The organism is Modicisalibacter sp. (assembly GCF_055145905.1).
Genome location: NZ_JBSREH010000047.1, coordinates 1 through 56,101, shown reverse-complemented (window position 1 = coordinate 56,101; position 56,101 = coordinate 1). Strand labels below are relative to the sequence as shown.

The window sequence follows — 56,101 nt, the reverse complement described above, 5'->3', positions numbered from 1 at the left end:
GCCCTACCCTGACCAACCTGAGTCACTATTTCAGGCTGGACGACGCGGATGCTCAACTGCTGAACACTCTGGAGGGGCCTGCCACCCGTGTCGTCAACAAGTACTCACTGTGGCCGGCGAATGGCCGGGTGGAGCGACTTTTCGCCATCCGCAGCGGCTGGGCCTGCACGTTCCGCGACGATGCCGAGGGCAACCGGCAGGTTATCGACGTGCTGCTGCCGGGAGACATCATCGGCCTGCGCGACCTGACCTTCGCGACCCATGCCTCGGAGGCACGCATGATCACCGAGGGTGTGGTCTGCTCGTTTCCCCACGTCAATATCGTGGATGTCTTCGAACGCTCGACGCCCTTGGCCATGGCACTGGTGGCCGCCTTCGCGCGCCAGGAAGCCGCCATTACCGAACGCCTGCTGATGATCTCGCGGCGCAGCGCCCGGGCACGCATCGCCCACTTCGTCATCGAGACGCAGCTGCGGCTCAACCGCATTCAGGCGACGGATCTGCGCGATTTCTTCATGCCGCTGTCGCAGAAACTGCTTGGCGAGATTCTCGGCCTGACCTCGGTCCACGTCTGCCGCTCGCTCAACGACATGGAGCGCGACGGCGTGCTCAGCAAGCAGCGCCGCCGCATCCAGGTCCACGACTGCGACAAGCTGTACGAGGAAGCCGGCCTCGACGCCCGTTACCTGAGCGACGATATCGGTGGGCTGCACGCTCGCCTGCAGGAAAGCCGGCCCCGGACGCATCATGGCCCGGACATCGACGGCAACGCTCAGGCATTCGAGCGGCTCGTGTCCCGGTCAGAGAGCCCGGCCGACGACGGCTCACCACTGCCGTGATCGAGCTCCAGCCGGGCCCGCTCGACCAGCTCGCGAGGCAACTCCTTCTTGACCGCCACACCCAGCTCACGAAATTCATCGGCCTGCTTGATCAGATTGCCCTTGCCGGCGAGTAGCTGATTCATCGCCCTGTCGTAGCTGGTACGAGCCCCGTCGAGCCGCTTGCCGACGTCCTCCATGCTGGCGAGGAAGGCGGCGAGCTTGGCATGGAACTTCTCAGCACGGTCGGCCAGCTCGGCGCTGTGGCGACTCTGATTCTCGAAGCGCCACAGCTGACGCACGATATTGAGGCTGGTCAGCAGCGTGGTGGGCGTGGCGACCAGCACGTGATGCTCGATGGCGTGCTGATACAGCGTGGCGTCATGCTTGATCGCCTCGACGAAAGCCGACTCCACGGGCACGAACATGACCACCACCTCCGGCGAGTTGAGCCCTGGCAGGTCGTAGTAGTGGCGATCGGCAAGTTCGTCGATGCGATCCCGGACCGCCTGGCAGTGTTCGGCGAGCGCCCGGCGCCGTTCGCTTTCGTCATCGGCATTGACGTAACGGGTGTAGGCGGCCAGCGACGTCTTGGCATCGATGACCAGATGGCGCTGCTGCGGCAGGTAAACGAGGGCGTCCGGACGCCGCCGTCCCTCCTCGGTGGTGAAGCTGACCTCGCGCTCGTAATCCGTGCCCCGACGCAACCCGGCGCCGTCGAGCACGTTCTCGAGCATCAGCTCGCCCCAGTTGCCCTGGGTCTTCTTCTGGCCCTGCAGGGCCTGGGTCAGCCGCTCGGCCTGATCGGTGATCGCCCGGTTGAGGCTCTGCAGGTTCTGCAACTCGGTGCGCAGCTGAACGCGCTGCTCGCTCTCCTGGCGCTGGATCGACTCGACCGTCTCGCGAAAGCCCTTCATCTCGCTGTGGATGGGCTGCAGCAAGCCACCGATGCGCTCTTGCGACAATGCCGAGAATGCCCGCCCCTTGCGTTCGAGAATCTCGTTGGCCAGGTTCTCGAACTCCTGCTTGAGCGCATCGCGGCTCTCCCGCAAGGTGGCGAACTGCTCGTGGAAATGAGACTCCTTCTGCGCCAGGGTCGCCGTCAGCTCCCCGTGGGTCGTCTTCAGCTCGGCCAGCTCCGCTCCCAGCGACTCGCGACGTTCGCGCTCGACCTCCCACCAGTGGCGATACTCGATCTGCTGCTGGCGGGCCGCCTCCCGCTCCGCCTCGAGGCGCGCCGCCGTACTCTCCGCCTGGCTCAGCCGGGCGTCCCGCTCCTGAAGTGCCACCTGCCACTGTCCGAGTTGCTCGCGCAGCGCTTCGACCTGCGCTTCGCGCTCCGCACAGGCATGCCGCCAGTCATCGACGCGGCGCGCGCCGCGCCAGCCCGCCAGGGCCATGCCGAGCAGCAGCGCCACCAGCGCCGTTACGCTCAGGGGAATCGGGTCCAGGGTCATCGCCGGTCTCGCTCATCGTTTCAGGACCCCGGCATGGTAGCGTCAACGCCCCTCGGGCCGGTAGCGCCCCGGCGCGCCGACGCCGCTCACTCCAGGTTCCGCACCATCAGCGTCACGGTTTCGCCACGATAGTTCACGGTCTCGAATACCCGCCAGCCCAGCCGCTCGTACAGCGCCTGTCGGCCGGGCGGCTAGAGTGAGCCTTCGGCGGCAAGGATATCCGTCAACCCCGTGGTGCCGACCAGCTTGATCGAGAAGTCACCATCGCTGATCATCCCGGCCTGCCTGCCTTCCGTATCCCCGAGAATACGCGTGCTGTCGTCGGTCTCGAAGGCCACGTAGGCGCCCCCATTCTCGCCCGAGACCTCGATTGCCTGGTGCTCGGCATTCATCAACGCGTCTCGATCCCAGTTTTGCGTATCGGGCTCGATCACCTTCACATCGCCGAACTCGCCGCTGATCACGTCCAGGGTATCCTCACTGACATCGAACCCGGTGATCTCATCGGCGGAATGGTAGTTGGACTTCCCGGCCATGTTCAGCGTATCGGCGCCCTCGCCCAGCATGACGTGCTCCCAGACGAAGGTCTGTCCCGAAAAGGTCAGGCCGCCCGTCAACGACGACGCGTCGATATTCTCGAAGCCCCGCCCGGTATCTTCATAACTGACGGCGCCATTGCCCGAGAGCGTCAGGGTGCCCAATTCGTACGGGATAGGGCCACCAATCTCCTCGCTGGTCGGCTCGACGACCAGCTCGAGGGTTTCGTCCGGATCGACATGCCCGCCCGGGCCGGAGAAGTCCGTGACGATATCGACCTCCTGCCCCGCCTCGCGGAGAATCAGGGGCTCACCCTCGCCGTCGAGGCTTCCGTTCAAGGCGGTGACGGTCTGCTCGTCGCCCAGATTGAGCAGGGTTGCCCCGTCCTCGAGGGTGATGTCGCCGACCTCGCTGAAGTCACTGGCATCGGCCGTCACATGACTGGTGAAGCGCAGGGTATCGATACCCTCGAGCCGGCCCTCGAAGACCGCGGCGTCCAGCGTTCCCGATTCGTCGATGACCAGCGTGTCCGACTGTCCGTTGCCGTTACCGTCACCCGTCGACGGGGGGCCCGCCGGCTTCGGGCCGGCATGAGCATCGGCCGGCCGGCTTTCCAGCATCTCGTTGACGGCAGACCGGACAGACTCGTTGCCATGGCTATGAGCCGCCACGGACGCCACGGTCCGCCCCGGTGAATCGAGATCGTCCGGCCCGTGAGGCACGCCTCGCCCGACCGCGTCCCGGGCGGTGACCGCCCCGTCCTCATTTCGGACATTCCGGGTGATACCGGCGGTCGGGTCGATCGGGAAGCTGTCGTCCCGGCCCGACAGGCCGGGGTAAAGCGCGGTAAACACCGGATTGCCCATCGTCTGGATTCCCACGAGTCTCTCCTTGGCTGTTGGGATATGGCAGGGCCGGGCTACAGGTCCTTTCCTGCGCTCAAGGCCACCCGACCTCCGGCAACACTATCATCCTGATGCAGGCCGGATATACGGATACGCCGCACCACTCGAGACACCGCCCCCCGGGCATGACACTCCTCGAGTCGCGTCACCGGGTCCCCTTCATGCCCAGCCACGCCTCATCAGCGTCACCGTCTCGCCGCGATAGTTCACGGTCTCGAATGCCCGCCAGCCCAGCCGCTCGTACAGCGCCTGCCGGTCGGGCGTGTAGAGATACAGTGTCGCGACGCCCGCCTCCCGCGCTTCGCGCTCGACACGTTCCACCAGGGCCGAAGCGATGCCGTGCCGGCGCCACTCGGGATGGACGAACACCGAGGCGAGCCAGGGCGTCAGCTCGGGCCGGGTGGGCATGTCGTCGACGATCAGGCTCGCCGTGCCCACCGGCATTGCGCCGGCCAGGGCCACGAACACCGACGGCACCCCGGCCTCGCCGCATTCGCTGCGGGTCTCGAGCCGCCGTTCGGCAAGGCTGCGCGTCGGGTCTAGGTGACCCCAGATTTCGTGGGTCCAGCGCGCCACGGTAGCGACATGGGGCGAGTCAGGCTGCAGGCGCTGCAGGGTCCAGGCGATGTTCATGGCTCCTCGCGGATCGATAACGGCGGGCGCTGCCATTGGCAAGCGTAGATCGGCATCTTAGACTTTCACGAATAACGACCAACAACAATCAGCCTGCGCAGCGGAACCCACCCGATGATCAATACCACCGAACTGCTTGCGGCGCTGACGCAAGGGGCACGGGCCCTGTCGGAAACGGCCCGGTTCACCGAAGGCGTTCAGCAGTTGCTGGCCCGTATCGGCGAAACCACGGGCGCCAGCCGCGTCTGGGTCTTTCAGCTGATAGACCTGCAGGACGACGCCATCATTCAGGACTATGTGTTCGAGTGGGCGGCCGAGCCGCGCTTTCGCCAGCTCACCCAGCGCCGCTTCCGCTTCTTTGCCACCCTGTTCGATGATCCGCAGTTCCTGGCACTGGTCGACCAGCGTCGTCGCGGCCAACGCCAGGGCACCGTCACCGCCGAGTTGCCGCCGGGGTCGCTGCGCGACAACCTCGAGAGCCAGTCGATCCTGTCGATGGCCACGGTGCCCATTTTGGTCAACGGCCAATGGTGGGGCACGCTGGGGATCGACGACTGCGAGCGCGCCGTCGACTGGGAAGGCCCGGGGCTGGACGCGCTCGGTCTGGCAGCCGAGCTGATCGCCTCCGGCATCTACCGTCAGCAGCTCTCCAGCCGCTCGTCCCAGCTGGAGCTGTTTCACAAGGTCACGGACTGCGGCGTGTGGGAACTGAATCTTGCCACCGGCGAACCCTGGTGTTCTCAGGGGCTGCGCCGCCGGCTCGGCTATCCCGAGACCTACCCTCATGTGCCACTGCGGCGGCTGCTGGAATGCGTCCTGCACGAGGACCGGACCGCCCTGTTCCATCAGCTGCGCCAGGCCCTGCGCGAGCGCGCCAGCCACTGCCGTCAGGATGCGCGGGTGCGCATTGCCGGTGGCGAATACGGCTGGAGCGAGATCGTCGCCGACATCACCTACGACGAGCAGGCCCGCCCGCTGAGCATCGCCGGGCTGCTGATCGACATCAGCCGGCGCAAGCAGCAGGAAGAGCAGGCACTGATCGCCTCTCACCACGATGCACTCACCGGCCTGCTCAACCGGCGCGGCCTCGACCAGCGCTTTGCCGAGCTGGCCTCTCGCGAGTCCGATGACGACCGTGCCCCCCACCTGCTGCTGCTCGACATCGACCATTTCAAGCCGGTCAACGACCACCACGGGCATCCGGCGGGCGATCAACTGCTGCAGCGGCTGACCCGGCGCCTGCGCCAGCAGCTGCGTCAGGAAGACGCCCTCGCGCGTATCGGCGGCGAGGAGTTCGCCATACTCACCACGGCGATGACCACCGCCCAGGCCCACGATCTCGCCGAACGCATCCGTCGCGCCATTGCCGGGCACCCCTTCACGCTGAGCGTACCGGACACGACGACGCCACTGTCGCTGTCGATCACCTTGAGCATCGGGCTGGTCATGCTGCCGGCGGTGACCGATCCGCACGGTTGCCAGGCCGACGCCGTCGCGCGGGCCGACCGGGCGCTCTATGCCGCCAAGCACCGCGGCCGCAACCGGGTGGTGGTGGCCGACACCTGCCTCGCCGAACGCTCAGACGCCTCGGCGTCGCAGGCGCTGCACGAGCGTCACCCCGGCCAGCACCAGCGCGCCGGCCGCCAGTCCGATCGCCAGGTTGAGCAGTGACGGGCCGAGGCCATGAATCACGGCGTCGAGCCCGGGCACGCCGAGCTCGGCCTCGGCCGCCCCCTCGACGAGGTGATGCAGCAGCGGCACGCCGTGGCTGAGGATACCGCCGCCGACCAGGAACATCGCCAGGGTGCCGACCACCGACAGCCCCTTCATCAGCCAGGGCGCTCCAGCCAGCAGACCGCGCCCCAGCGATGCCGCCGCGCCGGTGCGGCGGCTGAGATACAGCCCCAGGTCATCGATCTTGACGATACCGGCGACCAGCCCGTAGACCCCCAGCGTCATCAGTACGCCGATACCCGTGAGCACCGCGATCTGCTGGGTCAGCGTCGCCCCGGCCACGGTACCCAGGGTGATCACGATGATCTCCGCGGAGAGGATGAAGTCGGTGCGTATCGCGCCCTTGATGCGCTCGCGCTCGAAGGCGCGCATGTCCACCGTGGCATCGGCCATCGCCGCGAGCCGCCGGCGATGTTCCTCGGCGTCGTCGGCGCGATGCAGGAACTTGTGGGCGAGCTTCTCGGCGCCCTCGAAGCACAGGTAGGCGCCGCCGAGCATCAGCAGCAGCGTCACCGCCCAGGGCACGAAGGCGCTGATCAAAAGCGCCGCGGGAATCAGGATCAGCTTGTTGCGCAGCGACCCCACGGCCACCGCCCAGACCACCGGCAGTTCGCGGTCGGCGTTGACGCCGGTGACCTGCTGGGCGTTGAGGGCGAGATCGTCGCCGAGCACGCCGGCGGTCTTCTTGGCCGCCACCTTGGTCATCAGCGACACGTCGTCGAGCAGGGTGGCAATGTCATCGATCAGGGTAAGCAGACTGCTGCCGGCCACGGTTGGCTTCTCCCGCCTGGATTTCCCGACAGCTTACCGGCAAGTTCCGCACCCTGTCCCGTTCTCCTGTCGCCGGGGCCGACATCACCAACTCGGGTCGACTACCCTGATGGCGACACATCCGTTTAGCAGCCTCATGGCACACTCGTGACCCGACAGGAGGAGTTGGTAATGGAATTACGCCCGCTCGGCAACAGCGGCCTGAAAACCGCCCCGCTGATCTTCGGCGGCAACGTCTTCGGCTGGACACTCGACGAGCGCGAATCGTTCGCGATGATCGACGCCTGGCTGGACGCCGGCTTCAACGCCATCGACACCGCCGACGTCTACTCGCGCTGGGTAGACGGCCACAGCGGCGGCGAGTCCGAAACCGTGCTGGGCCGCTACTTCAAGGCCCGCGGCAACCGCGACAAGGTGCTGCTGGCCACCAAGGTCGGCAAGGCGATGGGCGACGGCGAGCAGGGGCTTTCGAAGGACTACATCATGCGCGCCGTCGAGGCCTCGCTGACGCGCCTGCAGACCGACGTCATCGACCTCTACCAGTCCCACGACGACGACACCGATACCCCGCTGGAGGAGACCCTCGAGGCCTATCAGCGGCTCATTGAACAGGGCAAGGTCCGCGCCATCGGCGCCTCGAACTATCCGGCGCGCCGCCTCGACCAGGCACTGACGGTCGCCGAGCGCAACGACCTGCCGCGCTACGAAACCCTGCAGCCGTTCTACAACCTCTACGACCGCAGCGACTACGAGGCCCGGCTGGCCCCGCTGTGCGAGCAACACGGCGTCGGCGTGATCCCCTACTTCGCGCTGGCCAGCGGCTTTCTCACCGGCAAGTACCGCGACCGCGAGGATGCCCGCGGCACGCCCCGCGAGGCCTTCCTCGACAAGTACTTCGACGAGCGTGGGATGCGCATCCTCGACGCCCTCGGCGAGGTCGCCCGGCGGCTCGACACCACGCCGGCGAGCGTCTCGCTGGCCTGGCTGATGACCCGCCCGGCGGTCACCGCACCGATCGCCAGCGCCACCTCGCGCCGCCAGCTGGATGCCATGATCGCCGCCACCCGGCTGACCCTGGACAAGGACGCCCTGCGTCGCCTGGAGGAGGCCAGCAACCCCTTCCAGGCGTGATGCCTCAGGTCAGCTGGAAGGGATAGACGCTGCCGATCTTCAACAGCCGCGTCAGTTCGTCGAGCGCGGTGAGCGTCTCCTCGGCGAGCTGCGGGTCGGCGAGATCGGCCGGGCTCAGGGTGTCGCGATAGTGGCGCTCGACCCAGCCGACGAGGTCGGTGTAGAGCGCGTCGTCGAGCAGCACCCGGCCGGACAGCCCGGCGCGCTCGGCGGCGTCGAGCACCACCCGCAGCCGCAGACAGGCCGGGCCACCGCCGTTGCGCATGCTCTGCTTGACGTCCTTGACCACCACCTCGCCGATCGGATTGTGGCCGGCCAGCAGCAGGTCCTGGATGGTCCGCCACACCGCCTCGTTCTCCTGGCACTCGCCGGGCACCACCAGGGTCATGGCCCCGCTGCCGTCGGGGTCGGAGAGCAGCTGCGAGTTGAACAGATACGAGCTCACCGCATCGTCGAGGCTCACCGCTTCGCTCGGCACGCGCACCGGGATCAGCGGCGTGGTCATCTTGCGGCGCAGTTCGTCGAGGGTGCCCTCCTCGTCGAGAAACGCCATCTCGTGATAGAGCAGCACCGGACCGTTACCCACCGCGATCACATCATTGTGGAACACGCCGGCATCGATGGCCTCCGGGTGCTGCTGGGCGAACACCACCTGCGTGGCATCGAGGCCGTGCTGACGGGCTACCGCCTGGCTGGCCTCCAGGGTCTGGCGGGCCGGGAAGCGCCGTGGCTCGCGACGCGTTTCCCCCTCGCCGGGAAACGCCTGACGCCCGTAGGCGTAGAGGTGCACGCCCGGCTCGCCGTGATCGCCGCACAGCCGGGTATGGTTGGCCGCGCCCTCGTCGGAGAACGCCGGGGTCGCCGGCAGCGCCGGGTGATGGGCGAAGCGTGCCTCGTCGCGGAAGATCGCCGCCAGCACGCGGCCGGTGGTCTGCGGCTCGAGGAAGCGGTGAAAGCTCGACTGCAGGTTGGCCGGGGTGAAATGCACCCGGCCGTCCGGTGCGTCGATACTCGGCGTCACCGTAGCGGCGTTGGCCGTCCACATCGACGATGCCGAGCACACCGCGCGCAGGATCTGCGGCGCCTCGCGGGCGGCGCGTTCCAGCACCTGAGCGTTGCTGCCGGAAAAGCCCAGGTCGCGCAGCGCGCCGAGGTCCGGGCGCTGCTGGGGCGGCAGCACCCCCTGAGCATAGCCCGCATCGTGCAGGGCCTTCATCTTGGCCAGCCCCTGCAGCGCCGCTTCCTTCGGGCTGGAGGCCAGGCCGCCGTGGCGCATCGACGCCACGTTGCCATGGGCCAGCCCGGCGTAGTTGTGGGTGGGGCCAACCAGGCCGTCGAAGTTGACCTCGCGGACGTCGGCCCGCGGTGTGGAGTCGCTCATAATGTCACCCCCGGCGGCAGGTTCTCGGGCAGCGCCAGCGACTCGCTCTCCATCGAGGCGACCGGGTAGGCGCAGTAGTCGGCGGCATAGTAGGCGCTCGGGCGATGGTTGCCGCTGTCGCCGATGCCGCCGAAGGGCGCGTCGCTGGAGGCGCCGGTGGTCTGGCGGTTCCAGTTGACGATGCCGGCGCGGATGCGCAGCAGGAAGTCGTCCCAGTCGGCTTGCTCGCCGCCGATCAGCCCGGCGGAGAGCCCGTAGCGGGTATCGTTGGCAAGCGCGATCGCCTCGTCCCAGTCACGGTAGCGGTGCACCTTGAGCAGCGGGCCGAAGTGCTCCTCGTCGGGCACGTCGCAGTCGGTGACGTCGATCAGTCCGGGGCTGAGCAGGCTGGTGCCGTCGACCAGACGGCGCATCCGCGCCAGCACACTGCCACCGCGCGCCTCGAGATCGTCCTGGGCCGCGAGCAGCCCATCGGCGGCGGCCACCGTGGCCAGCCCACCGTAGAACGGCGCCGGCTCGCTGAACGGCGCGGCGACGCGAAGCTCACCGATGGCCGCGACCAGCGCCTCGATCAGGCGGTCGCCGACGGCGCCCTCGGGCACCATCAGCCGCCGCGCGCAGGTGCAGCGCTGGCCGCCGGAGAGAAACGCCGACTGCAGGATGGTCAGCACCGCGGCGGCCTCGTCCGGCACGTCCCTGACCACCAGCGGGTTGTTGCCGCCCAGCTCCAGCGCGAGGATCTTGTCGACCTGGCCGGCGAACTGCTTGTGCAGCAGCTTGCCGGTGCGGGCACTGCCGGTGAACAGCAGCCCGTCGATGTCGTCGGCCCCGGCCAGCGCCTGCCCCACCGGCGCGCCACCCTGCACCAGGTTGATCACGCCCTCGGGCAGCCCGGCGGCCTGCCAGCATTGCAGGGTCAGGTCGGCGGTGCGCGGGGTGATCTCGCTGGGCTTGAAGACCACGGTGTTGCCGGCCAGCAGCGCCGGGACCATGTGCCCGTTGGGCAGATGGCCGGGGAAGTTGTAGGGGCCGAACACTGCCAGCACGCCGTGGGGGCGATGACGCAGCACCGCCGTGGTGCCGCCCGCATCGCGGCTGCGCTCGCCGGTGCGCTCGTGATGGGCGGTCACCGAGATCGCCACCTTGGCGATCATCGCGCCCACCTCGGTCCGCGCTTCCCACAGCGGCTTGCCGGTTTCCCGGGCGATGCTTTCGGCCAGCGCCTCGCGGTGGGTCTCGAGCTGGTCGCGGAAACGCTCGACCACGGCCAGCCGCGCCTCGAACGTCCGACGCGCCCAGCCGGGAAACGCCGTGCGGGCGGCGGCCACCGCCTCGTCCACCTGAGCCGTGCCGGCACTGGCACCCTGCCACAAGGTATCGCCGCTGATCGGGTCGGTCTTGGTCAGCGGGTCGGCGGCGCCGTCGACCCAGGCACCACCGATGAAGAGTTGTTGTCGGGCTTGCATGAGAGGCTCCCAGGTTTCGAGCTTACGTTTCCAGAACCCGCAGGGTATCGCCGGTGGCGACACCGAGGCGGCAGGCTTCCGCATCGCTGAGGGTCAGGCTGCCGTCCTCGTCGGGGCCGCGGCCCACCCAGGCGGCCCGGAAGCCGGTCATGTCGGTGGTCGCCACCAGCCAGGCGGGGCGCTCGGTGGATTCCGGCTCGCTGCCGGCGACCTCCACGGTACACAGCCTTGAGTGACGCACCGCCCGCACGTCATCGATGTAGGCTTCCACGGTGGGGCCGCCGTCGAAGATGTCGATATAGCCCTCCCAGCGCAGGCCCTCCTTCTTGAGCATCTCCAGCGCGGGCCGGGTGTCGTCGTGGACGGCGCCGATGCAGGCCCGCGCCTCCTCGGTGAGAAAGGGGGTGTAGATCGGGAACTTGGGCATCAGCTCGCCGATAAAGCTCTTTTGGCCTAATCCCGTCAGTCTGTCGGCTTCATTGAAATCCATGGGGAAGAAGTGACTGCCCAGACACTGCCAGAAGGGGCTGATGCCGTTGCCGTCGAACTTGCCGCGCATCTCGGCGAGCACCTTGTCGGGAAAGCAGTTGCGGAACTGGGCCATGAACAGCCAGCGCGCCTTCGAGAGCAGCGCACCGTTGCGATGACGGCGATATTCCGGACGCAGGTAGAGCGAGGCCACCTCGGCGTCGCCGGTGTGGTCCGAGCTCAGAAACAGCGTGTCGATGGTGCGGTGCAGGTCGAGCTGTACCGACGAGTGCGCCAGCGTGCCCACCCGGTAGTGGTAGAACGGCACCTCGCGGCCAACCTGCGCCTCGATGGCGCAGCAGCCGGCCAGCTCGCCCGTCTCGTCATCCTCGAGCACGAAGAAGTACAGCCGTTCCTCGGCCGGCACGCGGGCCTCGAAGGCCCGGGCGGCGGACTCGATCTTGCCGGCCAGGAAATCGCGGTTGTCCGGCAGCGACGTGAAACCGACGCCGGTCTCGCGAGCGAGCCGCTGCAGGCTGTCGAGATCGCCGCGGGCGATGGGTCGAATGCGCATTACAGTTCCCCCTCGTCGAAGGCGTCATCGGCGTCCGGCAGACCCAGCGGCGCGGCGAGCACCGCGCGGCCCTCCTCCACGCCGAGTTCCGCGGCATGCTCGGGCGAGAGCATCAGCTGGCCGGTGGGCGACAGCGCATAGCGCGCCACCACGCAGCGGAAGCCGTCGAGCTTCTGGTTGGCGATCAGCGCCGGCTCGGCGTCCGGCAGCGCCGTTGCCGGGCGGATGCGCACCGGATGCCAGGTGCTGTGACGGAAGGTCGCCAGCCGATCGCGCTCGGCCTTGATCACCGGACCGGCGTCGAAGATGTCGACGTGCCGCGAGCGGGCGAAGCCCTCGGCGAGCATTTCCGCCAGCGCCGTCTCGTGGGCCGGGTGCTCGCGGCCGATCGCCGCCCGCGCCGCCGGGGTGAGCAGCGGCAGGTAGAGCGGGAACTGCGGCATCACCTCGGCGATGAAGCTCTTCGAGCGCACCCCGGCCAGGTGGTTCATCTCCTGGTAGCCGCGGGCGAAGAAGTGACGACCGACGCTGTTCCAGAACGGCGACTCGCCGTCGGCGTCCAGGTAGCCGGGGAAGGCGATCGCCAGGAGCTCGGCGAAGCGTTCCGGATACTGGGCGATGAACATCAGCCGCGAGCGGCGCAGCAGGCTCTCGGCGCTGGTACCCTTGTAGCGCGGGTCCAGCGACAGCGCGCACAGCAGGCTGGCGTCCGAGACCTCGTGGGACAGCGACAGCGTCTGCACCTCGCGGCGCACGTTGAGCTGCTGCGAGGCGTGGATCAGCGTTTCCTGACGATAGGTGTAGTACGCCTCGTGAGCGCCGGCATGGGCGCGAATGGTGGCGGTCCCGGCGATCTCGCCGCGCTCGAGGTCCTCGAGCACGAAGGTGTAGCTCTCGTCGCCGGGAAAGTCGACCTCGCGGGCCAGCGAGCGCTGCGACCGGGTGATGCGTTCCTCGAGGCGATCGCGATGCGCCGGCAGATTGGTCAGCCGCGGGGTGGCCGTCCCCGCCAGGCGCTCGAGGCCCGGCAGGTCGGCCGGCTTGGCAGGGCGCACGACCAGCATGGCGTTTCCTCCCGTGGTGGGCGCGTGGCCGTTCATGCGGACTCGACGAAGCGGGCCAGGGCGCGGTCGAGACGCGCCATGCCCTCGTCGATGTCGGCCTCGGGGATCACCAGCGACGGCGCCATGCGCAGCACGTTGGGTCCGGCGATCAGCGCCATCAGCCCTTCCTCGATGGCCAGCGGCAGGATGTCCTTGGCGCGGCCCTCGTACTCGGGGGCCATCGGCGCGCCGATCAGCAGGCCCATGCCGCGCACCTCGCCGAACACGCCATACTTGGCGTTGAGCGCCTCGAGATGCTCGCGGAAGCGTTCATGGCGCCGCTGCACGCCCTCGAGCACCTCGGGGGTGTCGATGTGTTCGAGCGCCGCCAGCGCCACGGCGGAGGCCAGGGCGTTGCCGCCGTAGGTCGACCCGTGGGTGCCCGGCGTGAATACCCTGGCGACCTGCTCGGTGGTCAGCATCGCGCCGATCGGGAAGCCGCCACCCAGCGACTTGGCGCTGGTCAGGATGTCCGGCACGACGCCGTAGCGCATGTAGGCGAACAGCGTGCCCGGACGGCCCATGCCCGACTGCACCTCGTCGAAGATCAGCAGCGCCTGGTGCTCGTCGCACAGCGCGCGCAGCCCCTCGAGGAAGTCCTGGGTGGCCGGCACGATGCCGCCCTCGCCCTGCATCGGCTCGACGATCACCGCGCAGGTGTCGGCGTCGATCAGTTCGCGCACGCTGTCGAGGTTGTTGAACTCGCCGTGGACGATACCGCCCGGCACCGGCCCGAAGCCCTGGGAATACTTGGGCTGACCGCCGACGCTGACGGTGAAGAAGGTGCGGCCGTGGAACGACTGGCGGAACGAGACGATCTTGTGCTTGCGCTCGCCGTGAGTGTCGTGGGCCCAGCGCCGGGCCAGCTTGAGCGCGGCCTCGTTGGCCTCGCCGCCGGAGGAGCACAGGTAGACCTTGTCAGCGAAGGTGCGCTCGGTCAGCGCCTTGGCCAGTTTGAGTGCCGGCTCGTTGGTGTAGACGTTGGACAGGTGCCAAAGCGTGTCGGCCTGTTCCTTGAGCGCATTGACCAGCACCGGATGGCAGTGCCCCAGCGAGTTCACCGCGATGCCGCCGGCGAAGTCGATGTACTCGCGGCCCTCCTGATCCCACAGGCGGCTGCCCTCGCCGCGCACGGGAATCACCCGCTGCGGGGCGTAGTTGGGCACCATGTAGCGATCGAAGTCGTCGCGGGTCGGGGTGTAGTCCATGTCGGTCTCCATCCGGTAAGTCTGTGAGAAAGGCGATGCAGTGATCGAGTCGATCCCTCGAGTATAAGGAGCACAAGCCCCCGGGGCTTACAGCGATGGGACGGCGAATTATGAAAAGCGGCGAAACGGCAGTCGTGACCCGGGGCTTGAAGTCGCACCGGGGCACCGCCACCTTTTTAGCAGGCTACATTTGGGGTCGGCGCCGCGTCGCCGCCCAGCACACGACAAGGAGTGTTCCCCATGCAGATCGACCTTTCCGGCAAGAACGCCATCGTCACCGGCTCCACCGCCGGCATCGGCTTCGCCATCGCCCGCGGGCTCGCCGAGTCCGGCGCCGAGGTCACCGTCACCGGGCGCACCCGGGCCCGCGTCGACGCGGCAATCGAGGCCATCAAGAAGGACGTCCCCAATGCCGGCGTGTCGGGCGTGGCCGCCGACCTGGGCACCGCCGAGGGCTGCCGGGCGCTGATCGAGGCCCGGCCGGAGACCGACATCCTGGTCAACAACGTGGGCATCTTCGGCCCCCAGGACTTCTTCGCGGTCGACGACGCCACCTGGCAGCAGTTCTTCGACGTCAACGTGATGAGCGCGGTGCGCCTGTCGCGTCACTACGCCCAGGGCATGAAGGCCCGCGACTGGGGGCGCATCCAGTTCATCTCCAGCGAATCGGGGCTCAACATCCCCAGCGAGATGGTCCACTACGGCATGACCAAGTCCGCCGTGCAGTCGATCTCGCGCGGGCTGGCCAAGGTGCTCAGCGGCACCCGGGTCACCGTCAACGCCATCCTGCCGGGGCCGACCCGCTCCGAGGGCGTGCTCGAGATGATCCGCCAGGCCGCCGAGGAGCAGGGCGTGTCGCAGGCGGAGATGGAGGAACGCTTCATCCGCGAGAACCGCCCCTCCTCGATCATCCAGCGCCTGGCCACGCCCGAGGAGGTCGCCCACATGAGCGTCTACGCGGCCTCCGAGCAGGCCAGCGCCACCACCGGCGCGGCGCTGCGCGTCGAGGGCGGCATCGTCGACACCATGGCCTGACGCCCGCCTCCGACCCCGCCCGGTGGCCGCCGCCAGCGGGCGGGCTTTCCTGACCGCCGCTCCCGGCGCATGATGGACTCCCCAGCCTGGCCTACCGGGAGAGCCCACCCATGATCGATGCCACCACCTGGAACCGCTGGCGCTATGCCTTGTATGCCCCGGTCTACGACTGTGTCGCCGACCGGGCCTTTCGCCGCGCCCGGCGGCGCGCGCTCGAGGCGGTGGACTGGGCCGGCGGCCAGCGCGTGCTGATCGTCGGCTGCGGCACCGGGCTCGACCTGCCCTGGCTGCCCCGCGACATCGAGCTGCACGGCTGCGACCTCACCCCGGCGATGGTGCGGCGCTTTCGTGCCCGGGCCGAGGCGCTGGGCTTCGACGGCCAGGCCGGGGTGATGGACGCCGCGGCGCTGAGCTACCCGGACGGCCATTTCGACGTGGTGGTGATGCACCTGATCCTGGCGGTGATGCCGCACCCGGAGCGCGGGCTGGCGGAGGCGCATCGGGTGCTCGCCGACGACGGCCAGCTGTGCGTGATGGACAAGTTCCAGCCGGACAGCCACCCCGCCGGCCCGGGGCGCCGCGCACTCAACCGCGTCACCCGCGTCATCGCCACCGACATCACCCGTCAGGCGGGGCCACTGCTGGAGGCGGCCGGCTTCGTCGTCGAACGTGACGAGCCGGTGATGATGGGCTCGCTGTTCCGCGCCCTGCTGGCGCACAAGGCATGACGGGACCAAGGCTACCCGCAGTTCGGCCAAGGGCTGACCCGTCGACAGCTCTTCAAAGGGGCGCTGTGACCCCCTCCATGGGCGCTACCTACGCCATCTGACCGCCATGGATGGCGGAAATGCCGGAATGGAAAGGAACATTTTCCGGCCATGGCGTAGGCCCCCTTCTTCGACCTGTCCCCGGCGCCCCCCGGCCAGAGTCAACTGCGATTGCCCTGATGACGGGGCGGCGCCGTCAGGTCAGCCGCTCCTCGCGGGGCGTCATGCCGAAGTGGTTGCGGTAGGCGGTGGAGAAGTGGGCGCCGGAGGAGAAGCCGGTCTGCAGGGCGATGTCACCCACCGCCTGGTCGGTCTCGCGCAGCAGCTTGCGCGCTCGCTGCAGGCGCAGGTCCAGGTAGTAGCGGCTGGGCACCGCCTGCAGGTACTTCTTGAACAGCCGCTCTAGCTGGCGCCGCGAGATGCCCAGATGCTCGGCCAGTTCGTGGGTGGTCAGCGGCTCCTCGATGTTGGACTCCATCAGCGCCACGGCGTCGACCAGGCTCTGCGGGGCATGGCCGAGCCGCGCGCGCAGCGGCACGTGCTGGGGCTCGTCGCCCATGCGGATGCGCTCGCAGACGAAGTGCTCGGAGATGCGCTCGGCGAGCCGCTGGCCGTGATGCTGGCCGATCAGGGTCATCATCATGTCCATCGCCGCGGTACCGCCGCCGCAGCTCAGACGGTCGCGGTCGATCTCGAAGAGCTGGTGGCTGACCCGCACCGCCGGATGGGCCCGGGCGAAGGCTTCCAGATTCTGCCAGGGCAGCGTGGCGCGATAGCCGTCGAGCACCCCGGCCCGGGCCAGCACCTCGGTCCCCCCGGCGACCCCGCCCAGCGCCACGCCGCGCCCGGCCAGACGCGTCAGCCAGGCCTCGAGCGCCGGATGCGCGCCAACACCCTGGGAAGGGGCACAGACCAGCAGCAGGTCCAGCGCCCCGGCCTCGCTGCCGGTCGCGCCGTTCGGCGACAGCGCCAGCTCCGCGGCGCTTTTCACCGCGCGGCCGTCCAGGCTGAAGATCAGCGGCGTGTAGAGCCGCTCGCCGGCCAGCCGGTTGGCCACGTGCAGCGGCTCCAGCGCGCAGGCCTGGGCGAGCAGCGAGAACCCCGGCAGCAGCACGAAGCCGATCTGCCGGGGTGTTGAGATGGCCGAACTATCGTGCAGCATCGCCGCCCTCGCCGTCCCGCCGGCCGGCGTGTCTCGCCGGCCGGCGCTCAGGGCTGCACGACATCGAAGTCGGCCACCGGATCGACGTCGGCGTCATAGTCCACGTCATCGCGCTCGAAGCCGAACAGCTTGAGGAACTCGTGCTTGTAGCCGGCGTAGTCGGTGATCTCGAAGAGGTTGTCGGTGGTCACCGTCGGCCACAGGTCCTTGCAGGCCTGCTGGACGTCGTCGCGCAGCTCCCAGTCGTCGAGACGCAGCCGCCCGGCCTCGTCGGTGGCAGGCGCCTCGTCGGCGTAGAGCCGGTCGCGGAACAGCCGGTTGAGCTGGTCGATGGTGCCCTCGTGCAGGCCCTGCTCCTTCATCACCTTGTAGACCATGGCGATGTACAGCGGCATCACCGGGATCGCCGCGCTGGCCTGGGTGACCACCGACTTGAGCACCGCGACGTTGGCGCCACCGCCCGTCCCGGCCAGGCGCTTGTCGATCTCGCCGGCGGCGCGATCGAGGTCCTCCTTGGCCTTGCCCAGCGCGCCGTGCCAGTAGATCGGCCAGGTGATCTCGGTGCCGATGTAGCTGAAGGCCACGCTGCGCGCGCCGTCGGCCAGCACGCCGGCCTTGTCGAGCGCGTCGATCCACAGTTCCCAGTCCTCGCCGCCCATCACCGCGATGGTGTCGTCGATTTCCTGCTGGGTGGCCGGTTCGACCTCGGCCTCGATGATGGCGTCCTTGTTGGTGTCGATGGCGGTGGCGCGGTAGGTCTCGCCGATCGGCTTGAGCGCGGAGCGCTTCACCTCGCCGCTGTCGGGCAGCTTGCGCACCGGCGAGGCCAGCGAGTAGATCACCAGGTCGACCTCGCCGAGGTCCTGCTTGATCATCTCGATGGCCTTCTCGCGGGTCTCGTGGGCGAAGGCATCGCCGTTGATCGCACGGCTGTAGAGCCCCTCTTCCTTGGCGTAGCGATCGAAGGCGGCGGCGTTGTACCAGCCGGCGGTACCGGGCTTCTTCTCGGTGCCGGGCTTCTCGAAGAACACGCCCAGGGTGCTGGCGCCGTAGCCGAAGGCCGCGGTGATGCGCGCCGCCAGGCCGTAACCGCTGGACGCGCCGATGACCAGCACCTTCTTCGGCCCGGCATCGCCGGCACCGCGCGCGCCGATCGCCCGGCGGGTCGCCTGGATCTGCTCGAGCACGCTCATCGCGCAGCCGGTGGGATGGGTGGTGGTGCAGATGAAACCGCGAACCTTGGGTTTGATGATCACGTCAGACCTCGGCTTTGCTGGAGCTTGCGGGGCACTCCCCGGATCGGGAAGCGACTGATGCGGCTATTCTAGCGATTTGCCGGAGACCTGTCCGCCCTGCCCCGCCGTCCGCCACTGTGCGACAATGGCGTTCCGTTTCGCATCGCGAGGAGGATGGCGTGAAGGACGCCCAGACCCTGGTCGACGAGCGCGGCGAGCTGTGGCTGGCCCTGGCACCGCTGTGGCGCGAGCACGAGCCCCGCGAGACCGAATACGCGCGCATGGTCACGGTGATCGAGCGTCACGACCTGACGCTCGAGCAGCTGGAGTGGATCTTTCGCCTGGAGCTGGCCCCGGTGCTGACCCGCCAGCAGATGTCCGTGGCCGGCGACAACACCCTGGACGATCATCAGCTGCTGCGCCGGCTGGTGGCCCACAATCGCCGCCTGTTCGGCTGGCGCAAGGGCTTCTGGGCGCTGTTCTCGGGGATGATGACGATGCTCGCCCGCCCGCGCTGGAACACCCTGATCGAACGCCTGCTGGTGGCCCGCGGCCAGACGCCGCCGGACTGATCTCACGCCGAGAACGGCGTCTCCAGGGCCCGCTCCAGATCCGGCACGATGCGCGCCATCCGGTCGCGGGGCGAGAAGCGGCGGATCACCTGACCGTCGCGACCGACCAGGAACTTGGTGAAGTTCCACTTGATCGGGGTGCTGCCCAGCACCCCGGGCGCCTGGCGGCGCAGCAGCACGAACAGCGGGTGCGCCCCCGGGCCGTTGACCCGGACCTTCTCCATCACCGGAAAGGTGACGCCGTACTCGCGTTCGCAGAAGGCGCCGAAGGCCCGTGCCGTTTCCGGCGACTGGCGCGCGAACTGGTTGCAGGGAAAGGCCAGCACCGTGAAGCCCTGGTCGCGATAGCGCCGGTAGAGACGCTCGAGTTCGGCGAGCTGCGGGGTGAAGCCGCAACGGCTGGCGACATTGACCACCAGCAGCACCTGCCCGCGCAGCGCCCGGAGATTGAAGGGCTCGCCACTCTGGGTACGACAATCCTGGCTGTAGATCTGCATGGCCCACGTCTTTGCTGTCGCTGAACGCTAGACGATGCCACGATCGCCCCGCCCCTGTCATCGCTGCGCCATCAAGGAACCGGCATCGAACGGCAGGATGGCCGTGGGCCCGGGAGGACCGTCGATTGACCCGGCGCCCGCCCCGGCCCATGCTCAGTCCATCGGCCGTTTCCCGTGCGCCCGTGGAGTCCCGCCATGACCGATCGCGCCCCGCGCCGCCAGCTCGCCACGCACCGGGTGGACAACCAGCCCCCGCCCCCCGGCGACCGCGACCTGTTCGCCCTCGACCGTCCGCTTCAGGACACCCTGGCCCGCGAGGCCCCCGACTGGGTCGCCCGCCGCCTGCATCCGCTGGGCGTGGCCGTGGGCAGCCGCGCGGTCCAGGCCCTCGGCGAGGAAGCCAACCGTCACCCCCCGGAGCTTCAGCTGTTCGACCGCTACGGCCGGCGTCTCGACGAGGTCCGCTACCACCCCGCCTATCACCAGCTCATGCACCTGGCCTTCGACAACGGCTGGCACGCCGTGGCCTGGGAAGAGGAAGGCCGCGGCGGTCATCAGGCCCACGTCGCCGCGCTCTATCTGCTGACCCAGGCCGAGCCCGGGTTCTGCTGCCCGGTGACCATGACCCACGCCGCCATGCCGGCGCTGCGCCAGGCGCCTCGCGTGCACGACGAATGGCAGGCCCGGCTGCTGGCCTGGGACTACGACGAGCGCGCCGTGCCCGCCCGGGACAAGCCCGCCGCGACCCTGGGCATGGCGATGACCGAGAAGCAGGGCGGCAGCGATGTGCGTGCCAACTCGACCCGTGCCCGGGCCGGAAACGACGGTTACCGCCTGACCGGCCACAAGTGGTTCTGCAGCGCGCCGATGTCCGACGCCTTCCTCACCCTGGCCGTCACCGAGGCGGGGCTGGGCTGCTTTCTGGTGCCGCGCTTCACGCCCGACGGCGAACGCAACGCCATCGAACTCCAGCGCCTCAAGGACAAGTGCGGCAATCGCGCCAACGCCTCGGCGGAGATCGAGTACCGCGAGGCCTGGGCCGAACCGATCGGCGAGCCGGGCCGCGGCATCGCCACCATTCTCGAAATGGTCCAGCAGACCCGGCTGGACGCCGCCACGGCGCCCGTGGGCATGATGCGCCAGGCGCTCGTCGAGGCCTGGGACCATGTGCGCCAGCGTCAGGCCTTCGGCAAGCCGCTCGGCGAGCAGCCGCTGATGCGCCGGGTGATCGCCGACCTGGCGCTGGAAACCGAAGCCGGCCTGGCGCTGGTGCTGCGTGCCGCCCGTGCCTTCGACAGCCCCGGCGACGAGCGCGAGGGGCTGCTCGCCCGGCTGCTGCCAGCGCTGGGCAAGTACTGGCACAACAAGCGGGCTCCCGGCTTCATGGCCGAAGCCATGGAGTGCCTGGGCGGCATCGGCTATGTCGAGGAATCACCGCTGGCACGGCTCTATCGGGAGGCGCCGGTCAACTCGATCTGGGAAGGCTCGGGCAACGTGATCTGTCTGGACGTGCTCCGGGCGCTGCATCGGCACCCGGCCTGCCTGGAAGTACTGCACGCCGAGCTCGCCGCGGCACGCGGCCTGTCCAGCGACTACGACCGGGCCGTGGCCAACCTGTCATCGGCCCTGAGCCGGCCCGCCGAGGCCCTCGAGGCCGATGCCCGCTGGCTGACTCAGCGTCTTGCCCAGTGCATCCAGGCCTCGCTGCTGCTGCGTCACGCCCCCAACGAGGTGGCGGAGACCTTCTGTCGCAGCCGCCTCGGCGATGCGGTCAGCGCGGCCTACGGCGTGCTGCCGCTCGATGCGCCGCTCGACGCCATCTTGGCCCGTATCGAGCCGTGAACTTCAGCCGATCAGTACGCGCAGCGCCAGCGCCAGCAACAGCACGCCGGTCAGGCGATTGATCCAGTGGGCGCGCGCCTGCAGCCAGGGCAGCACCGAGGAGTGCGACAACGCGACCGCCACCAGCACATACCAGAGGCCGTCGATCAGCGTGGCCGTGGCCACGATCAGCGCCTTGCCGGTCCAGCTCATGTCGGGGCTGACGAACTGGCTCAGCAGCGCCACGAAGAACAGGATCAGCTTGGGGTTGCCGAGCGCGACCAGCACCCCGTCGCGAGCCGCCTGCAACGGATCGGTGACCGCCGCCTGCGCCTCCAGCGCGCCACCCCGCCCGGCCTGCAGCGCCTTGATGCCCAGCCACGCCAGATAGGCGGCGCCGCCCCAGGTGATGATGCGGAACAGCACCGGCTCGTGACTGATCACCGCCCCCAGCCCCCAGACGGTCAGCAGCGCGTACAGACCCACGCCCAGGGCGTGACTGATACCCGCGACGACGCCCGGAGTACGCCCGCCGCCCAGGGTGTGACGCAGGACCATGGCCAGGCTGGGGCCCGGCGACATCGCGCCCATGGCACAGACCGCCGCCAGGGAAAGCCAGAGTGTCAACGGCATGATTGTCTCCTCGACTCATGGAATCATCGATCATACTGCCTGCCCGGCTTCGGCGTCAGCCGCGCGGAATTGGACAAAAGACGAGGATCGCCATACCCGCCTTGCGGCAGCCATAAAAAAACCGGCGCCGAGGGCGCCGGTCAAATTACAGGGATGCTGGGATGCAGCAGTACCGATTCTAGCCGGGTTTTCGGCCTGTCAATACGCTGAATTGGCGAGGCTTATTGATGTTAATTACGGTAAACGCCTATCAAAAAGGGTTTGAGATTCAATAGGTAACGAAAAAATCCCTTGCCCGCCTCGCAGACAAGACGGACACACAACCGGTAGTGCCAGGAAACGGCGTTTTCCCGCCTTCACGCCAGAGGGCAGACTGAAAGCTTTTGAAGAGCGTGCATACAGGGCAACAACGACAAGGGTCGGGAATACAGCAGGTACAGAAAGGAGGGCATCAAGTGACAAGCAAAAAAAGGAGGGGCAATCAGGGCTCACTTGATTTCATGGTGCCGGTGGTCGGACTCGAACCGACACGCTATCGCTAGCGGCGGATTTTGAATCCGCTGCGTCTACCAATTCCGCCACACCGGCAGCGAGGCAGGATTATACGGGTCCTCCTCGCCGCGTCAATAACGGGACTGACTTCCCGGCGCGTCTCGACTATGATGTTGCGCCGTTTCATTCATGCGCCGCCGCTTCGGCGACGCCCCGTGATCCCCAATTCCCGGCCTTCGTGGCGAGCTTCCATGCAGCGTTCCGACTTTCATTTCGACCTCCCCGAGGATCTGATCGCCCGTTACCCCAGCGAGCAGCGCAGCGACTGCCGCCTGCTGTGCGTCGATGCCGAGACGCAGACGCTCGCGCACCATCACTTTCCGGACCTGCTGACCCTGCTGGCACCGGGCGATGTGGTGGTGTTCAACGACACCCGCGTCATTCCCGCACGCCTGCACGGCCAAAAGGCCAGCGGCGGGCGCGTCGAAATGCTGCTCGAGCGTCCGCTGGATGCGCAGCGCGGCCTGGCGCACCTGCGCGCCAGCAAGTCGCCGAAGCCCGGCACCGAGCTGATCTTCGAGGGCGACATCCATGCCGTGGTCGAGGGGCGCCGCGATGCCCTCTTCGAGCTGCGCTTTCTCGGCGACACTCCGCTGATCGAGCTTCTCGAGCGCCACGGCCACATGCCGCTGCCGCCCTATATCACCCGCGAGGACGAGCTGTCCGACCGGGAGCGCTACCAGACCGTCTACGCCCGCCGTCACGGCGCCGTCGCCGCACCCACCGCCGGGCTGCACTTCGACGAGCCGCTGCTGGCCGCCATGCGCGAGCGCGGTATCGAGACCGCCTTCGTCACCCTGCACGTCGGCGCCGGCACCTTCCAGCCGGTGCGCGTCGACGACATCCGCGAGCACCACATGCACAGCGAATGGCTCGAGGTCGACGAGCGGGTCTGCGAGCAGATCAACGCCGCCCGGGCGCGCGGCAATCGGGTGATCGCCGTGGGCACCACCAGCGTGCGATGCCTGGAGACCGCCGCGGCCGGCCGCGAGGACGGCACAATCGCCCCCTACCGCGGCGAGACCGACATCTTCATCTACCCCGGCTATCGCTGGCGCTGCGTCGACGCCCTGGTCACCAACTTTCACCTGCCGGAGTCGACGCTGGTGATGCTGGTCAGTGCCTTCGCCGGCCATGACCTGACCCTGCGCGCCTACCGGGAGGCGGTGGCCGAGCGCTATCGTTTCTTCAGTTATGGCGATGCCATGTTCCTGACCCGCAAGACCCCCTGATACACCGCCTCGAGCGACGACCGTCTTCGCGGCATCCAGCATTTTCGAGAGCCCCATGCGCAACGACTGTTTCATGAACTTCGAGCACCTGGCCAGCGACGGGCGCGCCCGTCGCGGTCGGCTGACCTTCCCCCGCGGCACGGTGGAAACCCCCGCCTTCATGCCGGTGGGCACCTACGGCACCGTCAAGGGCATGACCCCGCAGAGCGTCAAGGAGATCGGCGCCGAGATCATCCTCGGCAACACCTTCCATCTGTGGCTGCGTCCCGGCATGGAGGTGATCGAGGCCCATGGCGACCTGCACGACTTCGCCCAGTGGGACAAGCCGATCCTCACCGACTCCGGCGGCTTCCAGGTGTTCTCGCTGGGGGCGATGCGCAAGATCACCGAGGAGGGCGTGCACTTCCGCTCGCCGGTGGACGGCGCCAAGGTGTTCATGGGCCCCGAGGAATCGATGGCCGTGCAGCGCTCGCTGGGCTCGGACATCGTGATGATCTTCGACGAGTGCACCCCCTACCCGGCCACCGAGACGGAAGCCCGGCTGTCGATGGAACGTTCACTGCGCTGGGCCGAACGCTCGCGGGCGGCCCACGGCAGCTCGCCCTCGGCGCTGTTCGGCATCGTCCAGGGTGGCATGTACCCCGAGCTGCGCGAGCGTTCGCTCAAGGGCCTGGTCGACATCGGCTTCGACGGCCTGGCCATCGGCGGGTTGTCGGTGGGCGAGCCCAAGGAAGAGATGATCCGGGTGCTCGACTACCTGCCGACCTGGATGCCGGCGGACAAGCCGCGCTACCTGATGGGCGTGGGCAAGCCGGAAGACCTGGTCGAGGGCGTGCGCCGTGGCGTCGACATGTTCGACTGCGTGATGCCCACCCGCAATGGCCGCAACGGCCATCTGTTCACCGCCGAAGGCACGGTGAAGATCCGCAACGCCAAACACCGGCACGACACGCGCCCACTCGAGGAAGGCTGCGACTGCTACACCTGTCAGCACTTCTCGCGCAGCTACCTGCACCACCTGGATCGCTGCGGCGAAATGCTCGGCTCGATGCTCAACACCATCCACAATCTGCGCTATTACCAGCGTGTAATGGCCGGTTTGCGCGGTGCTATCGAAGCGGGTACATTGGCTGACTTCGTGGCCGCGTTCTACGCGCGCCGGGGCCTGCCGGTTCCCGACGCGCCGCGCTGAATCGCGCTGCGGAACCCTTTTCCCGGCCGGGACCCGCGCGTCCCGGCCCCGCTTTGGCAAGAGCCTTTTCGCAACCTTCCGGGAGACACTGACCCATGCTGGATTTCTTCATCTCACAGGCGCACGCCCAGAGCGGCGGTGGTGCGGCTGCGGGCGGCGGCATCGCCCAGATCGTTCTGCTGGTCGGCTTCGTGCTGATCTTCTACTTCCTGCTGTGGCGCCCCCAGTCCAAGCGGGCCAAGGAGCACAAGAAACTGATCAGCAATCTGGCCAACGGCGACGAGATCGTCATCGGCGGGGGCCTGGTCGGCCGGGTCACCAAGGTGCATGAAGAGTTCCTCACCATGGAAATCGCCGAAGGCACCGAGGTCAACGTGCAGAAGAACGCCGTCGCGGCGGTGCTGCCCAAGGGCACTCTGAAGTCCCTCTAACCCGCCTCTCGCTGCCGGTCTTCACGCCGGCAGCGTTCTTTTCGCGTCAGCAACAAGGACAGGGCTTCCATGCTCAACCGTTATCCCCTGTGGAAGTATCTGCTGATACTGTTCGTGATCGTCGTCGGGTTGATCTACGCGCTACCCAACCTTTACCCCGAGGACCCCGCCGTTCAGATCAGCAGTGCCCGTGGCGATGCCACCCTGGACGACGGCCAGCTCGAGCGCATCCGCAGCGCGCTCGGCAAGGCCGATATCCCCATCGAGCGCATCGACAGCCAGCCCAACGGCGCCCTGATTCGCCTCGCCAGCGGCGATGACCAGCTCAAGGCCCGCCAGATCGTCGCCGGTCAGGTCAACGACGACTACACGGTGGCACTCAACCTGGCCGAGTCGACCCCCGCCTGGCTCGAGAGCCTCGGCGCCTCGCCGATGAACCTGGGCCTCGACCTGCGCGGCGGCGTGCACTTCGCCCTCGAGGTCGACATGGACGCCGCCATCGAACAGCGCCTGCAGGTCAACGCCAGCGCGATCCGCGAGGCTCTCCGTAACGAGCGCATCCGCTACCGGGATACGCAGATCAATGGCCGGACGCTGTCCTTCACCTTCGCCAGCGCCGAGGATCGCAGCAAGGCCCGCGACGTCATCAGCCGTCAGTTCCCCGACTTCCAGTACGCCGACCAGGACGCCGAACGCGGCGCCACCCTGGCGATGACCCTGACGCCGAAGAAGGTTCAGGAGATCCAGGACTACGCGGTGGAACAGAACCTCACCACGCTGCGCAACCGCGTCAACGAACTGGGCGTGGCCGAGCCGCTGGTGCAGCGCCAGGGCCCCAACCGTATCGTCGTCGAACTGCCCGGCGTGCAGGATACCGCCGCCGCCAAACGCGTGGTGGGTGCCACCGCCAACCTGGAGTTCCGCCTCGCCGCCCGTCCCGACACCCCCGACTCGCAGACCGAGACGCTGCCGTTCCGCAACGACCAGCAGCGCACTGCCCGGCTGATGCGTGACGTGATCATCACCGGCGAGAACGTCTCCAGCGCCAGCGTCGGGTTCGACCAGAACGGCCGTCCGCAGGTCAACATCAACCTCGACGGCACCGGCGGCACGCTGATGAACCGGGCCACCCGTTCCAACATCGGCCGGTCGATGGCGGTGGTCTACATCGACAACAAGACCCGCACCCGCACGGTGATGGAGAACGGCAAGGCGGTCGAGAAGCGCGACAACTACACCGAGCGCGGCATCATCAGCCTGGCCACCATCCAGAGCGCGCTGGGCAACCGCTTCCGCATCACCGGGCTGGACTCGCCCACCGAGGCCAAGGAGCTCGCCCTGCTGCTGCGTTCCGGCTCGCTGGCCGCACCGATCTACTTCGTCGCCGAACGCACCATCGGGCCGAGCCTGGGCGCCAAGAACATCGAGCGCGGCATCCACTCGGTGGAGATCGGCATGCTGCTGGTCGTGGCCTTCATGCTGATCCGCTACCGCGCCTTCGGCCTGATCGCCAACCTCGCGCTGGGCATCAACCTGGTGCTGCTGGTCGCCGCCCTGTCGCTGCTCGGCGCGACCCTGACCCTGCCGGGTATCGCCGGTATCGTGCTGACGCTGGGCATGGCGGTGGACGCCAACGTGCTGATCTACGAGCGCATCCGCGAGGAACTGCGCGCGAAGATGCCGATCCAGCAGGCGATCCACGCCGGCTACGAGCGGGCCTTCACCTCGATCTTCGATGGCAACATCACCACCCTGCTGGTGGCCGTGATCCTGTTCTCGATCGGCACCGGCCCGGTCAAGGGCTTTGCCGTGACGCTGTCGCTGGGGATCCTGACCTCGATGTTCACCGCGATCATGGTGTCGCGCGCGGTCGTCAATCTCACCATCGGCGGCAAGCCGGTGAAGAAACTCTGGATCTAAGAGGTGGCCATGAACGCTTTCATCAATCGCCGGCTCGACTTCATGGGCAAGCGCCGCCTCGCGTTTTTCGTCTCGGGGGCGATGCTGCTGGTGTCGATCGTCTCGCTGCTGTTCCAGCAGCTCAACCTGGGGCTGGACTTCACCGGCGGCACCCTCGTCGAGGTGCGCTATGCCGCCGCGCCGGCCTTGGAGGCCGTGCGTCAGACCCTGGAAGGCGCCGGCTTCACCAACGTCTCGGTGCAGACCTTCGGCGCGCCCACCGATGTGCTGGTACGTCTGCAGCAGGCCTTCGACCCCAACGTCGGCGCCCAGGTGACGGACGTGCTGCGTCAGGGTGGCGCCAGCGTCGACCTGATCCGCGCCGAATTCGTCGGCGCCCAGGTCGGCGGTCAGCTGCGCGACCAGAGCGGCCTGGGCATGCTGGTGGCGCTCGGCGTGGTGATGCTCTATGTCGCCCTGCGCTTCCAGTACAAGTTCTCGCTGGGGGCGCTGCTGGCGCTGGTTCACGACGTGATCATCGTGCTCGGCGTGTTCTCGCTGTTCCAGCTCGACTTCGATCTCACCGTGCTGGCGGCGGTGCTGGCGGTGATCGGTTACTCGCTCAACGACACCATCATCGTCTACGACCGCATCCGCGAGAACATCCGCAAGTCGCGCACCGACCACATGCCGACGATCTTCAACGAGGCGATCAACCAGACCCTGTCGCGCACGCTGGCCACCTCCGGCACCACCCTGCTGGTGCTGCTGGCCCTGCTGCTGCTCGGCGGCGACATGATCCACAACTTCGCCCTGGCGCTGATCGTCGGCGTCGGCGTGGGGACCTACTCCTCGGTGTATGTCGCCTCGGCGCTGCTGATCGCCGTCAAGCTCCAGCGCGAGGACCTGATCCCGGCGAAGAAGGAAAACGCCGAGGGCGACGAACTGCCCTGATCCGTTCGGCGACGTCAGCGCGACACCCCGCCTCGGCGGGGTGTCGTCGTTTCGGGGAGGCCCCTCCGCACGGCCATGCCGACATGAAAAAGCCCCGGCTCGCAGGACGCGAGCCGGGGCTTTTCTCAGGATAGCGGACTTACATGTGCGGCTTGAGGCCCTGGACCAGCGCCTTGTAGAGACGCGGCCCGGCGGCCATCAGGTTGGCTTCCGGCGCCACGCCGGGCGAGCCGTCCGGACCGCCGATCAGTGCGCCGGCCTCCTTGAGCAGCAGCGTACCGACCAGGCTGTCCTGCTCCTCGAGGCCCAGCACGAACACGGCGTCGGCACGACCGGCAGCGACATCGGCCATGTCGAGCAGCGCACAGCCCGAGGCGGTCAGCGACTCGATCCGCGGGGCGAGCTGCTGGATCAGGGTCTGGTAGGTAGGCAGATGACGCGGGCGCAGCCAGGTTTCCGGCAGCCCCATCGCCAGGCGCATACCGTCGATGCCGTGGGTCTTGCCGACGCGGATGCGCTTGCCGTTGTGCTGCGCACCGCGGCCGCGGCTGACCAGGTATTCGTCGTCACTGAACGGGCAGATCACCACGGCGTGTTCGGGGCGCCCCTTGACGAGACACACCAGCGAGAGGGCGAACTGCACACTGCCGACGCCGAGATTGGTGTAGCCATGGAAGGGTTCGATCTTCCAGACCGTGTCCCGACCCTCGCCTTCTCCGTCGCGGTGCGGCGTGTAGCGGCCGGCGATCCCGTGCTGCGGATAGCCGCGGGACAGTTGACGGACAATCAGCGTTTCGGCGTTGCGGGCGGTATCTTCCAGGAGGCGGTCGAGACCGTGGTCATCGCGGGCGACATCGATGCGCTCGCGGATACGGACGAATTGCTCGGCGGCGCTGCGTGCGGCACGCAGCGCGAACTGGACCATCGGATGCATGATCGGGCCTTGAGGGTCGGTAACTGTTAAAGAACGTCGCGCATGCTAGCAGACCCGGCTCCGCGAGGGAATCGCGATGCGTCCCGGCCCGGCGGCTGACATGGTAGACTGGCGCCCCTTTTCATTGCCGCGACGTTGTCTTGCCATGCCTCAACCCGCCTTTTCCCTCGACCAGCTGCGCATCGTGCTGATCGGCACCAGCCACCCCGGCAACATCGGTGCCGTGTGCCGGGCGATGAAGAACATGGGACTCGGCGACCTGGCGCTGGTCGCGCCGCGCTGCGAGATCCAGACCAGCGACTCGATCGCCCGCGCCTCGGGGGCCGATGCCCTGCTGATCGGCGCTAGCCGTCACGAGACGCTGGATGCCGCAGTGGCCGACGCCACCCTGGTGGTGGGTGCCAGCGCCCGCTCGCGCACCCTGCCCTGGCCGATGATCACGCCCCGGGCGCTGGGCGAATCATTGCCCGCCGAACTGGCCGACCCGCAAGGCCGGGTGGCGCTGGTGTTCGGCCGCGAGGACAGCGGGCTGACCAATGCCGAGCTGCAGCACTGCCACCATCATGTGCACATCCCCACCGACCCTGACTTCAGCTCGCTGAACCTCGCCGCCGCCGTGCAGGTGGTGGCCTACGAGTGCCGCCTGGCCTGGCTGGCCGCCGCCGAGCCCACCGAGGCCGGCAGCGAGGCCGCCCCGTTCGGCATCGACTGGGATCACCCGCCAGCCAGCCACGACGATCTCGAGCGCTACTTCGCGCATCTCGAGCGGGTGCTGGTCGACACCGGCTTCCACGATCCGCAGCGCCCCCGCCAGCTGATGGCCCGGCTGCGCCGCCTCTACCTGCGCGCCCGGCCGGACACCCAGGAGGTCAGCATCCTGCGCGGCATCCTCAGCGCCGTCGAGAAACGCATCGGCCAGCGCTGAGCGGCGCCTTGCAGGGGGCGCCGGGCGCCCCAATAATGAGTCACCAACCCGTTCGCGGCCGGCCCGTGCGCCGACCGACAGCCCAACAAGGAAGGCTTCATGTTTGGTCGTCTGCGTGAAGACATCAACAGCGTGTTCGACCGCGACCCCGCGGCGCGCAACTTTCTCGAGGTCCTGACCAACTACCCGGGGCTTCACGCCCTGCTCGCCCATCGCCTGAGCCATCGGCTGTGGCGGCACAACTTCAAGTGGCTGGCACGCACCATCTCGACCCTGGCGCGCTGGCTGACCGGCATCGAGATCCACCCCGGGGCGACCATCGGCCGGCGCTTCTTCATCGACCACGGCATGGGCGTGGTGATCGGCGAGACCGCCGAGGTCGGCGACGACGTGACGCTCTATCAGGGCGTCACCCTGGGCGGCACCAGCTGGAACAAGGGCAAGCGCCACCCGACCCTGGGCGACGGCGTGATCGTCGGCGCCGGCGCCAAGATCCTGGGCCCGTTCCGGGTCGGCGCCGGCGCCAAGATCGGCTCCAACGCGGTGATCACCAAGGAGGTGCCGGACGGCGCCACGGTGGTGGGCATTCCCGGCAAGATCGTCAAGCGCGCCGAGCCCGACACCGAGGAGGTCCCGACCTTCGATCCCGAGCGCCGCGAGGCGATCCGCCAGAAGTTCGGCTTCGACGCCTACGGCGTGAGCCAGGACATGCCCGACCCCGTGGCCCGTTCCATGCAGGCGATGCTCGACCACATGCACGCCGTGGACCAGCGCATCGAGCGCATGTGCACCACACTCAGGAAGCTCGACACCGGCTACCTCGAAGGCCGCCTGCCCGAGCTGCGCGACGAGGACTTCGCCGAGATCCTCGCCGATGTCGACAGCTGCTGCGGCCCCGACCCCCGCACCGAACGGCAAGCCGAACGGCGAGCCGAACGCCAGGACACCCGGCGTGACGGCGGCAACGAGGACTGAGCCGCATCGCGGCGTATACCTCCGGGGCGGGCGGCGCTATTGTTGACCGCTTTACTGGGTTTTCTCATAATGGAGCGATGATTCCACCGGCGGCCGCGCGCTTCAGCCCGCTCCGGCGCAGCGCGGCCCTGCGACCGATGCCCGACCCGACTCGCTTATGCGCCTGACCACCAAAGGACGTTACGCCGTCACCGCGATGCTCGATCTCGCCCTGCACGGCGACCAGGGGCCGATCAGCCTCGCCGACATCTCGCAGCGCCAGGCGATCTCGCTGTCCTACCTCGAGCAGCTGTTCGCCCGCCTGCGCCGCGCCCGGCTGGTCAAGAGCGTGCGCGGGCCGGGCGGCGGCTACCTGCTGGCCGCCGCCCCGGACACGCTGTCGGTCGCGCGGGTGATCGACGCCGTCGACGAGTCGGTGGACGCCACCCGCTGCCAGGGGCTGTCGGACTGCCAGCAGGGCCATACCTGCCTGACGCATCACCTGTGGTGCGAGCTGTCGCAGGAGATTCACGGCTTCCTCGACGGCATCAGCCTGGGCGACCTGGTGCGGCGCAACGAGGTGCGCGGCATCGCCGAACGTCAGCGCAGCAGCACCACCGACAACACCATCGTCACCTCGTCACCCTGAGGACCGGCCGCAGCCCGCCGGCCTCGCCGTCACGCAGAGAGCCATGAACGCACCGATCTACCTGGACTACGCTGCCACCACGCCGGTCGACCCTCGCGTCGCCGAGGTCATGGCGCGCCATCTGACCCTGGACGGGATCTTCGCCAACCCGGCCTCGCGCAGCCACATGCCCGGCTGGCAGGCCGAGCAGGTCGTGGAAGGCGCCCGCCGCCAGGTCGCCGACCTGATCGGCGCCGACCCGCGCGAGATCGTCTGGACCTCCGGCGCCACCGAGGCCGACAACCTGGCGCTGATCGGTTTCATGCGCGCCAACCGCGCCCGGGGCATGCACCTGGTGACCTCCACCATCGAGCACAAGGCGATCATCGATACCGCCCGCGCCCTGGAGGCCGAGGGCTTCGAGGTCACCTGGCTCGAGCCCGGCCATGACGGCCGCATCGCCCCCGCCCGACTGGCCGCGGCGATGCGCGACGACACCGTGCTGGTGTCGCTGATGGCGGTCAACAACGAGCTCGGCAGCATCAACGACCTTGCCGCGCTGTCGGCGGTGGTGCATGCCCGCGACGCGGTCTTCCATGTCGACGCCGCCCAGGCGGTGGGCCGGATTCCGCTGGACGTCGTCGAGCTGGGCATCGACCTGATGTCGCTGTCCGGCCACAAGGTCTACGGCCCCAAGGGAGTCGGCGCTCTCTACGTCAAACGCAGTCCGGACATCCGCCTCGAGGCGCTGATCCACGGCGGCGGTCACGAGCGCGGCATGCGCTCCGGCACCCTGCCCACCCACCAGATCGCCGGCATGGGCGAGGCCTTCGTGCTCGCCGAGAGCGAGGGCGAGGCCGACCAGACCCGCATCGCCGCGCTGGCCGAGCGCTTCCTCGCCGGGCTCGACGATCTCGAGGGCGTGCACCGCAACACCGATGTCACCGTGGCCGTGCCCAATATCGTCAATCTGTCCTTCGACGGCGTCGATGGCGAATCGCTGCTCATGGCCCTGCGCGGCATCGCGGTATCCACCGGCTCGGCCTGCAATTCGGCAAGCGTCGAGCCATCCTATGTCCTGCAGGGCATCGGTGTGCCCCGGTCGCGCGCCCTGACGGCGCTGCGCTTCAGTTTCGGGCGTTTCACCACCGAGGCGGAGATCGATGCGGCCATCGCCGATATCCGTCATGCCATTACCACCTTGCGCGGTTGACGCCGACTCGGCCGCCGATTCGCAGTCAGGAGGAGTTTCCATGGCGAACCTTTCGATCACCCCCGCCGCCGCCGACCAGATCCGCCACGTGCTCGGCGAGCGCGGCCACGGCCTGGGGCTGCGCGTGAGCGTCAAGCCCAGCGGTTGCTCCGGCTACAGCTACGTGCTGGACTTCGCCGATCAGGCGATCGACGACGACGTGCCCTTCGAGGCCCACGGCGCCACGGTCTACGTGGCCCCCGACGCCCTGGAGATGCTCGACGGCAGTGAAGTCGACTACGTCAACGAAGGGCTCAATCGCTACTTTCGCTTCAACAACCCCAACGTCAAGGACCAGTGCGGCTGCGGCGAGAGCTTCAGCGTGTGAGCACGCGCGGCCTGCGGGGTGTCAAGACCCCGCCCGAGCCGCTATAATCAGGCGCTTTTCCGCCCGGCCGCCTGCCGCGGCCGAACCGCGACCCTGCGCGCCGCCACGACAGCGGCGCGCAGCCGTATCCAAGCACTCGATTTCACGGAGAACCCTGCATGGCAACTCAGCGCACGCTGTCCATCATCAAGCCCGACGCCGTTTCCAAGAACGTCATCGGCGAGATCATCAGCCGCTTCGAAAAGGCCGGCCTCAAGGTCGTTGCCGCCAAGATGCTGCACCTGTCCAAGGAGCAGGCCGAAGGCTTCTACGCCGAGCACAAGGAGCGCGGCTTCTTCGGCGAACTGGTCGGTTTCATGACCTCCGGCCCGGTCGTCGTCCAGGTGCTCGAGGGCGAGGACGCCATCGCCAAGAACCGTGACCTGATGGGTGCCACCAACCCGCAGGAAGCCGCACCGGGCACCATCCGCGCCGACTATGCCCAGTCCATCGACGCCAACGCCGTGCACGGTTCCGACTCGCCGGAATCCGCCGAGCGCGAAGTGGCCTTCTTCTTCAGCGCCGACGAAATCTGCCCGCGCTGAACCCTGAGCGGGAGCCGCACGGCTCCCGCCCGCCACGCCGGGCCGTGCCTGACAGCCCTCCGACCATCGGTTGACCATCATGACCGCCACCACCCATACCCCCCTGACCAACCTGCTCGGTCTGTCCCGCGAGCAGATGGAAGCCTTCTTCATCTCGATCGGCGAGAAGAAGTTTCGCGCCAGCCAGGTGATGAAGTGGATTCACCACGAGGGCTGCGACGATTTCGAGGCCATGACCAACCTCTCCAAGGCCCTGCGTGCGCGCCTGGCCGAGGTGGCCGAGATCCGCGGCCCCGGCGTGGTCTACGAAGGCACGTCGAGCGACGGGACGCGCAAGTGGGTGCTCGAGGTCGAGGACGGCAGCTACGTCGAGACCGTGCTGATTCCGTCCGAGAACGGCAATCGCCGCACGCTCTGTGTTTCCTCCCAGGTGGGCTGCTCGCTGGACTGCAGCTTCTGTTCCACCGGCAAGCAGGGCTTCCAGCGCAACCTCACCGCCGCCGAGATCATCGGCCAGGTGTGGGTCGCCCAGCGCAGCGTCGGCCCGCGCCGCGACACCGCCAACCGCCCGGTCACCAACGTGGTGATGATGGGCATGGGCGAGCCGCTGCTCAACTACGACAACGTCGTGCCGGCGATGAAGCTGATGCTCGACGACAACGGCTACGGCCTCTCCAAGCGCCGCGTGACGCTGTCGACCTCCGGCGTGGTGCCGATGATCGACAAGCTCGGCGACGAGATCGACGTGAGCCTGGCGATCTCGCTGCACGCCGCCAACGACGAGTTGCGCAACGAGCTGGTGCCGCTCAATCGCAAGTACGACATCCGCACCCTGCTCGACGCCTGCCAGCGCTACCTGGCCAAGTGTGACGACACGCGCCTGATCACCATCGAGTACACGCTGATCAAGGACGTCAACGACCAGCGCGAGCACGCCGACCAGCTCGCCGCGCTGCTCGACGAGCTGCCGTGCAAGATCAACCTGATCCCGTTCAACCCGTTCCCGCACTCGGGCTACGAGAAGCCCTCGCGCAACCAGACCATGCGCTTCCAGCAGTGGCTCTACGAGCTCGGCTACACGGCCCCGATTCGCAGCACCCGCGGTGACGACATCGATGCCGCCTGCGGCCAGCTGGTCGGCCGGGTCAAGGACCGCACGCGCCGTCACGAACGCTACATCCAGTCGATCCAGCTGGATGCCGACTGACCCGGTGGCGTCCTTGACTTCAACCGGTCACGGCGCTTTTATGAGTACGCCTTTTCATGGCGGGTCGGCCCAGTATCGTCATCCCCTATACCATTGATTCGACGAGGGCCATCGCGAGCCGGGCCCGCCACTGTCGAGAGGAGTGCATGATTCGTCGCCAACGCTCGTCCTTCGTCCCCCTGCTGGGTGCCGCACTGTGCGGCATGCTCTGGCTGTCCGGCTGCGCCACGTCCGCACCGGCCGGGCTGCAGAGCGGGGCCGACCCGAGCCAGGCGGCCGAGCTCAATGTGACGATGGGGCTCGAGTACATGCAGAAGGGCAATCTGCCCCGGGCCCGTCGCAAGCTGGACAAGGCCCTGTCGATCGCTCCCGACGACCCCGACGCCCTGCAGGCCAGTGCCCTGCTCTACCAGCGCCAGGGCGAGCCCGAGCTCGCCCGCCGCTTCTTCAAGCGCGCCCTGGATGTGGCACCCGATTTCACCCGGGGGCGCAACAACTATGCGGCCTTTCTCTACGCCCGGGGTGAAACCGCCGCGGCCTGCGACCAGCTCGAACGCGCCACGCAGGATATCCACTACGACAACCGGGCCCAGCTGTTCACCAACCTGGGACGCTGCCAGCGCCGGCTCGGCCGGGCCGACGCCGCCCTGCAGAGCCTGAACAAGGCCCAGACGATCGACCCGCGTTACGCACCCAGTTACCTGGCACTCGCCGGCGCCCTGCACGACCAGGGCGAGGACACCCGCGCCTGGGAGGCGCTGCAACGCTTCATCCGGCTGGCCGGCACCACCCCGGAGAGCCTGCGACTGGCCGAGCAGATCGCCAGCGCTCGCGGGGACGCCGCCACCGCCGCTTTCTATTCACGCCAGCTCAACGCCTCCCGGCGCGACCCCTGACCCCAATCGAGAGGACGGCTCAGTCATGAGCGAAACACAACAGCGACAGGAAGCCAGTCTTGACCCCGCCGTCGGCACGGCATCGGAATCGCCGGGCCAAGTGCTGCGCCGCGAACGCGAGAATCAGGGCCTCTCCATCGACGAAGTGGCCGCCCAGCTCAACCTGCGCCCCGCCGTGGTCAGCGGCCTGGAGGCCGATCGCTACGACGAGATTCCCGTCGCCGCCTATCGGCGCGGCTACCTGCGGGCCTATGCGCGCCTGATGGGCATCGACGAGGCCGACGTGGTAGGCGCCTACAATCGCCAGCACGGCGACACCCGCAGCGACATCGAGCGCAAGATCACCCCGGTGCATGCCTCCCGCCCGCCGTCGCGCCTCGGCGCCTGGGTCTTCAAACTGTTCACCCTGCTGGTGATCGTCGGCCTGATCGGCCTGTCGCTGCTGTGGTGGCAGAGCCGCAACGGCAACGACCTGCTGGGCCTGGGAGGCGGCGACGAGGCCGCCGCGACGGCCCTGAGCGGTGAGCCGGCCGAAGCCGACAGCGACGCCGCGGACGGTGCAACAGCGGACGGCGCCACCGAGTTGCCGCCGCTGCCCGCCGACAGTCAGGCGAAGGCCGCCGATGCACCGGCTTCCGGTGGCACCCAGCCGGCCGCGGACGACGCCGCAACGACCGGCGACACCACCGCGGCCACCACGGCGGACAAGACCGGCACGCCGGAAACAGCCGGTACGTCCTCGGATACCGCGGCCACCGACGCTGCGCCTGCCGACAGCGACACAGCGACGACCACCGACGCTCCGGAGGCCGCGAGCGCCACAGCCGACACGACGGCCACCGCCGAAGACAATACGCCGGCCGCCGACAACACCCGGCGCCTGGCCTTCACCTTCAACGAACAGTCATGGACCGAGATCTACGATGCCAACGACCAGCGCATCCTGGTCGGTCTGCAGCCCGCCGGTAGTCAGACCACGGTCGAGGGCCAGCCGCCGTTCCGGATGACCATCGGCAACGCCAGCGGCGTCGAGCTGACCTGGCGCGGCAAGGCCGTCGACCTCGGCGCCCACACCGGCGGCAACAATGTCGCCCGATTCACCCTGGGCGAATAACTGGGAGAGGACTCCGCGATGCACGCGCAATCCCCGATCAAGCGGCGCCAGTCGCGCCAGATTCATGTCGGCTCCGTGCCGGTGGGCGGCGGTGCGCCTATCTCCGTACAGAGCATGACCAACACCGACACGCTCGACGTCGAGGCCACGCTCGCCCAGATTCAGCGCCTCGCTCAGGCCGGCGCCGATATCGTGCGCGTCTCGGTGCCGACCATGGACGCCGCCGAGGCGTTCGGCCGCATCAAGGCCGGCTCGCCGGTGCCACTGGTCGCCGACATCCACTTCGACTACAAGATCGCCCTGCGTGTCGCCGAACTCGGCGTCGACTGCCTGCGCATCAACCCCGGCAACATCGGCCGCGAGGACCGGGTGCGCGCCGTGGTGGACGCCGCCCGCGAGCGGGGCATCCCCATCCGCATCGGCGTCAACGCCGGGTCACTGGAAAAGGACCTGCAGAAGAAATACGGCGAGCCCACGCCCGAGGCGCTGGTCGAGTCCGCCATGCGCCACATCGACCACCTGGAGCGCCTCGACTTCCCCGACTTCAAGGTCAGCGTCAAGGCCTCCGACGTGTTCATGGCGGTCGCCGCCTATCGCGACCTGGCCGCACGCATCGAGCAGCCGCTGCACCTGGGAATCACCGAGGCCGGCGGCCTGCGCTCGGGCACCGTCAAGTCGTCGATCGGGCTGGGCATGCTGCTGATGGACGGCATCGGCGACACCATCCGCGTGTCGCTGGCCGCCGATCCGGTCGAGGAGGTCAAGGTCGGCTACGACATGCTCAAGAGCCTGCGCCTGCGCGCCAAGGGCATCAACTTCGTCGCCTGCCCCAGCTGCTCGCGCCAGAACTTCGACGTGATCGGCACCATGAACGCCCTCGAGGAGCGCCTCGACGACGTCATGACGCCGCTCGACGTCTCGGTGATCGGCTGTGTGGTCAACGGCCCGGGCGAAGCCAAGGAAAGCGACATCGGCCTGACCGGCGGCAGCCCCGCCAACCTCGTCTATATCGACGGCAAGCCGGCCTCCAAGCTGCGCAACGACCATCTGGTCGATGATCTGGAACGGCTGATCCGCGACAAGGTGCGCGAGAAGGAACAGGCCGAGCAGAACACCATCGCCCGCGAGGGCTGAATTGCTTCAGGAGATTCGTTTCGTTGAGCAAGAAGATCCAGGCCATCCGTGGCATGAATGACCTGCTGCCGGACCAGTCCCCGCTGTGGCAGTACTTCGAGGACCAGGTCCGCACGCTGATGCGACGTTACGGCTATCGCGAGATCCGCACGCCCATCGTCGAGCAGACCGCGCTGTTCAAGCGCTCCATCGGCGAAGTCACCGACATCGTCGAGAAGGAGATGTACACCTTCGACGACCGCAACGGCGACAGCCTCACCCTGCGCCCCGAAGGCACCGCGGCCTGCGTGCGCGCGGCGATGGAGCACGGCCTGCTGCACAACCAGACCCAGCGGCTGTGGTACCAGGGCCCCATGTTCCGCCACGAGCGCCCGCAGAAGGGCCGCTACCGGCAGTTCCACCAGGTGGGCATCGAAGCCTATGGCCTCGACGGGCCGGACATCGACGCCGAAGTCATCCTGCTCTCGGCGCGGCTGTGGAAGCAGCTGGGGCTCGACGCCCACGTGACCCTCGAGCTCAACTCGCTGGGCTCGCCCGAGGCGCGCACTGCCTACCGCGACACTCTGGTGGCCTACTTCGAGCGCCATCACGAGCTGCTCGACGAGGACTCGCGGCGTCGGCTGTCCAGCAACCCGCTGCGCATCCTCGACTCCAAGAACCCCGACATGGCCGAGATGCTCGCCGACGCGCCGCAGCTGCTCGACCATCTCGACGAGGCCTCCCGCGAGCACTTCGAAGCGCTCAAGGCACGGCTCGACGCGGCCGGCATCGCCTACCGCATCAACCCGCGTCTGGTCCGCGGGCTGGACTACTACAGCCGCACCGTGTTCGAGTGGACCACCACGGCGCTGGGCAGCCAGGGCACGGTGTGCGCCGGCGGCCGCTACGACGGCCTGGTCGAGCAGCTCGGCGGCAAGCCGACCCCCGCGGTGGGCTTCGCCCTGGGTGTGGAGCGCCTGATCCTGCTGCTCGAGACCCTCGAGCTGATCCCCGCCGAAAGCCAGCGCGGCCCCGATGCCTACCTGCTGGCGATGGGCGAACGCGCCGAGCGCGAGGCCCTGCTGCTCGGTGAACAGCTTCGCGATGCCCTGCCCGGTCTTTCCCTGCAGGTGCACTGCGGCGGCGGCGGCTTCAAGAGCCAGATCAAGAAGGCCGATCGCAGCGGCGCACGGCTGGCGCTGATCCTCGGCGAGGACGAACTCGAGCAGGGGCAGTTGACCATCAAGTACCTGCGCGAGGAGCGCGAGCAGGAAACCCTGGACCAGGCGACGGCAATCGACCGTCTGGGCGAGCGACTCGACTGAGACTGAAATAAAGTCCCGAGCCCCCGGCACGGGACCTCACGGCATAGGAGGGGCCATCGGTGGCCGAGCTTAGAAGCGAAGAAGAACAGCTGGACGCCATCAAGCGCTGGTGGAAGGACAACGGCAAGTCGCTGATTCTCGGCGTGGCCGTCGCGGTGGCCGCGGTCGTCGGCTGGAAGGCCTGGGAACGCTATCAGCACAACCAGGCCGCTGCCGCCTCGGCAAGCTACCAGGAACTGCTGGGGCTGGCTGGCCAGGACACCCTAGACGACAAGACCATCGCGCGCGCCGACGAACTGATCGGCACGCTGCGCAACGAGCACGGCGGCACGCTCTACGCCGACCTGGCCGCGCTGATCCAGGCGCGCCTGGAAGTCGCCGACGGCGACCTCGCCGGCGCCCGGCAGGCCCTGTCGAACGTGATCGACACCAGCGACGATGCCTACCTGAAGGGGCTGGCCCGCCTGCGTCTGGCCCGCATCCAGGTCGCCGACGGCCACCCGCAGGCCGCGCTCGATACCCTCGACGCCGGCGTCCCCGACACGCTGGGTGCCTCGCAGGCCATGACCCGGGGCGACGCCCTGGTGGCCATGGATCGCAACGATGAGGCACGCACCGCCTACCGGAAGGCGCTCGACCTGTCCCGCGAGCAGGGTCAGCCGGTATTCGGCGCCCAGCTCAAGCTCGACAATCTCGGCGCGGAGGATGCCACGCTATGAAACTCGTCCAGCTGCTCGCCCCGGCCCTGCTGCTCTCGCTGCTGGCGGGCTGCTCGGGGAACGTCGAGCCCGAGTACCCGCCCAAGCCACTGACCGACATCGACCGCCAGGCCGACCTGCAGATGCAGTGGGACCAGTCGATCGGTGACGGGCTGGGCATAGCCCGCTACCCGATCACCCCGGCCATCGACCAGGACCGGCTGTTCGCCGCCGACCAGTCGGGCCTGCTGCGGGCCATCGACACCGCCTCCGGCAAGACGCAGTGGCAAGTGACCCTCGACACGCCGGTCTCCAGCGGCCTCACCGCCGTCGCCGATCGCATCTACCTGGGCACCCGCAACGGCGAGGTGCTGGCTCTCGACCAGGCCGACGGCAGTGTCGTCTGGCGCTCGCGGGTATCCAGCGAAGTACTCGCCGCGCCGCAGGCCAACCGCGACCTGCTGGTGGTGCAGAGCGTCGACGGTGCGGTGACCGCGCTCGACCGCGCCACCGGCAAGGAACAGTGGGTCTACACCAGCAGTCAGCCGGCGCTGACCCTGCGCGGCACCGGCACGCCGCGGGTGATCAACCAGGTCAGCTTCGCCGGCTTTGCCAACGGCCGCCTGGTGACGCTCGACAACCGCAGCGGCCAGCCGCTGTGGGACATGCGTGTCGCCGTTCCCAAGGGCCGCACCGAGGTGGACCGCCTGGTGGACCTCGACGGTCAGCCGCTGCTCACCTCCGACGGCCGGCTCTACGTCACCAGCTACAACGGCCGCCTGCTGGCCCTGCAGGCCACCACCGGCAAGATCCTCTGGGAGCATGACGCCTCCAGCTACCTGAGCCCGCTGCTGATCGGCGACTTCCTGTTCACGGTCAACGAGGACAGCCACGTGCTGGCCCTCGACGCCCGTTCCGGGCGGGTAATGTGGGAAAGCGACGCTCTCGAGGGCCGCAGCCTGACCGCGCCGGCCTTCATCGACGGCCGCCTGGCCGTGGGCGACTACGCCGGCTACGTGCACCTGCTCGACGCCGAAAGCGGCAAGCTGGTCGGCCGCACCGAGCTCGGCGACGGCATCAGCCTGACCCCGCTCAGCGATGGCAAGCAGCTCTACGTGATGGACAACGACGGCGACCTCGCCGCCTACCGCCTCCAGGACGGCCAGTAAGCCGCACGTCAGCGCCGCCGCCCTCCAGAGACAGCCCCGTTTCATATCGCAAGGGGCTCCGGGGGACAGGTCGCAGAGGGGGTCCTCGGCCCAGGGAGGGCCGAGGTAGCGCCCAGGGAAGGGTCCACAGCGCCCCCGCCGCGACCTGCCGCCGGAACCGCCCCGCGCGAGTCGGTCGGGCATTCGCGCTGGACTTCCATTGAACATTGGGCGCCCCGCCCGGGTAATGCTAGAATCAGCCTCCCTGACCGCGCACCCCGCCCGGGGTAGTGCGAAATTCCGTTTCTGAACTCCGGCTCGTTGACTCCCATGACTCCCGTGATCGCCCTGGTCGGCCGCCCCAATGTCGGCAAATCGACCCTTTTCAATCGCCTGACCCGCTCGCGCGATGCCCTGGTGGCCGACTTCCCGGGGCTGACCCGCGACCGCAAGTACGGCAACGGCCAGCTCGGCGGCAAGGAATACACCGTCATCGACACCGGCGGCATCAGCGGCGACGAGCAGGGCATCGACGCCGCCATGGCCGAGCAGTCGCTGCTGGCCATCGACGAGGCGGACATCGTGCTGTTCCTGGTCGATGCGCGCAGCGGACTGATTCCCGCCGACGAGGCGATCGCCAATCACCTGCGGGTCAACCAGAAGAAGACCTGGCTGGTGGTCAACAAGACCGACGGCCTCGAGGAGCACTCGGCGATGGCCGAGTTCTGGGGGCTGGGCCTGGGCGACCCGCGTCCCATCGCCGCCAGCCACGGGCGCAACGTCACCGCGCTGATCGACGAGGTGCTCGCGCCCTTTCCCGAGCGCGACACCGACCCGGACGCGGACGCCCTCCCCCCCGCCGACCAGGGCATCCGCATCGGCGTGATCGGCCGCCCCAACGTCGGCAAGTCGACGCTGGTCAACCGGCTGCTCGGCGAGGAGCGCGTGGTGGTCTTCGACGAGGCCGGCACCACCCGCGACGCCATCGAGATCCCCTACGAGCGCCGCGGCCGCCCCTACGTGCTGGTCGACACCGCCGGCGTGCGCCGGCGCAAGAACGTCAGCCTGGTGGCCGAGAAGTTCTCGATCATCAAGACGCTCGAGGCGATCAAGGAGTGCCATGTGGCGATCATGGTGCTCGACGCGCGCAGCGGACTGGTGGAACAGGACATGCACCTGCTCGACTATGTGCTCTCCTCCGGGCGGGCACTGGTGCTGGCGGTCAACAAGTGGGACGGGCTGGAAAGCGAGCAGCGCGACAAGATGCGCAGCGAGATCAAGCGTCGCCTGGGCTTCGCCGACTACGCCGACCTGCACTTCATCTCGGCGCTGCACGGCACCGCAGTGGGTGATCTCTACCCGTCGATCGAGCGCGCCTACAAGGCCGCCACCGCCCACTGGTCGACCAACCGCCTGACCACCATCCTCCAGGACGCCGTCAGCGAGCACCAGCCGCCGCTGATCAACGGCCGGCGCATCAAGCTGCGCATGGCTCACCAGGGCGGCAGCAACCCGCCGATCATCGTCGTCCACGGCAACCAGACGGCGTCGCTGCCCGAGGCCTACAAGCGCTACCTGACCAACACCTTCCGCAAGGTGCTCAAGGTGCGTGGCACGCCGATCCGCTTCGAGTTCCGCTCCGGCGCCAACCCCTACGACCCCAACGCCGGGGCCAACGACCGCGAGAAGGCCCGCGCCCGCCAGCTGGCACGGACCCGCGAGGCCCGCCGCAGCCGGCGCTGACCCCGCCCGGGGCGCGGGTCAGCCGACGCCGCTGCCCACCCACTGGCAGGCGAACTGCCAGGCGGCCCGCCCGCTGCGCGTCCCGCGCAGGGTGGCGTGTCGCAATGCCGCCTCCCGGGCCGCCTCGCTCCAGCACTCCGCCCCGCCCAGGTGCGCCACCCAGTGACGGCAGGCCTCGAGATAGGAGTCCTGGTTGAAGGGATGGAAGGCCAGCCACAGGCCGAAGCGGTCCGACAGCGAGATCTTTTCCTCGACGGCATCGCCGTGGTGCAGCTCGTCGCCGACCAGCCGGGTATCGGCGTTGTCGGCGAGCGACTCGGGCAGCAGGTGGCGACGGTTGGAGGTGGCATACAGCAGCACGTTCTCCGGCGGGCCGGTCAGGGTGCCGTCCAGCACGCTCTTGAGCGCCTTGTAGGCGTCGTCGTGACCCTCGAACGACAGGTCGTCGCAATAGACGATGAAGCGATGCTCGGTATCGCGCAGCTGCGCCACCAGTGACGGCAGGCCGGCCAGATCGTGACGGTCGACCTGGATCAGCCGCAGCCCTTCCGGCGCCAGGGTGTTGAGCAGCGCCCGCACCATCGAGGACTTGCCGCTGCCACGGGCCCCCCACAGCAGGGCGTGGTTGGCCGGGCGGCCGGCCAGGAAGGCGCGCGTGTTGGCGAGCAGCGCCTCGCGCTGCCGATCGACGCCCACCAGATCGTCGAGGCGCACGGCATCGCGGGCCGCCACCGGCACCAGCTGGCCGCCGAGCGGATGGCGCTGCCAGATCGCGGCCACGTCCCGCGACCAGTCGGCGGCCTCGGGCGCGGGCGGCAGCCACGCCTCGAGGCGATCGAGCAGCCCGTGCAGGCGCCGGTTCAGACTCTCGTCCATGGATTCCCCCTCTTTCCAATCCGGTTGACCCCATGTGGCAACGGGGTATCTTGAAGGCGATCACTGCCACGGAACGCGACCGCCGCTGTCCAGCGCGGTCCCACCCCGCTTATTCTCAGGGAGAGACCCATGACACTTCGCACCCTCGGCGCGCTCAGCCTGACGCTCGTGCTGGCCGCCTGCAGCCAGACCCCCACTGGGCGATCGCAGCTGACCCTGTTCTCCGACCAGGAGATCAATCAGATGGGCGACCAGAGCTTCCAGCAGTACCAGCAGAAACTGCCCACCGTGGGCGGCGCGACCGCCGACTACGTGCAGTGCGTGGCCCATGCCGTCACCGCCCAGACCAACAGCGGCGAAAACTGGGAGGTCAAGGTCTTCAAGGATGACTCCGCCAACGCCTTCGCGCTCCCTGGAGGACATATCGGCGTCAACACGGGACTTCTTGAGGTCGCCAAAAATCAGAACCAGCTGGCCACCGTGCTCGGTCACGAGGTCGCCCACGTGCTGGCGCATCACGCCAACGAGCGGGTCTCGACCCAGGCGGCCACCCAGACCGGCCTCTCGGTACTGCAGTCCGCCGCCGGGCTCGAGGGTCAGGGGGGGCAGCAGCTGATGGGCCTGCTGGGCATGGGCGCCAAGTACGGTATCCTGATGCCCTTCTCGCGCAAGCAGGAAAGCGAGGCCGATACCCTGGGTCTCAACCTGATGGCCCGCGCCGGATTCGACCCGCGCGCGAGCATCGACCTGTGGAAGAACATGGAGGCCAACAGCCAGGGCCAGCCGCCGGCGTGGCTGTCCACCCACCCCAGCCACGGCCAGCGCATCGACGGCCTGCAGGCGCAGATGGATCAGGCGCTCACGCTTTACCGTCAGGCCCGCGACGCCGGTCGCACACCTGACTGCCGGCGGCCGGGCTGAGCCCGGGCTAGAGCGAACGGCGCAGCATCTCGCGCACCGGGCCGGTGTCCGGGCGCGTGTTGCGCCAGATGAAGAACGACTCCGCTGCCTGCTCGACCAGCATGCCCAGTCCGTCGACGGTCCGTGCACCGCGCTGCGCCGCCCACTGCAGGAACACCGTGGGCTCGGCGCCGTACATCATGTCGTAGGCCAGGGCGCCGTCGGCGAACAGCGCGTCGGGCAGCGGCGGAAGCTCCCCCGCCAGGCTGGCGCTGGTGCCGTTGATCACCAGATCGAAGGGGCCGCTCACCTCGGCGAAGCCGCCGCCCCGCACGTCACCCAGATCGGCGAAGTCCGCCGCCAGCGCCTCGGCCCTGGCGGCGGTCCGATTGGCGATCGTCAGGCTCGCCGGCCGCGTGGCCAGCAGCGGCTCGAGCACGCCGCGCACCGCCCCGCCGGCGCCCAGCACCAGGATGCGGGCACCTGCCAGCGGGGCGGCATGGGCCTCGAGGTCCCGCACCAGCCCCACGCCGTCGGTGGTATCGCCGTGCAGGCGGCCGGCGTCGTCGAGCCACAGGGTGTTGACCGCGCCGGCGCGTCGCGCGCGGGGGCTCAGGTCCTCGGCCAGGCGGAAGGCGTCCTCCTTGAAGGGCACGGTGACATTGGCGCCGCGACCGCCGGCCGCGGCGAAGGCCCGCCAGGCACCGGCGAAGTCGTCCCGCGGCGCCTCGATCGCCTCGTAGGTCATGGCCTCGCCGGTCTGCTCGGCGAAGGCGGCATGGATCCGCGGCGACTTCGAGTGGCCGATCGGATGGCCGAACACGCAGTAGCGATCACTCATCGGTGTCTCCTTGCGCCTCGCCCAGCCAGTCGCGCGGACGCAGGTAATCCCGGTACAGCACCGCCTCGGCGCTGCCCGGCTCGGGCGTCCAGCCGTAGTGCCACTCCGCCACCGGCGGCATCGACATCAGGATCGACTCGGTGCGCCCGCCGCTCTGCAGGCCGAACAGGGTGCCGCGGTCCCAGACCAGGTTGAACTCCACGTAGCGCCCGCGCCGGTAGAGCTGGAAGGCGCGCTCGCGCTCGCTCCAGGGGGTGTCGCGACGCCGCGCGACGATCGGCAGGTAGGCGTCGAGGAAGCTGTCGCCCACCGCCTGCTGGAAGGCAAAGCAGCGTTCGAAGCCGCCCTCGTTGAGATCGTCGAAGAACAGCCCGCCCACTCCCCGGGTCTCGTCGCGGTGCTTGAGATAGAAGTAGTCGTCGCACCAGCGCTTGTAGCGCGCGTAGACGTCGTCGCCGAAGGGCGCGCAGGCGTCGCGGGCGACCCGGTGCCAGTGCAGCACGTCCTCGTGGACCGGATAGAAGGGGGTCAGGTCATAGCCGCCACCGAACCACCACACCGGCGCCTCGCCGGCCTTCTCGGCGATGAAGAAGCGCACGTTGCCGTGGCTGGTGGGAATGTGCGGATTGGTCGGGTGCAGCACCCAGGACACACCCACCGCGTGAAAACCGCGACCGGCCAGCTCGGGCCGCGCGGCCGTGGCGGAGGGCGGCAGGGTGTCGCCGTGGACGTGGGAGAAGTTCACCCCGCCCTTCTCGAACACGCCGCCGCCCTCGATCACCCGGGACCGACCGCCGCCACCCTCGGGCCGCTCCCAGGCATCCTCGCGGAAGGTCGCCCCGCCATCCGCCTCGGCCAGCTGTCGGCACAGGCGATCCTGCAGGTCGAGCAGGTAATGCTTCACGTCGTCGAGATAGGCATGCGCCACGGCAGGCTCCTCGTCACAATGGCTGGATGGAGTGGATACGTGCGCGCTGCGCCGGGCTCACTCGCGCAGCGTGTCCCCGGTGACCAGGTCGCGGATGCGGCTGGGACGGGCCTGGCCACCCAGCGCGCCGTCCACGGCGACCAGCGACGCCCCGAAGTAGCGGCGCACGGTGGCCAGGTCCCGGGCCGGCTCGGCGCCCGCCGGGTTCGCCGAGGTGGAGACGATCGGCCCGCCGTGGGCGGCGCACAGCACGGCGACCAGCGGATGGTCACTGACCCGCAGGGCGACGCGGTCATGCTCGCCGCGCAGCAGCGGATGGGCCCGGCCGTTGTCGGGCACCAGCCAGGTGTTGGGCCCGGGCCAGGTGGCCAGCAGCGTCTCGCGCTGGGCCTTGCTGATGCCCTCCAGCCACGGCGCCACCTGGGCGATGTCGCCGGCGATCAGGATCAACCCCTTGGCCGGGTCGCGCTGCTTGAGGGTCAGCACGGCCTGCAGCGCCGCGGGGTCGTCCGGGTCGCAACCCAGCCCCCACACCCCTTCGGTGGGATACGCGATCACGCCGCCGTCGCGCAGGGTCGCCACGGCGGCCTCGAAACCAGTCGCGGTGCTCATTTCGCCCGTTGTCTCCGCACGTCCGAAAGCCGCTCATTCTAGCATGCCGCGCCGGGGGTCACAGCGCCTCAGGCCCCGGGCAGGCGGACCCAGCCACCGGGCACCTGGGCCGCCCGGCCGTCCAGTTCGAACTCCAGCAGGCGCTGCTGGCAGTGCAGCACGCCCTGGCCGGACAGCTCGATGAGCAGGTCCAGCGGCGTGGGCGAGTCGCTGAGCAGGGCCAGCAGCGGCTCCTCCGGTGTCGCCGGCGGCGATGCCGCGCCGGCAGGCTCGCCGAATGGCTCGCCAAATGGCTCGCCGCCCACCGGGATCCAGTGAGCGAGCTCGGCGAGGATGTCGTCGAGTTCCGTCACCAGGGTGGCGCCCTGGCGAATCAGCGCCAGGCAGCCGCGCGCCTGGGGATTGTTCAGGGAGCCGGGCAGCGCAAACACTTCGCGGTTCTGCTCCCCGGCCAGCCGTGCGCTGATCAGCGAGCCGCTCTTCTCCGCCGCCTCGACCACCAGCACGCCCAGCGACAGCCCGGTGATCAGCCGGTTGCGGCGCGGGAAGAACGCCGGATTGGCCCGGGTGCCGGGCGGGTGTTCGCTGAGCAGCAGGCCGGTCTCGCGCATCGCGCGGTAGAGCGCGCCGTGCCGGGCCGGGTAGACGCCGTCGATGCCGCAGCCCAGCACGCCGATGCTGGAGCCGCCGGCCTCGAGCGCGGCCTGATGGGCACGACCGTCGATGCCCATCGCCATGCCGCTGATCACGCAGAACCCGGCACCGGCCAGCTCGCCGGCGAAGCGCGCGGCATTGCCCAGGCCGTCGCGGGTGGGCCGGCGGGTGCCGACGATCGCCAGCCCCGGCGCGTCGAGCGCGGAAAGCTCCCCCCAGGCCCAGAGCAGCGGCGGTGGATCGGGCAGTTCATCGAGCAGGGCCGGCCAGGCCGGATGCCCGGGATACAGCAGGTGATGGGTCGCCGACGCCGCCTCCCAGGCCAGGGCGCGGTCGACCAGCGCCTCGAGCGGGCTCGCCGCCGGGCGAGCCAGCCACAGCCGCAGGGCGTCCCGCGCCGGTGCCGGCAGCACCGCCAGCCAGCCGTCCGGCCAGGCGGGCCGGGCCGCCCTCAGCTCGGCCAGCCGCCGCGGCCCCACCTTCGGCAGATGGCACAGCGCCAGCCAGTCGCGCCGTTCCGGGGTCATGGCGCTCGCCCTCCCGCCGGGCGCGGCGCCCGCACCCGGTCGCCCACCGCCAGGCTGCGCGTGGCATGCATGACCAGGGCATAACTGACCCGGTCGTAGACCCGGAACACCATCAGCCGGCCCGCCTGCTCGTCGGGCAGGGTCACGGCCGCGTCGGTCAGCGGGTCGCTCAGCGTCTCGCCGCGCTGCTCGACGGCCAGTACCGTGCCCGGCGCCATGCCCTCGCGACGCCCCAGGTCGAGCGCCACCACGTCGAGACGACCGATGTAGCGCACGCCGCCGGGCACCGAGAGGATGTGCCCCGCGACCGGGTGCGAGGGCGGGCGGGGCTGGAACTCGGGCGTCACCGGCAGCGACTCCAGCGGCAGCAGCCGATCCCCGGGGCGTATCTCCTGACGCGAGGCGGTCACCACCAGCCGGGAGACGTCCCCCTCGCGGCGCAGCACACGGGCCTCGCCCAGGGTCTCGAGCTCAAGGCCGAGGAATTCGCCGGTATCCGGGGCGACGTAGCGCTCGCCGGGGCGATAGAGCCCGAAACGCTCGCCCGGGGGCAGCGCGCCACGCACGTAGACATGATCGCCGGCCCCGCTGATCAGGCGTCGGTCGTCGCCGGCGATCACGTAGGGCGCCTGCGCCAGCCGGTCGGGCGCGACGATGCGATTGGCCTCGAGAAAGCGCTGCACCTTGTCCAGCGGCAGCGGCGGCACCGCCCGGCGCCGCGGCACCCGGCGCACCTGCGGCGACAGGTGCACCACGCCCTGCCCGCGCTCGAGCCCCAGGCGCGGCGTGCCGTCGGCAGCACGGTAGAGATGGATCACGTCGCCGGGATAGATCCAGTGCGGGTCGTCGACCTGCGGGTTGCCCCGCCACAGGCGCGGCCATTGCCAGGGGTCGGCGAGGAAGCGCCCGGCGATGTCCCAGAGCGTGTCGCCGCGCTGCACGGTATAGCGTTGCGGTGCATCACGGCGCAGTACCGGGGAGGAAACGCTTGACTGCGGCGCACTCGCGCCCATTTCGCTGGTGCCGGCAGCAGGGGGCTCGGCGGCCAGGCTCCAGCCCGGGATCAGCAAACATGCCGCCAGCAACCTGACGGGCCACCGTCGCCGGCGGCCGGCGCTCTTGTGTTGGTTCATGGTCTTCTGCGCCTTCTCTGCGTACTTCTGGATCGCGCCGACGGGAACGGCATGCGCCCCGCGGGGTCGAATGCACAACCTGACGCACGCTGCCCCATAGCTGCCCCCTGTTCTGGATAGCCAAGTCCTATCGCAACGATGCACGGCCCGGCGGTTCCGTAATGCGTCGCCGCGGACTACAATTGGGACAACATTGTTGCATAAACCGAATACGGTACCTTCAACGCCATGGCCAAGCTAGAAATCCTCGAATTCCCCGACGAACGCCTGCGTACCCGGGCGGCGCCGGTCGATACCGTCGACGACGAGGTCCGCGCGCTGGTCGACGACATGCTCGAGACCATGTACGACGCGCACGGCATCGGCCTGGCGGCGACCCAGGTCGACGTCCATCGGCGGGTGATCGTCATCGATGCCAGCGAGGACCACAGCGAACCGCTGGTCCTGATCAACCCCGAGTACGAACCGCTCGGCGACGAGCGCGAGCCGATGCAGGAAGGCTGCCTGTCGATCCCCGAATACTACGCCGAGGTGCCTCGCGCCCTGCGCGTGCGACTCAAGGCACTGGGGCGCGACGGCAAGCCCTACGAGCGCGAGGCCGAGGGGCTGCTGGCGCACTGCATCCAGCACGAGTGCGACCATCTCGAGGGTCGGCTGTTCGTCGACTACCTCTCGCCGCTCAAGCGCGACCGTGTGATGAAGAAGATGCAGAAGCGTCATCGGCAGATGCAGTCCGCCTGACGACGCCTCGCCCCGCCTGCAGGCGGCCGAGAACGATGCCGGGGTCGCCCATGCGCCCCGGCATTTTTTGTTCGCCGTGCCATCCGCTACCCTAACGCCCATTTCCCCGTCAGCAAGGCCCTGTCGATGACCCGATCCCTGCGCGTCGTGTTCGCCGGAACCCCGGATTTCGCCGCGGAAAGCCTCCGCGCGCTGCTCGCCGGCCGCCACGAGGTAGTCGCCGTGTACACCCAGCCCGACCGCCCCGCCGGGCGCGGCCGCAAACTCACCCCCAGCCCGGTCAAGGCGCTGGCGCTCGAGCACGGCCTGCCGGTGCACCAGCCTGTCAGCCTCAAGGCGGAAGACGCCCGGCGCGAGCTCGCCGCGTATCGTCCGGACGTGATGGTGGTGGTGGCCTACGGCCTGCTACTGCCCCAGGCAGTGCTCGACATCCCGCGGCTTGGCTGTCTCAACGTCCACGCCTCGCTGCTGCCGCGCTGGCGCGGTGCGGCGCCGATCCAGCGCGCCATCGAGGCCGGTGACCACGAGAGCGGTGTGGCCATCATGCAGATGGACGCCGGGCTGGATACCGGCGACGTGCTGCTGGAACGCCGCACGCCGATCGAGACCGCCACCACCGGTGGCGAGCTGCACGACCGGCTGGCCACCCTGGGCGGCGAGGCGCTGACTGAGGCACTCGACGCCCTGGCCGGCGACGGCCTCGCCGCCACGCCCCAGCCCGATACCGGCGTGACCTACGCGGCCAAGCTCTCCAAGGCCGAGGCGGCGCTGGACTTCACCCGCCCGGCGGCCGAACTCGCCGCCCGGGTACGCGCCTTCAACCCCTGGCCGGTGGCCTGGACACGCCTCGACGGCGACACCCTGCGGCTATGGCTGGCCGAGGCGGAACCGACGCCACCGGGCGCCGGCGCCGCTCCCGGCACCCTGCTGGACAGCGCGCCCGATGCCCTGCGCATCGCCTGCGGCCCCACGGGGCGCGACGTGCTGCGGGTGACCCGGGCCCAGCTGCCCGGCGGCAAGCCGCTGGCGGTGCGCGACCTGCTCAATGCCCGCGGTGAGCGCTTCGTCGCCGGGCAGCGTCTGGGAGAGACCACCGATGACTGACGTTCGCGCCTTCGCCGCCCGCCAGCTTGCCCCGGTGCTCGCCGGCCAGGGGTCACTGTCCGGGCTCGACGCCGCTCTCGCCGACAGCGGCGTCGCCACCCGCGACCGGGGCTTCGCCAAGGCCTTGTGCTTCGGCGTGTGCCGTACCCAGCCTCGCCTGCAGGCCCTGGCCCAGGAACTGCTGCGCCAGCCCTTCAAGCAGCGCGACGACGACATTCACGCCCTGCTGCTGCTGGGGCTCTATCAGCTCCTGTACATGCGGGTGCCGCCCCACGCCGCGGTCAGCGAGACGGCCGGCGCCGCCCGCGCCCTGAACAAGGGCTGGGCAACGCGCGTGATCAACGGCTGCCTGCGCCGCTTCCAGCGCGAATCGGTCGCCCTGCAGGGACGGGTCGACCGCGATCCCGGCGTGGCTCTGCTGCACCCGACCTGGCTGCTCAAGCGGATGCGTCAGGCCTGGCCGGACGACTGGCGCGCCATCGCCGAGGCCAACAATCAGCCCGGGCCGATGACCCTGAGGGTCAACGCCCGCCGCACCACCCGCGAGGGCTATCTGGCGCGGCTGGCCGAGGCGGGCATCGCCGCCGAACCGTGCCGTCATGCCGCCACGGGGATCACCCTCGAGACGCCCTGCGACGTCAGCGCCCTGCCCGGCTTCGCCGAGGGCGAGGTCAGTGTCCAGGACGAGGCCGCCCAGCTCGCCGCGGACCTGCTCGCTCCCGCGCTCGCCGGCCGAGCCACCCCCCGCGTGCTCGATGCTTGCGCCGCACCCGGCGGCAAGGCGGCCCATCTGCTGGAAACCTGCGACGCCGAGCTGACGGCACTGGACGTCGACGCCCAGCGCCTGGCCCGGGTACGCACGACCCTCGAGCGCCTGGGCCTGGCGGCACATCTCGAGGCCGCCGATGCCGGCTCGCTCGACGGGTGGGATGGCACGCCCTACGAGGCCATCCTGCTCGATGCGCCCTGTTCGGGCACCGGGGTAATCCGTCGCCACCCGGACATCAAGCTGCTGCGCCGCCCCTCGGACCTGCGCGAGCTGGCCGCCCTTCAGGCACGCCTGCTCGACAGCCTCTGGCAGGCACTGGCCCCGGGCGGCACCCTGCTCTATGCCACCTGCTCGGTAATGCCCGAGGAGAATGCCGAGCAGGTGGCCGCCTTCCTGGCACGCACCCCGGGTGCCCGGGCCGAGACCGTGGATGCCGCCTGGGGCCGCGCCGCCGGTGCCGGCCGCCAGCTGCTGCCGCAGACCGGCGGCCACGACGGCTTCTTCTACGCGCGGCTGGTCAAGGAGTCGACAACGCCCGGCGCCTGATGCCTATACTGACCAGGGCGCCGCTGAACGATGCACACCAGCGGCGCCTTCGTTTTGCAACGGCAAGGAGCAGCCCATGACCCAGCACGTCTACAAGCACATCGAACTGACCGGTTCCTCACCCAAGGGGATCGAGGATGCCGTCGAGCAGGCCCTGGCCAAGGCCAACGAGACGCTTCACGACATTCGCTGGTTCGAGGTCACCGACACCCGCGGCCACGTCGAACACGGCCGCATCGCCCACTGGCAGGTGACCGTCAAGGTCGGCTTCACACTGAGCTGACTGACTCGCCCGGGCCGTCGCGGCGGCCCGGGCCGGCCGAAATCCCGCCCCGAACCGCGACACACCTGTCCCCGCCCTGCCCGGGTGGTTTATGCTACCTCGCGTCTGATACACCGCCTCGCGGCCCGGCCGCGCGATGGCATCGAACCCTGCGGACTCGACATCGATGAAGATCATCATACTGGGCGCCGGCCAGGTCGGCGGCACACTGGCCGAGCATCTGGCCCACGAAGAGAACGACATCACGGTGGTGGATACCGACACCGAGCGGCTGCGTGAACTGCACAACCGCCTCGATATCCGCACCGTCACCGGGCCCGCCTCGTATCCGATGGTGCTGCGCCAGGCCGGTGGCGAGGACGCCGACATGCTGATCGCGGTGACCAACTCCGACGAGGTCAACATGGTCGCCTGTCAGGTGGCGCACACGCTGTTCCGCACCCCGACCAAGATCGCCCGGGTGCGCGCCGCCGCCTATCTGACCCGCAAGGGGCTGTTCTCCCACGACGCGGTGCCGGTGGACGTGCTGATCAGCCCCGAGCAGGTGGTGACCGACCACATCCGCCGGTTGATCGTCTACCCCGGGGCGCTGCAGGTGCTGGAGTTCGCCGGCGGCCTGGTCCAGCTGGTGGCGGTGAAGGCCTACTACGGCGGCCCGCTGGTGGGCCAGGAACTGGGCTTTTTGCGCCGCCACATGCCCAACGTCGACACCCGCGTGGCGGCGATCTACCGTCGCAACCGGGCGATCATCCCGCGCGGTGACACGGTGATCGAGGCCGACGACGAGGTGTTCTTCATCGCCGCGCGCAAGGATATCCGCGCGGTGATGAGCGAACTGCGCAAGGTCGAGCGCGACTTCCGCCGGGTGCTGATCGCCGGCGGCGGCAACATCGGCCAGCGCCTCGCCGAGCAGCTCGAGCACAGCCATCAGGTCAAGATCATCGAGCACGACCTGGACCGCTGCACCGTGCTCTCCGAACGCCTCGACCGCACCGTGGTGCTGCACGGCAGCGCCACCAGCAAGCGGCTGCTGATCGAGGAGAACATCGAGGACTGCGACATCTTCTGCGCGCTGACCAACGACGACGAGGTCAACATCATGTCGTCGATGCTGGCCAAGCGGCTGGGGGCCAAGAAGGTGCTGACGCTGATCAACAACGCCGCCTACGTCGACCTGGTCCAGGGCGGCGAGATCGACATCGCCATCTCGCCGCAGCAGGCGACCATCGGCGGACTGCTCACCCACGTGCGCCGCGGCGACATCGTCAACGTCCACTCGCTGCGTCGCGGAGCGGCCGAGGCCATCGAGGCGATCGCCCACGGCGACTCGCGCTCCTCCAAGGTGGTGGGCCGGGCGATCGACGAGATCGACCTGCCGGCGGGCACCACCATCGGCGCCGTGGTGCGCGGCAAGGAAGTGCTGATCGCCCACGACGACGTGGTGGTCGAATCCGGCGACCACGTCATCCTGTTCGTCATCGACAAGCGCCGCATCCGCGACGTGGAGCGTCTGTTCCAGGTCGGCCTGACCTTCTTCTGACCCGGACGCCGCCGCCCGACATGCCTCACCCAGCCGGAACAACGCCGTCATGAGCCCGCGCGTCGCCCTGCGCATCCTGGGTCTGCTGCTGATGCTGTTCAGCCTGACCCTGGTGCCGCCGATCCTGATCTCCTGGCTGTTCGCCGACGGCGACTGGGATGCCTTCGCCATCGCCATGGCGATCACCGCCGGCACCGGCGCGCTGCTCTACTGGCCCAACCGCCGCGCCCACAAGGAGCTGCGCACCCGCGACGGCTTCCTGATCACGGTACTGTTCTGGAGCGTGCTGGGGCTGTTCGGCTCGCTGCCGCTGATGCTGTCCAGCGACCCGTCGCTATCCTGGACCGATGCGGTGTTCGAGTCCTTCTCCGGGCTGACCACCACCGGCGCCACCGTGCTCACCGGCATCGACCTGTTGCCGGAGGGCATCCGCTACTACCGTCAGCAGCTGCAGTGGCTGGGCGGCATGGGCATCGTGGTGCTGGCGGTGGCCATCCTGCCCACGCTGGGCATCGGCGGCATGCAGCTCTACCGCACCGAGATCCCCGGGCCGCTCAAGGACTCCAAGCTCACCCCGCGCATCACCGAGACCGCCAAGGCGCTGTGGTACATCTACGCCGCCCTGACCGTGGCCTGCGGCCTGGCCTACTGGCTCGCCGGCATGAACTGGTTCGATGCCCTCGGCCACAGCTTCTCGACGGTGGCGATCGGCGGCTTCTCAACCCATGACGCCAGCATCGGCTACTTCGACAGCCCGACCATCGAGCTGATCTGCGTGCTGTTCATGGTGATCTCCTCGGCCAGCTTCGGGCTGCACTTCGCGGTCTGGCGCGAGAAGCGCCTGGGCCACTACCTGCACGACCCGGAGTTCCGCTTCTTCGTGACCTTTCTGGCGCTGCTGAGCCTGATCAGCATGGCCACCCTGCTCGTCGACCCCAACTACACGCAGTGGAAGGCCCTGCGCCACGGGCTGTTCGAGTCGGTCTCGGTGGCCACCACCACCGGCTTCGGGGTCGCCGACTTCTCACTGTGGCCGGGCGCGCTGCCGTTCATGCTGTTCGTCGCCGCCTTCGTCGGCGCCTGCTCGGGCTCGGCCGGCGGCGGCATGAAGGTGGTCCGCATCCTGCTGATCTTCAAGCAGGGCATGCGCGAGGTAACCCGTCTGATCCACCCCAACGCGGTGATCGCCATCAAGGTCGGCAAGGTACGCGTCACCGACGGTGTCTCCCAGGCGGTGTGGGGCTTCTTCGCCGTCTACGTAATGCTGTTCTTCCTGATGCTGATCGGCCTGCTGGCCACCGGCCTCGACCAGGTCACCGCCTGGTCCGCGGTGGGCTCGGCGCTCAACAACCTGGGGCCGGGGCTCGGCGAGGTGGCCACCGACTACGGCGACATCCCCACGCTGGCCAAGTGGATCCTGGTGGTGGCGATGGTGCTGGGGCGTCTGGAGATCTTCACGGTGCTGGTGCTGTTCACGCCCGCCTTCTGGCGACGCTAGGCGTGATCCCTTGCCGGGCCGTTCATCCGGAGCCTGGCCGTGGGAGATTCTATGTTGCCCGTCAAGCCTTGATGGGGCTTGGAGGGCGATATCCCGTCTCATGCTTCATCAGTGAAAAGGCGATGCGTGCCA

General features: G+C 68.9%; 53 protein-coding genes and 1 tRNA gene (1 of these 54 cut by a window edge). 33 read left to right on the top strand and 21 right to left on the bottom strand.

Annotated elements, in window-relative coordinates:
- Positions 1-839: the 3' portion of a Crp/Fnr family transcriptional regulator gene (locus tag ACTCB7_RS14140; RefSeq protein ID WP_463007170.1), read on the top strand. The gene continues 16 nt to the left of window position 1, outside the view; the window shows 839 of its 855 coding nt (coding positions 17-855); its start codon lies beyond the left edge, outside the window; its stop codon occupies positions 837-839.
- On the opposite strand, the gene ACTCB7_RS14135 is transcribed toward ACTCB7_RS14140, so the two are convergent.
- The 3 genes from ACTCB7_RS14135 to ACTCB7_RS14125 all read right to left on the bottom strand — a co-directional run bounded on the left by ACTCB7_RS14135 (position 773) and on the right by ACTCB7_RS14125 (position 4,350).
- Positions 773-2,275 carry a DNA recombination protein RmuC gene (locus ACTCB7_RS14135; RefSeq protein ID WP_463007169.1) on the bottom strand — a complete coding sequence of 501 codons (1,503 nt, stop codon included), beginning with the start codon at positions 2,273-2,275 and terminating at the stop codon, positions 773-775. The two genes, ACTCB7_RS14140 and ACTCB7_RS14135, sit on opposite strands and share 67 nt — an antisense overlap.
- Positions 2,276-2,466: 191 nt before the next feature.
- On the bottom strand, positions 2,467-3,693 hold the full coding sequence (locus ACTCB7_RS14130; protein ID WP_463007168.1) for a hypothetical protein: 1,227 nt from the start codon (positions 3,691-3,693) through the stop codon (positions 2,467-2,469).
- 183 nt (positions 3,694-3,876) lie between these two features.
- A complete protein-coding gene (locus ACTCB7_RS14125; protein WP_463007167.1) occupies positions 3,877-4,350 on the bottom strand; it encodes a GNAT family N-acetyltransferase in 474 nt (157 codons plus the stop codon).
- A 114-nt stretch (positions 4,351-4,464) separates the two neighbouring features.
- On the opposite strand from ACTCB7_RS14125, the gene ACTCB7_RS14120 reads away from it, so the two are divergent.
- A complete protein-coding gene (locus ACTCB7_RS14120) occupies positions 4,465-6,021 on the top strand; it encodes a sensor domain-containing diguanylate cyclase (RefSeq protein WP_463007166.1) in 1,557 nt (518 codons plus the stop codon).
- On the opposite strand, the gene ACTCB7_RS14115 is transcribed toward ACTCB7_RS14120, so the two are convergent.
- Entirely contained in the window at positions 5,929-6,855 is a 927-nt protein-coding gene (locus ACTCB7_RS14115) for a DUF808 domain-containing protein (protein ID WP_463007165.1), read from the bottom strand. The genes ACTCB7_RS14120 and ACTCB7_RS14115 overlap by 93 nt on opposite strands.
- A gap of 171 nt (positions 6,856-7,026) precedes the next feature.
- Here ACTCB7_RS14115 and ACTCB7_RS14110 point away from each other — a divergent pair, with 171 nt between their 5' ends.
- Entirely contained in the window at positions 7,027-7,986 is a 960-nt protein-coding gene (locus tag ACTCB7_RS14110) for an aldo/keto reductase (RefSeq protein WP_463007164.1), read from the top strand.
- A 4-nt stretch (positions 7,987-7,990) separates the two neighbouring features.
- Here the strand turns inward: ACTCB7_RS14110 and astB are convergent, their stop codons facing one another.
- The 5 genes from astB to ACTCB7_RS14085 are packed head-to-tail and all read right to left on the bottom strand — an operon-like array spanning position 7,991 to position 14,186.
- Complete coding sequence (gene astB / locus ACTCB7_RS14105; RefSeq protein ID WP_463007163.1) at positions 7,991-9,367, bottom strand: N-succinylarginine dihydrolase; 1,377 nt, start codon at positions 9,365-9,367, stop codon at positions 7,991-7,993.
- Entirely contained in the window at positions 9,364-10,833 is a 1,470-nt protein-coding gene (astD, locus tag ACTCB7_RS14100; protein ID WP_463007162.1) for a succinylglutamate-semialdehyde dehydrogenase, read from the bottom strand. Before astD ends, astB begins: the two co-directional genes overlap by 4 nt.
- A 22-nt stretch (positions 10,834-10,855) precedes the next feature.
- Positions 10,856-11,875, bottom strand: a complete 1,020-nt coding sequence (gene astA, locus ACTCB7_RS14095; protein WP_463007161.1) for an arginine N-succinyltransferase — start codon at positions 11,873-11,875, stop codon at positions 10,856-10,858.
- A complete protein-coding gene (locus ACTCB7_RS14090; protein ID WP_463007160.1) occupies positions 11,875-12,939 on the bottom strand; it encodes an arginine N-succinyltransferase in 1,065 nt (354 codons plus the stop codon). The genes astA and ACTCB7_RS14090 overlap by 1 nt, the downstream gene beginning before the upstream one ends.
- 32 nt (positions 12,940-12,971) lie before the next feature.
- Positions 12,972-14,186 carry an aspartate aminotransferase family protein gene (locus tag ACTCB7_RS14085; RefSeq protein ID WP_463007159.1) on the bottom strand — a complete coding sequence of 405 codons (1,215 nt, stop codon included), beginning with the start codon at positions 14,184-14,186 and terminating at the stop codon, positions 12,972-12,974.
- Positions 14,187-14,426: 240 nt separating this feature from the next.
- Here ACTCB7_RS14085 and ACTCB7_RS14080 point away from each other — a divergent pair, with 240 nt between their 5' ends.
- Both ACTCB7_RS14080 and ACTCB7_RS14075 read left to right on the top strand, forming a co-directional pair.
- Positions 14,427-15,221 carry an SDR family NAD(P)-dependent oxidoreductase gene (locus tag ACTCB7_RS14080; protein ID WP_463007158.1) on the top strand — a complete coding sequence of 265 codons (795 nt, stop codon included), beginning with the start codon at positions 14,427-14,429 and terminating at the stop codon, positions 15,219-15,221.
- A gap of 110 nt (positions 15,222-15,331) precedes the next feature.
- Positions 15,332-15,949: a class I SAM-dependent methyltransferase gene (locus ACTCB7_RS14075; protein ID WP_463007157.1), complete on the top strand. Its 618-nt coding sequence runs from the start codon at positions 15,332-15,334 to the stop codon at positions 15,947-15,949.
- 235 nt (positions 15,950-16,184) lie between these two features.
- On the opposite strand, the gene ACTCB7_RS14070 is transcribed toward ACTCB7_RS14075, so the two are convergent.
- Both ACTCB7_RS14070 and fabV read right to left on the bottom strand, forming a co-directional pair.
- Complete coding sequence (locus tag ACTCB7_RS14070) at positions 16,185-17,150, bottom strand: GlxA family transcriptional regulator (RefSeq protein WP_463007156.1); 966 nt, start codon at positions 17,148-17,150, stop codon at positions 16,185-16,187.
- A gap of 47 nt (positions 17,151-17,197) precedes the next feature.
- Positions 17,198-18,406 carry an enoyl-ACP reductase FabV gene (gene fabV / locus ACTCB7_RS14065; protein WP_463007155.1) on the bottom strand — a complete coding sequence of 403 codons (1,209 nt, stop codon included), beginning with the start codon at positions 18,404-18,406 and terminating at the stop codon, positions 17,198-17,200.
- A 158-nt stretch (positions 18,407-18,564) separates the two neighbouring features.
- Between fabV and ACTCB7_RS14060 the strand changes: the two genes are divergently transcribed.
- Positions 18,565-18,957, top strand: a complete 393-nt coding sequence (locus ACTCB7_RS14060) for a DUF7079 family protein (RefSeq protein ID WP_463007154.1) — start codon at positions 18,565-18,567, stop codon at positions 18,955-18,957.
- A gap of 2 nt (positions 18,958-18,959) precedes the next feature.
- Here the strand turns inward: ACTCB7_RS14060 and ACTCB7_RS14055 are convergent, their stop codons facing one another.
- Positions 18,960-19,454: a glutathione peroxidase gene (locus tag ACTCB7_RS14055; protein ID WP_463007153.1), complete on the bottom strand. Its 495-nt coding sequence runs from the start codon at positions 19,452-19,454 to the stop codon at positions 18,960-18,962.
- 195 nt (positions 19,455-19,649) lie between these two features.
- Here ACTCB7_RS14055 and ACTCB7_RS14050 point away from each other — a divergent pair, with 195 nt between their 5' ends.
- Positions 19,650-21,296, top strand: a complete 1,647-nt coding sequence (locus tag ACTCB7_RS14050; RefSeq protein ID WP_463007152.1) for an acyl-CoA dehydrogenase family protein — start codon at positions 19,650-19,652, stop codon at positions 21,294-21,296.
- Between the two features lie 3 nt (positions 21,297-21,299).
- Here ACTCB7_RS14050 and ACTCB7_RS14045 read toward each other — a convergent pair whose 3' ends face one another.
- Positions 21,300-21,908 (bottom strand): LysE family translocator, encoded by a 609-nt coding sequence (locus ACTCB7_RS14045; RefSeq protein ID WP_463007151.1) that lies wholly within the window; start codon positions 21,906-21,908, stop codon positions 21,300-21,302.
- 501 nt (positions 21,909-22,409) lie between these two features.
- Positions 22,410-22,496, bottom strand: a tRNA-Leu gene (locus ACTCB7_RS14040).
- 155 nt (positions 22,497-22,651) lie between these two features.
- Here ACTCB7_RS14040 and queA point away from each other — a divergent pair.
- The 5 genes from queA (at position 22,652) to secF (ending at position 28,168) form a co-directional block, all read left to right on the top strand.
- Positions 22,652-23,692, top strand: a complete 1,041-nt coding sequence (gene queA / locus ACTCB7_RS14035) for a tRNA preQ1(34) S-adenosylmethionine ribosyltransferase-isomerase QueA (protein WP_463007150.1) — start codon at positions 22,652-22,654, stop codon at positions 23,690-23,692.
- A gap of 73 nt (positions 23,693-23,765) precedes the next feature.
- On the top strand, positions 23,766-24,884 hold the full coding sequence (tgt, locus tag ACTCB7_RS14030) for a tRNA guanosine(34) transglycosylase Tgt (RefSeq protein ID WP_463007211.1): 1,119 nt from the start codon (positions 23,766-23,768) through the stop codon (positions 24,882-24,884).
- Between the two features lie 95 nt (positions 24,885-24,979).
- The gene (gene yajC / locus ACTCB7_RS14025) at positions 24,980-25,315 is read left to right on the top strand and encodes a preprotein translocase subunit YajC (protein WP_463007149.1); all 336 of its coding nucleotides are present in this window, start codon (positions 24,980-24,982) and stop codon (positions 25,313-25,315) included.
- A 69-nt stretch (positions 25,316-25,384) separates the two neighbouring features.
- Positions 25,385-27,235, top strand: a complete 1,851-nt coding sequence (gene secD / locus ACTCB7_RS14020) for a protein translocase subunit SecD (RefSeq protein WP_463007148.1) — start codon at positions 25,385-25,387, stop codon at positions 27,233-27,235.
- A gap of 9 nt (positions 27,236-27,244) precedes the next feature.
- Entirely contained in the window at positions 27,245-28,168 is a 924-nt protein-coding gene (gene secF / locus ACTCB7_RS14015; protein WP_463007147.1) for a protein translocase subunit SecF, read from the top strand.
- Positions 28,169-28,307: 139 nt separating this feature from the next.
- On the opposite strand, the gene ACTCB7_RS14010 is transcribed toward secF, so the two are convergent.
- Positions 28,308-29,102 (bottom strand): inositol monophosphatase family protein, encoded by a 795-nt coding sequence (locus ACTCB7_RS14010; protein WP_463007146.1) that lies wholly within the window; start codon positions 29,100-29,102, stop codon positions 28,308-28,310.
- Positions 29,103-29,247: 145 nt separating this feature from the next.
- On the opposite strand from ACTCB7_RS14010, the gene ACTCB7_RS14005 reads away from it, so the two are divergent.
- The 14 genes from ACTCB7_RS14005 (at position 29,248) to der (ending at position 43,017) form a co-directional block, all read left to right on the top strand.
- Positions 29,248-30,027 carry an RNA methyltransferase gene (locus tag ACTCB7_RS14005; protein ID WP_463007145.1) on the top strand — a complete coding sequence of 260 codons (780 nt, stop codon included), beginning with the start codon at positions 29,248-29,250 and terminating at the stop codon, positions 30,025-30,027.
- A 99-nt stretch (positions 30,028-30,126) separates the two neighbouring features.
- Positions 30,127-31,002 carry a serine O-acetyltransferase gene (gene cysE, locus ACTCB7_RS14000; protein WP_463007144.1) on the top strand — a complete coding sequence of 292 codons (876 nt, stop codon included), beginning with the start codon at positions 30,127-30,129 and terminating at the stop codon, positions 31,000-31,002.
- Between the two features lie 157 nt (positions 31,003-31,159).
- Entirely contained in the window at positions 31,160-31,630 is a 471-nt protein-coding gene (gene iscR, locus ACTCB7_RS13995; protein ID WP_463007143.1) for a Fe-S cluster assembly transcriptional regulator IscR, read from the top strand.
- A 43-nt stretch (positions 31,631-31,673) separates the two neighbouring features.
- Positions 31,674-32,822: an aminotransferase class V-fold PLP-dependent enzyme gene (locus tag ACTCB7_RS13990; RefSeq protein ID WP_463007142.1), complete on the top strand. Its 1,149-nt coding sequence runs from the start codon at positions 31,674-31,676 to the stop codon at positions 32,820-32,822.
- 40 nt (positions 32,823-32,862) lie between these two features.
- Positions 32,863-33,189, top strand: coding sequence for a HesB/IscA family protein (locus ACTCB7_RS13985; RefSeq protein ID WP_463007141.1), 327 nt, complete (start codon positions 32,863-32,865; stop codon positions 33,187-33,189).
- A 158-nt stretch (positions 33,190-33,347) separates the two neighbouring features.
- Complete coding sequence (gene ndk, locus ACTCB7_RS13980; protein ID WP_224415537.1) at positions 33,348-33,773, top strand: nucleoside-diphosphate kinase; 426 nt, start codon at positions 33,348-33,350, stop codon at positions 33,771-33,773.
- Positions 33,774-33,852: 79 nt separating this feature from the next.
- Complete coding sequence (rlmN, locus tag ACTCB7_RS13975) at positions 33,853-34,980, top strand: dual-specificity RNA methyltransferase RlmN (RefSeq protein WP_463007140.1); 1,128 nt, start codon at positions 33,853-33,855, stop codon at positions 34,978-34,980.
- A gap of 146 nt (positions 34,981-35,126) precedes the next feature.
- Positions 35,127-35,876, top strand: a complete 750-nt coding sequence (gene pilW, locus ACTCB7_RS13970) for a type IV pilus biogenesis/stability protein PilW (protein WP_463007139.1) — start codon at positions 35,127-35,129, stop codon at positions 35,874-35,876.
- A 25-nt stretch (positions 35,877-35,901) separates the two neighbouring features.
- Complete coding sequence (locus ACTCB7_RS13965) at positions 35,902-36,990, top strand: RodZ domain-containing protein (RefSeq protein WP_463007138.1); 1,089 nt, start codon at positions 35,902-35,904, stop codon at positions 36,988-36,990.
- Between the two features lie 18 nt (positions 36,991-37,008).
- Positions 37,009-38,124 carry a flavodoxin-dependent (E)-4-hydroxy-3-methylbut-2-enyl-diphosphate synthase gene (gene ispG, locus ACTCB7_RS13960; protein WP_463007137.1) on the top strand — a complete coding sequence of 372 codons (1,116 nt, stop codon included), beginning with the start codon at positions 37,009-37,011 and terminating at the stop codon, positions 38,122-38,124.
- 23 nt (positions 38,125-38,147) lie between these two features.
- A complete protein-coding gene (hisS, locus tag ACTCB7_RS13955) occupies positions 38,148-39,428 on the top strand; it encodes a histidine--tRNA ligase (RefSeq protein ID WP_463007136.1) in 1,281 nt (426 codons plus the stop codon).
- Positions 39,429-39,487: 59 nt separating this feature from the next.
- On the top strand, positions 39,488-40,147 hold the full coding sequence (locus tag ACTCB7_RS13950; RefSeq protein ID WP_463007135.1) for a YfgM family protein: 660 nt from the start codon (positions 39,488-39,490) through the stop codon (positions 40,145-40,147).
- On the top strand, positions 40,144-41,295 hold the full coding sequence (bamB, locus tag ACTCB7_RS13945; protein ID WP_463007134.1) for an outer membrane protein assembly factor BamB: 1,152 nt from the start codon (positions 40,144-40,146) through the stop codon (positions 41,293-41,295). The genes ACTCB7_RS13950 and bamB overlap by 4 nt, the downstream gene beginning before the upstream one ends.
- Before the next feature lie 309 nt (positions 41,296-41,604).
- Positions 41,605-43,017, top strand: coding sequence for a ribosome biogenesis GTPase Der (gene der, locus ACTCB7_RS13940; protein WP_463007133.1), 1,413 nt, complete (start codon positions 41,605-41,607; stop codon positions 43,015-43,017).
- Between the two features lie 18 nt (positions 43,018-43,035).
- Here the strand turns inward: der and ACTCB7_RS13935 are convergent, their stop codons facing one another.
- A complete protein-coding gene (locus tag ACTCB7_RS13935; RefSeq protein ID WP_463007132.1) occupies positions 43,036-43,893 on the bottom strand; it encodes an ATP-binding protein in 858 nt (285 codons plus the stop codon).
- Between the two features lie 129 nt (positions 43,894-44,022).
- On the opposite strand from ACTCB7_RS13935, the gene ACTCB7_RS13930 reads away from it, so the two are divergent.
- Positions 44,023-44,814, top strand: a complete 792-nt coding sequence (locus ACTCB7_RS13930) for a M48 family metallopeptidase (protein ID WP_224415547.1) — start codon at positions 44,023-44,025, stop codon at positions 44,812-44,814.
- 7 nt (positions 44,815-44,821) lie between these two features.
- Here the strand turns inward: ACTCB7_RS13930 and aroE are convergent, their stop codons facing one another.
- The 5 genes from aroE to ACTCB7_RS13905 all read right to left on the bottom strand — a co-directional run bounded on the left by aroE (position 44,822) and on the right by ACTCB7_RS13905 (position 49,488).
- Positions 44,822-45,634: a shikimate dehydrogenase gene (gene aroE / locus ACTCB7_RS13925; RefSeq protein ID WP_463007131.1), complete on the bottom strand. Its 813-nt coding sequence runs from the start codon at positions 45,632-45,634 to the stop codon at positions 44,822-44,824.
- Positions 45,627-46,562, bottom strand: a complete 936-nt coding sequence (hemF, locus tag ACTCB7_RS13920) for an oxygen-dependent coproporphyrinogen oxidase (protein WP_463007130.1) — start codon at positions 46,560-46,562, stop codon at positions 45,627-45,629. Before hemF ends, aroE begins: the two co-directional genes overlap by 8 nt.
- A 57-nt stretch (positions 46,563-46,619) precedes the next feature.
- On the bottom strand, positions 46,620-47,174 hold the full coding sequence (gene tsaC / locus ACTCB7_RS13915; protein WP_224420735.1) for an L-threonylcarbamoyladenylate synthase type 1 TsaC: 555 nt from the start codon (positions 47,172-47,174) through the stop codon (positions 46,620-46,622).
- A 68-nt stretch (positions 47,175-47,242) separates the two neighbouring features.
- On the bottom strand, positions 47,243-48,355 hold the full coding sequence (gene dprA / locus ACTCB7_RS13910) for a DNA-processing protein DprA (protein ID WP_463007129.1): 1,113 nt from the start codon (positions 48,353-48,355) through the stop codon (positions 47,243-47,245).
- Positions 48,352-49,488 carry a LysM peptidoglycan-binding domain-containing protein gene (locus tag ACTCB7_RS13905; protein ID WP_463007128.1) on the bottom strand — a complete coding sequence of 379 codons (1,137 nt, stop codon included), beginning with the start codon at positions 49,486-49,488 and terminating at the stop codon, positions 48,352-48,354. Before ACTCB7_RS13905 ends, dprA begins: the two co-directional genes overlap by 4 nt.
- 228 nt (positions 49,489-49,716) lie before the next feature.
- Here ACTCB7_RS13905 and def point away from each other — a divergent pair, with 228 nt between their 5' ends.
- The 6 genes from def to ACTCB7_RS13875 all read left to right on the top strand — a co-directional run bounded on the left by def (position 49,717) and on the right by ACTCB7_RS13875 (position 55,969).
- Positions 49,717-50,229, top strand: coding sequence for a peptide deformylase (gene def / locus ACTCB7_RS13900; protein WP_463007127.1), 513 nt, complete (start codon positions 49,717-49,719; stop codon positions 50,227-50,229).
- A gap of 126 nt (positions 50,230-50,355) precedes the next feature.
- Entirely contained in the window at positions 50,356-51,333 is a 978-nt protein-coding gene (gene fmt / locus ACTCB7_RS13895) for a methionyl-tRNA formyltransferase (protein ID WP_463007126.1), read from the top strand.
- Positions 51,326-52,648 carry a 16S rRNA (cytosine(967)-C(5))-methyltransferase RsmB gene (rsmB, locus tag ACTCB7_RS13890; protein WP_463007125.1) on the top strand — a complete coding sequence of 441 codons (1,323 nt, stop codon included), beginning with the start codon at positions 51,326-51,328 and terminating at the stop codon, positions 52,646-52,648. The genes fmt and rsmB overlap by 8 nt, the downstream gene beginning before the upstream one ends.
- A gap of 76 nt (positions 52,649-52,724) precedes the next feature.
- Positions 52,725-52,931, top strand: a complete 207-nt coding sequence (locus ACTCB7_RS13885; RefSeq protein ID WP_163647779.1) for a dodecin — start codon at positions 52,725-52,727, stop codon at positions 52,929-52,931.
- 166 nt (positions 52,932-53,097) lie between these two features.
- Entirely contained in the window at positions 53,098-54,471 is a 1,374-nt protein-coding gene (gene trkA, locus ACTCB7_RS13880; protein ID WP_463007124.1) for a Trk system potassium transporter TrkA, read from the top strand.
- 49 nt (positions 54,472-54,520) lie between these two features.
- On the top strand, positions 54,521-55,969 hold the full coding sequence (locus ACTCB7_RS13875; protein WP_463007123.1) for a TrkH family potassium uptake protein: 1,449 nt from the start codon (positions 54,521-54,523) through the stop codon (positions 55,967-55,969).
- Positions 55,970-56,101 lie beyond the last annotated feature (132 nt).

What these genes read in the sequence shown, in the direction of transcription:
- ACTCB7_RS14075 (WP_463007157.1), top strand. Translation starts at nt 15,332, where the DNA reads ATGATCGATGCCACCACCTGGAACCGCTGGCGCTATGCCTTGTATGCC.
- secF (WP_463007147.1), top strand. Translation starts at nt 27,245, where the DNA reads ATGAACGCTTTCATCAATCGCCGGCTCGACTTCATGGGCAAGCGCCGC.
- ACTCB7_RS13885 (WP_163647779.1), top strand. Translation starts at nt 52,725, where the DNA reads ATGACCCAGCACGTCTACAAGCACATCGAACTGACCGGTTCCTCACCC.
- ispG (WP_463007137.1), top strand. Translation starts at nt 37,009, where the DNA reads ATGCACGCGCAATCCCCGATCAAGCGGCGCCAGTCGCGCCAGATTCAT.
- bamB (WP_463007134.1), top strand. Translation starts at nt 40,144, where the DNA reads ATGAAACTCGTCCAGCTGCTCGCCCCGGCCCTGCTGCTCTCGCTGCTG.
- aroE (WP_463007131.1), bottom strand. Translation starts at nt 45,634, where the DNA reads ATGAGTGATCGCTACTGCGTGTTCGGCCATCCGATCGGCCACTCGAAG.
- dprA (WP_463007129.1), bottom strand. Translation starts at nt 48,355, where the DNA reads ATGACCCCGGAACGGCGCGACTGGCTGGCGCTGTGCCATCTGCCGAAG.
- ACTCB7_RS14090 (WP_463007160.1), bottom strand. Translation starts at nt 12,939, where the DNA reads ATGCTGGTCGTGCGCCCTGCCAAGCCGGCCGACCTGCCGGGCCTCGAG.
- ACTCB7_RS13930 (WP_224415547.1), top strand. Translation starts at nt 44,023, where the DNA reads ATGACACTTCGCACCCTCGGCGCGCTCAGCCTGACGCTCGTGCTGGCC.
- ACTCB7_RS14050 (WP_463007152.1), top strand. Translation starts at nt 19,650, where the DNA reads ATGACCGATCGCGCCCCGCGCCGCCAGCTCGCCACGCACCGGGTGGAC.
- ACTCB7_RS14085 (WP_463007159.1), bottom strand. Translation starts at nt 14,186, where the DNA reads ATGGACTACACCCCGACCCGCGACGACTTCGATCGCTACATGGTGCCC.
- ACTCB7_RS13905 (WP_463007128.1), bottom strand. Translation starts at nt 49,488, where the DNA reads ATGAACCAACACAAGAGCGCCGGCCGCCGGCGACGGTGGCCCGTCAGG.
- yajC (WP_463007149.1), top strand. Translation starts at nt 24,980, where the DNA reads ATGCTGGATTTCTTCATCTCACAGGCGCACGCCCAGAGCGGCGGTGGT.
- cysE (WP_463007144.1), top strand. Translation starts at nt 30,127, where the DNA reads ATGTTTGGTCGTCTGCGTGAAGACATCAACAGCGTGTTCGACCGCGAC.
- rlmN (WP_463007140.1), top strand. Translation starts at nt 33,853, where the DNA reads ATGACCGCCACCACCCATACCCCCCTGACCAACCTGCTCGGTCTGTCC.
- def (WP_463007127.1), top strand. Translation starts at nt 49,717, where the DNA reads ATGGCCAAGCTAGAAATCCTCGAATTCCCCGACGAACGCCTGCGTACC.
- ACTCB7_RS14055 (WP_463007153.1), bottom strand. Translation starts at nt 19,454, where the DNA reads ATGCAGATCTACAGCCAGGATTGTCGTACCCAGAGTGGCGAGCCCTTC.
- astA (WP_463007161.1), bottom strand. Translation starts at nt 11,875, where the DNA reads ATGCGCATTCGACCCATCGCCCGCGGCGATCTCGACAGCCTGCAGCGG.
- ACTCB7_RS14045 (WP_463007151.1), bottom strand. Translation starts at nt 21,908, where the DNA reads ATGCCGTTGACACTCTGGCTTTCCCTGGCGGCGGTCTGTGCCATGGGC.
- ndk (WP_224415537.1), top strand. Translation starts at nt 33,348, where the DNA reads ATGGCAACTCAGCGCACGCTGTCCATCATCAAGCCCGACGCCGTTTCC.
- der (WP_463007133.1), top strand. Translation starts at nt 41,605, where the DNA reads ATGACTCCCGTGATCGCCCTGGTCGGCCGCCCCAATGTCGGCAAATCG.
- ACTCB7_RS13935 (WP_463007132.1), bottom strand. Translation starts at nt 43,893, where the DNA reads ATGGACGAGAGTCTGAACCGGCGCCTGCACGGGCTGCTCGATCGCCTC.
- queA (WP_463007150.1), top strand. Translation starts at nt 22,652, where the DNA reads ATGCAGCGTTCCGACTTTCATTTCGACCTCCCCGAGGATCTGATCGCC.
- ACTCB7_RS14080 (WP_463007158.1), top strand. Translation starts at nt 14,427, where the DNA reads ATGCAGATCGACCTTTCCGGCAAGAACGCCATCGTCACCGGCTCCACC.
- ACTCB7_RS14010 (WP_463007146.1), bottom strand. Translation starts at nt 29,102, where the DNA reads ATGCATCCGATGGTCCAGTTCGCGCTGCGTGCCGCACGCAGCGCCGCC.
- astB (WP_463007163.1), bottom strand. Translation starts at nt 9,367, where the DNA reads ATGAGCGACTCCACACCGCGGGCCGACGTCCGCGAGGTCAACTTCGAC.
- astD (WP_463007162.1), bottom strand. Translation starts at nt 10,833, where the DNA reads ATGCAAGCCCGACAACAACTCTTCATCGGTGGTGCCTGGGTCGACGGC.
- ACTCB7_RS13965 (WP_463007138.1), top strand. Translation starts at nt 35,902, where the DNA reads ATGAGCGAAACACAACAGCGACAGGAAGCCAGTCTTGACCCCGCCGTC.
- rsmB (WP_463007125.1), top strand. Translation starts at nt 51,326, where the DNA reads ATGACTGACGTTCGCGCCTTCGCCGCCCGCCAGCTTGCCCCGGTGCTC.
- pilW (WP_463007139.1), top strand. Translation starts at nt 35,127, where the DNA reads ATGATTCGTCGCCAACGCTCGTCCTTCGTCCCCCTGCTGGGTGCCGCA.
- trkA (WP_463007124.1), top strand. Translation starts at nt 53,098, where the DNA reads ATGAAGATCATCATACTGGGCGCCGGCCAGGTCGGCGGCACACTGGCC.
- tsaC (WP_224420735.1), bottom strand. Translation starts at nt 47,174, where the DNA reads ATGAGCACCGCGACTGGTTTCGAGGCCGCCGTGGCGACCCTGCGCGAC.
- ACTCB7_RS14135 (WP_463007169.1), bottom strand. Translation starts at nt 2,275, where the DNA reads ATGACCCTGGACCCGATTCCCCTGAGCGTAACGGCGCTGGTGGCGCTG.
- ACTCB7_RS14005 (WP_463007145.1), top strand. Translation starts at nt 29,248, where the DNA reads ATGCCTCAACCCGCCTTTTCCCTCGACCAGCTGCGCATCGTGCTGATC.
- ACTCB7_RS13990 (WP_463007142.1), top strand. Translation starts at nt 31,674, where the DNA reads ATGAACGCACCGATCTACCTGGACTACGCTGCCACCACGCCGGTCGAC.
- tgt (WP_463007211.1), top strand. Translation starts at nt 23,766, where the DNA reads ATGAACTTCGAGCACCTGGCCAGCGACGGGCGCGCCCGTCGCGGTCGG.
- fmt (WP_463007126.1), top strand. Translation starts at nt 50,356, where the DNA reads ATGACCCGATCCCTGCGCGTCGTGTTCGCCGGAACCCCGGATTTCGCC.
- ACTCB7_RS14110 (WP_463007164.1), top strand. Translation starts at nt 7,027, where the DNA reads ATGGAATTACGCCCGCTCGGCAACAGCGGCCTGAAAACCGCCCCGCTG.
- ACTCB7_RS14125 (WP_463007167.1), bottom strand. Translation starts at nt 4,350, where the DNA reads ATGAACATCGCCTGGACCCTGCAGCGCCTGCAGCCTGACTCGCCCCAT.
- ACTCB7_RS13985 (WP_463007141.1), top strand. Translation starts at nt 32,863, where the DNA reads ATGGCGAACCTTTCGATCACCCCCGCCGCCGCCGACCAGATCCGCCAC.
- iscR (WP_463007143.1), top strand. Translation starts at nt 31,160, where the DNA reads ATGCGCCTGACCACCAAAGGACGTTACGCCGTCACCGCGATGCTCGAT.
- ACTCB7_RS14070 (WP_463007156.1), bottom strand. Translation starts at nt 17,150, where the DNA reads ATGCTGCACGATAGTTCGGCCATCTCAACACCCCGGCAGATCGGCTTC.
- secD (WP_463007148.1), top strand. Translation starts at nt 25,385, where the DNA reads ATGCTCAACCGTTATCCCCTGTGGAAGTATCTGCTGATACTGTTCGTG.
- ACTCB7_RS14120 (WP_463007166.1), top strand. Translation starts at nt 4,465, where the DNA reads ATGATCAATACCACCGAACTGCTTGCGGCGCTGACGCAAGGGGCACGG.
- ACTCB7_RS13875 (WP_463007123.1), top strand. Translation starts at nt 54,521, where the DNA reads ATGAGCCCGCGCGTCGCCCTGCGCATCCTGGGTCTGCTGCTGATGCTG.